The following is a 56,141-nucleotide window of genomic DNA, read 5'->3' on the forward strand; positions in this document are numbered from 1 at the left end:
GCCTGGGGGAGGGTGGCGTCGGGGCGGATGGTGATCGCAGGGGTGGTCATGAGGTCCTCGGCGCGGGTGGAGCCGGCCTTGGCGGTGGCGCCGAGGCGGCGCATCTGCTCGATCATTCCGGGGCGGTGCTCGTGGAACTCCTCTTTGGGCAGGAGGTCCGCTTCGGACACCACGCCGACGACGCGGCCTTCGCCTTCGATGACGGGGAGGGCGGTCACCTTCCACCGCTCGATCGCGGCGGCGATGTCCTTGAAGCCGGTCGACGGGGTGACGGCGATGACCCTGGTGGTCATGACGTCGGCGACGGTGTACGGGGTGGAGATCATGGCGGTCCTCAGCGTGCGTGGGCGAGTGGTGATCCGCTGCCGTGGGGTGCGAACAGGTCGAGGAGCCGGGCGCGGGCGGAGGAGACGATGACCGCCGGTCCGCTGCTCGGGCCGTAGCTCGGGGGAGCGGGCCCGTACGGCGTGGCGGTAGACGCCGAGGGCGGCCAGGGCCACGGGGCTGTCGATGTGGACGGGTACGTGGTGCGGACGGGTGCTGTCGCTGCGGAGGGCGGCGACGACGGCGTGGATGTCGGCGGCGTCGCAGGGCCGCTCGGCCCGGTTGCGGCGGCGCGGGTCCGCGACACCCTGGAAGAGCCCGCAGTCGACGAGCATCCGGGTGTGGTCCCTCTCGACGAGGAACGTGCTGCCGGTGACCGTCCGCACACCGCCGAGGAGGGCAGCAGGGCCGGACGGGCGGAACCACGGGACGGCGGCATGGCAGCAGCCCTTCTTCCGGAACGGATGCCGATCTCAACCATCGCATCCGACTCCGCCCGGCGGAGGGCCCGACCGGTCCCTCGTCGGGCCCGACCGGCCCAAGCGCGGCAGAGAGAAGGAGGGACAGCCTGGCGTTGACACTTCCGTAGAGCAGAGAGGAGGCCGGGCTGTGAAGGGACCGGTCCCCGACGGGCCGGAACGGACCGGCCGGCGGCACGTGCCGGACCACTTGGTCAAAGGCGACGTGCCCGACGTGACCCCCGGCCGGAACCCGGGCAACGAGGCGGCCCTGTTCGCGGGCATCCTCCCGATCCCGACCTCGACCTCGTAGGAGGTAGGCGTCCTCGACGGCACATACACCCCGGCGAGACGGTTCGCCGTGCCACCTCAGGAGCAGTGATCGCCATGACGAGCAGCCCGCGAACCCCACATCGGCCGTCCGGCGGTACGGGCGGACGCACCGACCTCGGCCGCCGCCTGGCGGCCCGCCGCGAGTCCCTCGGCCTGAGCCGTGAGGAGCTGGGCCGTCAGTGCGGAGCGGACGCGAACTACATCGCCTACCTGGAGGAGCACGCGGCCTCGCCGTCCATCGGCACCCTCGTCCGCGTCGCCGACGCCCTCGGCGTCACGGTCGACGACCTGACCGGCGCGAGCGCCGACCGGGTCCCCGGCCGGTCCACCGGCCGGCGCGACACCTCGCTCGCAGCGCTGGAGGAGGCCGAGTGCCGGCGGCTGCTGGGCACGCACGGCGTGGGCCGCATCGCCGTCTTCACCCCCGACGGCCCGGCCGTCCTGCCCGTCAACTACCTGGTCACGGGGACCGGCATCGCCTTCCGTACGCATGCGCACGCCGTTGCCGCCAGAGCGGCGGGAACCGAGACCGCCTTCGAGATCGACCGCATCGACGACGTGACCTCCGAAGGCTGGAGCGTCCTCGCCGTCGGCGAACTCGCGGCCGTCACCGACGCCGGCGAACTGCGGCACCTGAACGCCGAAGGCCGGTCCCACCCGTGGGCCGGCGGCGAGCGCACCCACTGGATGAAGCTCACCCCCGTCCGGCTCACCGGCCGCCGCGTGGTGCACGGCTGATGGGCGCCGTCCGCGCGGTCGTCTTCGACACGGACGGGGTGCTCCTGGCCACGGCGGCCCGCCACGCTGCCGCCTGGAAGAAGCCGGCGGCGTGATCCCGGAACCCGGACGCCATACCGGCGTCGCTTCCCCAAGAAGGTGGCCACGATGCGGCGCACAAGGATCCAGTCCCGGCCGAAGCAGCCCCGCAGACCCGCACCGCTGGACCTGCGCACGCCGTCCGGCCGCACCCTGCCGTACTGAGCCCCCGCCGCGACGCAGGCACCGGAGGAAGCCATGGAAGACACGCGACGCGTCATACCGTTCACCCGGCTCGGCCTCGGCGACGTCGGCCGCGTCGGCGGGAAGAACGCCTCACTGGGCGAGCTGACCGGCCGGCTCGCCTCGGCCGGCGTGACCGTGCCGCCCGGCTTCGCCACGACCGCAGAGGCCTACGGCGAACTGCTCGACGGACACGAGCTGCGCACCCGCATCCAGCAGCAGCTCGACCGGTTCCACGACGGCGTGGCGCTCGAGGACGTGGGAGCGGGAATCCGCTCGCTGATCATGGCCGAGCCGCTGCCCGAGGCGCTGCGGGACGCGATCGCCGCCGCGTACGAGGACCTCGGGCGCGCACTGGAAAGGCCTGATCCGGAGGTGGCCGTACGCAGTAGCGCCACCGCAGAGGACCTCCCGGAGGCCAGCTTCGCCGGCCAGCAGGAGACGTACCTGAACGTGCGCGGCACCGAGGCTCTTCTTGAGGCCGTGCACCGGTGCTACGCCTCCCTCTACACCGACCGGGCCATCGACTACCGCGAGCGGATGGGCTTCGACCATCTGCGGGTCGCGCTGTCCGTCGGTGTCCAGGTGATGGTCCGCTCGGACCTCGCCGGCGCCGGGGTGATCTTCACCCTCGACCCGGAGACCGGATTCCCGGAGGTCGTGGTGGTCAGCGCGGCCTGGGGGCTCGGCGAGACCGTCGTCAGCGGTCAGACCGACCCCGACGAGTACACCGTCTTCAAGCCCGGTCTCAAGGACCCTGCCCTGAACCCCGTCATCGACGTGCGCATCGGGGCCAAGCGCTGCAAGGCCGTCTACGCTGCACGCGGACTGACCGATACCGTCGACACCACCGCCGAGGAGCAGGGCCGACGAGTCCTGACCGACGCCGAGGTGTGCCGGCTCGCCCGGTGGGCCGTCGCCGTCGAGGAGCATTACGGCTGCCCGATGGACCTTGAGTGGGCCAAGGACGGGATCACCGGCGACCTGGCGGTCGTCCAGGCCCGCCCGGAGACCGTACAGTCCCGCCGACGTGCGACCACTCTGCGCCGCTGCCGCCTCACCGGCACGCCCGGCGACGCCCTCACGGAAGGCATCGCAGTCGGCGAGGCCATCGGTGCCGGCCCCGTGTGCAGCCTTGAGACCCCCGTGGACCTGGACCGCTTCCCCGAGGGCGCCGTGCTCGTCACCCCGGTCACCGACCCCGACTGGGAACCGATCATGAAGCGGGCCGCAGCCATCGTCACGGACCACGGGGGCCGCACCTCGCACGCCGCGATCGTCAGCCGGGAACTCGGCGTTCCTGCCGTCGTCGGTACCGGGAACGCCACCGACGTCCTGGGCGAGGGCGCCCCCGTGACCGTCTCGTGCACGGAAGGCAGCCGCGGCAAGGTGTACGCGGGCCTGGTGCCGTACGAGGAGACCGAAACGGACCTCGCCGCGCTGCCCGCCACGCGGACCCGGGTCATGCTCAACCTCGCCGACCCGTCAGCGGCCTTCCGCTGGTGGCGGCTGCCTGCCGACGGGGTGGGCCTGGCCCGACTGGAGTTCATCGTCGCCCACCAGGTCAAGGTCCACCCCATGGCCCTGCTGCACCCAGAGCGCTTGGACTCCGCCGAGCGCTGCGCCGTCGATCAGCTCACCGAGGGACACCTCGACCGCACCCGCTGTTTCACCGACCGCCTGGCGTACGGCATCGCCCGGATCGCCGCCTCCCGGTGGCCCGCCCCGGTCATCGTCCGCACCAGCGACTTCAAGACCAACGAGTACGCCAAGCTGCTCGGCGGCCGGCCCTTCGAGCCGGTGGAGCCGAACCCGATGATCGGGTGGCGGGGCGCCAGCCGCTACTACAGCGACGGCTACCGCGAGGGCTTCTCCCTCGAATGCCGGGCCCTGCGCCGCGTCCGCGACGGGATGGGCCTGACCAACGTCATCGTCATGATCCCCTTCTGCCGCACCCTCGAAGAGGCCGACAAGGTCCTCGCCGTCATGGCCGAGGAGGGACTGCGCCGCGGCGAGAACGGGCTCAAGGTCTACGTGATGGCCGAGATCCCCGCCAATATCGTTCTCGCGGAGGACTTCGCCGAGCGATTCGACGGATTCTCCATCGGCAGTAACGACCTCACCCAGCTCACTCTCGGTGTCGACCGCGACTCCGAAGCCCTCGCCCACGTCTTCGACGAGAACGACCCGGCAGTCACCCGCCTCATCGGCACCCTCGTCCCGCGGGCCCAGGCCGCGGGGCGACCCGTGGGCCTGTGCGGTCAGCGTCCCAGCGACGATCCTGCCTTCGCAGCATTCCTCGTCCACGTCGGGATCGACTCCATATCCGTGGCCCCGGACAGCTTCGCCGCCGTCAAGCAGCACGTGGCGGCGGCCGAGGAGCGCAGGTAGGGGGCCCGACATGACCACCAAGGGAGCCCTGGTCGCGTACGGGACCAAGGACGGCGCCACGGCCGGCATCGCCGAGCAGATCGGCCGGACCCTGCGCGAGGACGGGCTGGAGGCCGTCGTACTGCCCGCAGACGGCCACCGTGGCGCTCGTCTACGCGCCCCCGCTCCGGCACCGCGGCCCCTGAACCCACAACGGAGGAACGCCATGTCACACACCGGCGAGTGGAAGACCCGCGTCTACCTGTTCGAGGAAGACCGCACGACCAAGGTCCGCGTCGAGCTGGACACCGGCACCACGAAGCTCACCGGCCACGGCACCGCGCACTGCAACCCCGCGGACGCGGACGTACCGGAGATCGGTGACGAGCTCGCCGCAGCACGAGCCATGGAAGACCTCAGTGCGCAGCTGAAGCGTCTCGCCCAGGGCGACATGGAGGCCGCCGAAACCCGTCCGTGAGCGGGCAGGCCCTCGGCCACCGGGGCAGACCGGAAGCGTGGGCCGCGGTGACCGTCGTCGCCGGCGAGCCGGGCGACGACGGTCACGGGACGGCTCCTGTCCGTGCGTCCTCAGTCGTGCGCCACGACGGCTACCGGGGAGGTGGCGTGGTGCATCACCGCGTGGGTGAGGGGGCCGATGTGGGTGCCGAGGGCCGAGCGGCGGATGCGCCGACCGACGACGACGAGCGCGGCGCCGGATGCCGCTTCGAGGATCTGTACGGCGGGCTGTCCGATGACGGCGCGTGAGTCGATCACGAGCCGGGGGTACTTCCGTGCCCAAGGGCTCAGCAGTTCCCGGAGCCTGGCTTCCAGCCTGTCGGCGATCTCCTCCTCGACGCCGGGATCGAGGGTGGGAACGTAGGCGAGCATGGGCGGTGGGGACCAGCCGTGGATGACGACGAGGGGGCAGGAGCGCAGGTGGGCTTCCTCGCAGGCGAAGGCGAACAGCCGGTCGCAATTGCTCCGGAGGTCCACTCCGACCACCACCGGCCCGTCGCCGCCCGCCGGCTCTGCCGGGCCGTCCGGGCTCTCGGCTGCCGCGCGTACGAGGACGACGGGCGTCTCGGTCCTGGGGATGGTGTCCGAACCGGTGGATCCGATGAAGAACCCGGCGACCGCGCCGAGCCGGCGTGAGCCGAGGACCAGGAGGTCCGCGTCCGCGGCGGCGGACGCGAGGGCGTCGGCCGTCGCGAGGCCGTCGATCCGGCGGGTGCTGATGGCCAGCGCGGGGTGCTCGCGCGCCAGTCGCTGCCGGGCGCGGGCCAGGAGGCCCTCGGTCCAACTTCGGCGGGATTCGGGCAGGGGTACGGCGAAGGGCGCGGAGAGCGGCCAGTCCTCGACGTGGACGAGGTCCACGTCGGCGCCGCGCAGTTCGGCTTCCTCGGCCGCCCAGTCGGCACAGGCGCGGTCCGCGTCCGATCCGTCCAGGCCTGCCGTGATCCGGTGCGACATGATGGTCCTCCTCGGGTCGGATACACGGCTGCTCTCAGGCTCTGCCGTGTGCGAATGCCGGGTGGGCCCGGTCGGCCCGACCGGGGACTGTCCGCTCCTTCGCTCCTCCTCAGACACGGTCGGCGTCGGCGGCCGGGACACAGGTCAGCCGGTTGTCGACGTCCACGACTCCGTCGACGCTCTGGCAGAGCCGGACGACCACGGGCAGCACTTCGGGCCGGGGCACCGTGCCGCTGAGCGTCACCTGCCCGTCGTCCACGTCGACGGTGATCGAAGAAGGAGCAATGCGCAGGGTACGGGCCAGGACGTCCTCCACGATCTCCTCCTGGATGGCGCGGTCGCGTCGGAGGAACAGCCGGATCAGGTCGCTGCGGCTGAGCACCCCGATCACTCGACCGTCCGTGTCGACGACCGGCAGGCGTTTGACCCCGTGCCGCTGCATCACCCGGGCCGCGCGAACCACACTCCACTCGGGGCGGCCGGTGACGGCCGGGCTCGTCATGAGGTCCTCGGCTGTCGGGGCACTGCCGACAGTGCGCCGACAGAGCAGGTCGGCTTCCGACACGACGCCCACCGGGCGCCCGGTCTCGTCCACGACGGGCATGGCGGTGATGTCGAACTCCTGCAGGAGCCGGGCGATCTCCTTGAACGCCGTGGCGGGGCGGACCGTGACGGCAGTGGGCGTCATCAGGTCTGCGACGCTGCGGTGCCTCATGGCGGTCTCCCCCTCAGGCTGCTGCCGGGACCGTGAAGTCGGCCTTGACGTCCACGACGCCCGGCACGGTGCCGGCGGCGCGGACCACGACGTCTTCCAGCGTGGGATCCGGCAGGGATCCGTACAGGTAGGCGATGCCGCTGGAGACGTGCACGTGGACTTCGGCGGAGCCGTGCGGGATCAGCTGGTACGTGATCAACTCACGGATTTCGGTGCCGATGTCCGCGTCCGGACGCAGGTACACCTTCAGCAGGTCGCCGCGGCTGACGACACCGACCAAGCGGCCGTCGCCGTCGACCACGGGCAGGCGCTTGAGATGGCGCCGCGCCATCAGGCGTGCCGCGGCACGGAGGGTGGCCTCCTTCCTCACCGTCGCGGCCGGGCGGGTCATCAGCTGCCCCGCGGTGGTCGCGCGGTCCGGGTCGGTGTCCTGTTCCCCGAGCAGCAGGTCGGCTTCGGAGACGACACCGGCCACCCGTCCGTCCTCGGACAGAACGGGGAGGGCGCTGACGTTCCACATCCGCATCGTCTCCACGATGTCCTTGAACGCGGTGCTGCGGTCCACGGACATCGCGGCGTGTGTCATGACGTCATCGACCGTGCGCAGGTGTTTCATGGCCTTGCCTCCGTGAAGGAACTCCTGGTGTCCGGGGACTGTCGGGCCCGTCGGGTTCGGACTCCTCGGAACCGGACCTGCGGACCGGTTCAGTCATGGGCGATGACGGCGACGGGTGCCGACGCGTGGTGAAGCACCGCGTGGGCCACCGGGCCCACGTGGGCGCCGAGGGGTGAGCGCCGCAGGCGGCGCCCCACCACGACCAGCCCAGCACCCCGGGAAGCAGCGACGAGGTGCTCCCCTGCGGTTCCCCTGAAAACGCTGTGGGTGACGTCCACGCCCGGAAACTTGTGCCGCCAGGGCAGCAGCATGTCGTCGACCATGTGCGTGACGCTCTGACCGATCTCCCGTTCGTTGTCCGGGTCGAAGAGGGGGACGTAGGAGTAGGCGGGAGGCATCTTCCAGCCGTGTACTGCCCGTAGCGGACAGCCGCGCCGGGCCGCCTCCTCGAAGGCGAAGGCGAGTACCCGGTCACAGGCCTCGTGGATGTCGACACCGACGACGATGCCGGTGCCGGGCCCGTCCGGGTCGTCGGCCATGCGGACGAGGACGACCGGGGTGTCGGTGGCGACCACGGTGGACAGCGCCACCGAGCCGATGAGGAAACCGACCAGACCGCCCAGGCCGCGTGAGCCCAGGACCAGCAGCGCGGCGTCTGCGGCCTCGGCGGCGAGGGCAGCCGCCGGCCGTGCCGTCGGGCAGCGGGTCGTGATCTCCAGGTGCGGATGGCGCCGGTGCAGTTCCTGCGCCGTCTCGGTCAGGGCCTGGTCCGCCCACCGGTCCGCACCCTGTTTGCCCAGGCCGGGAAGTACCGGGTCCAGGGGCCAGTCGACGGCGTGGACGACCCGCAGCGGCACCTGCCGCAAGACGGCTTCCCGCGCGGCCCAGCGCGCCGCCGCCCGGCTCTCCGCGGAGCCGTCGACCCCGACTGTCACGTGGTTCTTCATACTGACGGGCTCCTCCAGACGGGCGGTGGACCGGGCGTCACCACGGCATCGCGTGGCGGCTGTGCCCGGCATGGGTGCTCACCGTGTCGTCGGAGCGGGCCGTGACACGCGAGGCGACGGCCACGACTCCGTCGAGCCGTTCGACGAGGCCGAGCAGTACGGGCAGCTGACTCTGGTGTCGCATCCTGCCGTCCAGGGTGACGATGCCGTCCACGACGTGCACCTCGACCTCGTCGGCCGATACACCCGCGACGTCTCCGAGGACCGCGTCGACGCGTCGGCGCATCTCGGCGTCCGGGCGCAGCAACGCACGCACGCCGGCCGCCGGAAGCCTCACCGGAGCACCGCCGCCCAGCGGATCGGGACGTGCTTCATGGGGCCCTCCTGCTGTGCCGGGTCACGCGAGGCCGATGCCCCGTGTGGCTGTGCCACTCACCCTCCGCCGGAGCGGAGGGGGAATCGAGGGCCGAACGGTCCCGTCCCGGGCCCGGAAGGACCCCGGACCAGGGCGGTACGGGGCCCGCGCCGGACCGATGGGGACCTTTGGGCCCGGCTGCGGTCCCGTGCGGCCCTCTTCCCAAGACACCGCGGATGTCAGCGTGGGTGGTGTCCCCGTCGGTTTCTGGGTTGGGAGTAACAGTGGAAAGCACCATCCGTACCCCGGACACCAGCTCGGTCACCGTCGGTGTGGACGGCTCGGAGCCCGCTCGGCGCGCTGCCCTGTGGGCCGCCGGGGAGGCCGTACGCCGCAGCTGCCCCCTGCACATCGTCTACGGTGCCGACACCGACGGCAGGGCCCTGTACGTGTCGGCGGAGACCATCGAGAAGGTCCGTGCCGCGGGCCGGGAGATCCTGGACGACACGGCGAAGGCCGTGGCTGCCGAGTACCCCGGTCTGCTCGTGACCGCCGAGTTCAGCCGCTCGGATGCCGTCACCACCCTGCACCGGGCCGGCGGCCTGCACGGCACGATCGTCGTGGGCAGCCGCGGCCTGGGCGGCTTCAACTCGCTCATGCTCGGTTCCGTCGGCCTCAAAGCGGCCGCCGGTGCCAGGACCCCGGTCATCGTGGTCCGCGGCATCGACGGGACCGAGGAGCGGGGAACCGTCCTCGCCGCCGTCCGTGACGCGGACGACCTCGTGTGCGCCCGGTACGCCGCTCAGGAGGCCGAGCTGCGCAAGGCGTCCCTGCGACTGCTGCACGTGTGGCCCGTCTTCCAGTCCCCCGGTAATGCGGTGACCTTGCTCGACGAGACCGCCGGGGAACGCGCCGCAGCCCTGGAGGCCGTCACGGACGCGATCCGCGACGAGTTCCCCGACCTGACCGTCGAAAGCGACGCGCAGAAGAGCACATCCGTGGCCGGAGTGCTCGTCGAGGCGTCCCGCCGTGCCGACCTGCTCGTCATGGGCGGCCGCAGGGCCCCCTCCCTGCTCGGACTCGGCCGCAACCTGGGCAGGGCCACGCACAGCGTGCTCCACCACGCAGACTGCCCCGTGCTCCTCATCCCCCGCGAGGGCACCGACTCCGGGAGCCCGTCATGACCGGCCGCCGGGCAGATGCGCGTGACGTCCTCGTGGGCATCGACCCGGTCCGGGAGTGGCACCTTCCCCTGGCCTGGGCCGCCGACGAGGCGTACCGGCGCCGCCTCCCGATGCGCCTGGTGCTCGCCGTGCCACCCCCGCACGACACCCACCACGGCGACGACACCCCGGGGCAGGTCGCCCTGCGGCGAACCGGGGCCGAGAGACTTCAGCAGGCACGTGACTGGGTCCACGCACGCCATCCCGAGCTGGCCGTGGCCGGCGACCTGCGCGGTGGCTTCCCCGCCCCCGTCATCGCCGAGGCGGCCCGGCAGGCCCGCATGGTCGTGCTCGGTTCCCGGCACCTCGGCCGGGTCGCGGAGGTGGTCGGCGCCGGATCGCTCGTGGTCCCGGTGACCGCACAGGCCCCCTGCCCGGTCGTCGTCGTGGGCGACGCCGAGCACACCACCCAGCAGCCGCCGTACATCGTCGCCGGAATCGACGGCAGCGCCGCCTCGGCCACCGTGCTCGGGTTCGCCCTCGACGAGGCCGATCTGCGCGGCGCGGCCGTGCGGGCCGTCTCGGTGTGGCAGCCGCCGGTGTTCCTGCTGCACGACGAGGAAGTCGCCCTGCGGGCTCAGCGAGCCCTGCTGGCCGAGACCACCGCGGGGCTCTCGGAGAAGTATCCCGACGTGCGCCTCACCCACGAGGTACTCGTGGGCCATCCGGTGGAGGAGCTGGCCCGGGCGGCCGAGCACGCTCTGGCCGTCGTCGTGGGCCGTCGCGGCCGAGGCGGCTACACCGGCATGCGCCTCGGATCCGTCGTGCACGGTCTGCTGCACCGTGCGCACTGCCCGGTGATCACCATCCCGACCGAATGAGACAGACATGACCAGCCGCACCACCGACACACCGGCCGCCCGCGCCCAGGAACAACGGGGGCTGACGCAGGCCGAAGCCGAACGCCGGCTGGTCCGCCACGGCCGCAACGAGGTGCCACCACCCCGGCCGACGCCCCTGTACCGCCGCGTGCTCGCACAGCTGCGCGATCCGCTGATCATGGTGCTGCTCGGTGCCGCACTGCTGACGATCGCGATCGGGGACCACCCGGACGCCGTGGTCATCGGCCTGGTGATCGTCGTCAACACCACCGTCGGGGTCGCCCAGGAGGTCAGGGCGGACCGCGCCGTCGCCGCGCTCTCCGCTCTCTCGGCCCCCCACGCCCGGGTGCTGCGCGACGGAGCCGCGCACGAGGTTGCCGCCGCACTCGTGGTGCCCGGGGACACCCTGCTGCTGGGCGAGGGCGACATCGTCGCCGCGGACGCCGACCTGACCGAGGCGTCCGCGCTCCTGATGGACGAATCGATGCTCACCGGTGAATCCGAGGCCGTCGACAAGGCTCCGGGCGGGACGGTGAGCGCCGGCACCGTCGTCGTCCGCGGCCGGGGCTCCGCCACCGCCACGGCCACCGGACCGGCGAGTGCCCTCGGCCGGATCGCCGCCCTGCTCGACGGGGGCCACGAGCCGACCCCGCTCCAGCGCCGGCTCGCTTCCCTCGGGCGCATCCTGGCTGCCGTCACCATCGCCCTGTGCGTGCTGTTCTTCGCCCTGGGCCTGCTGCGCGGTCTCGCGCCGAGCACGATGGCCGTCACCGCCATCAGCCTGGCCGTCGCCGCGGTGCCCGAGTCCCTGCCGGCCGTGGTCACCCTCGCTCTCGCCCTCGGGGCCCGCCGTATGGCGGCCCGGGGCGCGCTCGTCCGCCGCCTGCCCGCCGTCGAGACACTGGGCTCGGTGAGCGTGCTGGCCACGGACAAGACCGGCACCCTCACCGAGGGCCGCATGGTCGTCCAGCAGCTGTGGACGCCCTCCGGCGGCGCCGACGTCTCCGGCAGCGGCTACGAGCCGCAGGGGAAGCTCACTCGGGCAGGGCACTCCTTGACGCCCGAACAGCTCCGCCCGCTGCGGGAGCTGCTCACCACGGCGGCCCTGTGCAACGACGCGAGCCTCAAGCCGCCCGGGCCCGGATCGGACGCCTGGACGGCCGTGGGCGATCCCATGGAGGCAGCACTGCTGACAGCCGCTGCCAAAGCCGGCTGCCCGGACCAGGCCGAGCTGCACCAGGCCTGTCCCCGGATCGCGGAAGCCCCCTTCGACAGCCTCCGCAAGCGCATGACCACGCTGCACCACCTGCCCGACGGAAACGTGCTGGTCTGCCTCAAGGGAGCCCCCGAGGCCGTCCTCACTCCCCGGGTGCTCGCCGAGCCGCCCGAACTGCTGGACCAGGCCCGCGAGCAGGCTGCCGCGCTGGCCGCCCACGGGTTCCGCGTCCTGGCCGTGGCAGGCATCGAGCGGCTCCAGTGGCACCTGCCGGCCGCCGAGGCCGAGCAGGGCCTGCGCCTGCTCGGCCTGATCGCCGTCAGCGACCCGCCGAAGGCCGCTGCCGCCGCGACCCTGACCGCCTGCCGGGAAGCGGGCATCACCCCGGTCCTGATCACCGGCGACCACCCGGCCACAGCACGTGCCATCGCCGAGCGCACCGGCCTCGTCCAGGACGGCGCCGGCGGGGAGGTCCTCACCGGACCCGAGCTGGCAGCCGCCCCGGACACCGACCTGACCGGCGTACGGGTCTTCGCCCGTACCGACCCGCAGCAGAAGCTGGACATCGTCCGCGCCTGGCGGGCCCGCGGCGCCGTCACCGCCATGACCGGCGACGGGGTCAACGACGGCCCCGCCCTCCGCCAGGCCGACATCGGCGTCGCCATGGGCGCCCGCGGTACCGAGGTGGCCCGACAGGCCGCCGACCTCGTCCTCACCGACGATCAGCTCGGCACCGTGGTCAAGGCCGTCGAAGAAGGGCGCCGGGTGTACGACAACATCCGCCGCTTCCTCGTCTACGCCATGGCCGGCGGAGCAGCCGAGATCCTGGTGATGCTGATCGGCCCGCTGCTCGGTCTGCCCCTGCCGCTCCGCGCGGGGCAGATCCTGTGGATCAACCTCCTCACGCACGGCCTGACGGGTGTGGCCATGGGCGCGGAGCCCGTCTCACCGGAGGCCATGCGCCGCCCGCCCCGGCCGCCCGGCCAGCACATCCTCGCCGCCGGAGTGTGGCAGCGCCTCCTCGCCCTGGCCGCGGCCGTGACGGCGGTCAGCCTGATCGCCGGCGTCGCCGCCCGCGCCATCGGCCTGCCCTGGCAGAGCGTGCTCTTCCTGGCCCTGCTCGGCGCCCAGCTGGGTGTGGCCCTGGGCCTGCGGGCCCGCCTGCTGACCCGGGCGAACCTCTTCCTCCCGGCCTCCGTGGCCGGATCCGCCGTGCTGGCGATCGCCGCCCTGCACCTGCCCGTCCTGCAGTCTCTGCTGGACACCGAGCCCGTGGGCTGGACCGGTGTCTGGCTCGCTTCGGCCGCAGCCCTCGCAGCCTTCGTCGCCGCCCGGCTCCTGCGGGGCGCGTTCCGCAGAAAGGCTTGACCATGAACACGTACGCACCGGGACACGGGCCCGGGATCCACGCAGAGGTGGGCGACCAGATCGTCGTAGGCGGCCCGACCGTCGGCAAGCCGGGCCGGGACGGGGAAGTCGTCGCCCTGCACCACCAGGACGGCACCCCGCCGTACGACGTGCGCTGGTCCGACACCGGCCGCACCAGCGTGTTCTTCCCGGGCCCCGACGCCCGTGTCCGGCACCTGCACGAAGGGGCGGCACGCCCCGCCGCGGGAAGCCGATCGGATCAGTAGCTCCCGGCTGGACGGGAGGCCCCCTCCTGCCGGAGCTACGGTGGACATGTGGTCCTCTCACCGTCGTTGTCGGCCGGAGGTGGGACATGAGCGCAGGCGGTCGGCCTGCCGGGAGCGGTGTGCCGCGGCTGCGGCTGGACGAGCTGCTCGAAGAGCTCCAGGTACGCATCGACGAGATCAGGGGGACCCGGGACCGGCTGAACGGCCTCCTCGAAGCCGTCATGTCGGTCGGCCGGGCACTGGACCTGCCCCAGGTCCTGCGCGGCATCGTCGAAGCCGCCGTGGTCCTGGTGGACGCCGAGTACGGCGCGCTCGGTGTGATCGGCGACGACGAAAGACTCGCCGAGTTCCTGCCCGTCGGCATCAGCGACGACCTCCGCGCACAGATCGGCGACCTGCCCTCCGGCCACGGCATCCTCGGCGAGCTGATCCGCAACCCGCAGCCCCTGAGGCTGTCCGAGATCTCGGAGCACCCCGCCTCCTACGGCTTCCCCGCCCACCACCCGCCGATGCACTCCTTCCTCGGCGTCCCCGTCCGGGTCCGCGACGCGGTCTTCGGCAACCTCTACCTCACCGAGAAGCGAGGCGGCGCAGACTTCGACGAGGAAGACGAGGCACTCCTGTCCACCCTCGCCATCGCCGCTGGCATCGCGATCGACAACGCCCGTCTCTTCGAGGAGGTGCGTCTGCGGGAGCGCTGGCTGGCGGCCAATTCCGAGATCACCAGTGCCCTGCTGTCCGGAGCCTCCGAGGACGAGGTCCTCGAAGGCATGCTGGAGCGGGCCAAGGACATGACCAGCGCCGACACGGGTGTGCTCTACCTCCTCGGACCCGCCGGCGAACTGCGCGGCTCCCTCGCCTCGGGGGAGGGAGCCGAAGCGCACCGCGGGATCGTCTTGCCCAGCACCCAGGGCACCCTGGCCGAAGCCGCCCTCGCCCAGGACGGTCTGATCACGGTCAAGGACATGGAGACCGACGGGAACGTCACCGTGCAGCCGGAACGCTGGAAGGGTTGCGGCCCGGCCGTAGCCGTCACCGTCAGCACGAAGGAGAAGCTCAGCGGCGTCCTGATCCTGGCCAGGCGCCGCGGCCGCGCGGTGTTCGCCACCGCGGAGGTCGCCGCCCTCCCCGGCTTTGCCGGGCAGGTGGCCATGGCCCTGGAACTGGCCGACCGCCGCCGCGACGCCGAACAGGTGAGCATGCTGGAGGACCACGACCGCATCGCCCGCGACCTCCATGACCTCGCCATCCAGCGCCTGTTCGCCACCGGTATGACCCTCCAGGGCGCCCAGCGGCTGGTCGAGCACCCGGAGGCATCCGAACGGCTCGCCCGGGCGGTCGACGACCTCGACGCCACCATCAAGATCATCCGATCGACCATCTTCGGGCTGCGCGAGCACGAGACCCCCGCCACGGGCTCGAAGCTGCGCTCCCGGGCCGTCCAGACCCTGGACGAGGCCTCGGCCGGACTCGGCTTCGCCCCCGCCCTGCGCATGGAAGGGCTGATCGACACCGATGTACCGCCGGCCGTGGCCGACGAGGTCCTCGCCGTACTCGGCGAGGCCCTCACGAATGTCGCCCGGCACGCCGAAGCCACCCGCGTGGAGGTCGCCATCGTCGCGGCGGACGGCGTACTGACCGTCACGGTGACGGACGACGGCATCGGCCTGGCGGAGGGCGGTCGGCGCAGCGGACTGCGCAATCTCGCCGAGCGCGCCGTGCAACTCGGAGGCCGGATGGAGGCCGCTGCACGGGGCGAGGGCACGCGCGGTACCTGTTTGGAGTGGGAGGTCCCCCTGACCTCGTCGGGCCTGTGACCGACCGGCGCCGCTCCCCGCGAGGCCGGGTACCGGTCACGTGGGCTTCACAGGCTGCTGCCGCTGCCGTAGGGGGCGTACAGGTCGAGCAGGCGGATCCGGGTGGCTTGCAGGCGGTGGGCGAGGACCTGCCCGACCCAGTGGCCGACGGCGGAGCCGAAGACGGGATCGGCATCCATCAGCGTGCGTACACGTGCCGCGTCGAATTCGTAGGCGCGCACGGGGGTCATCGCCTCGGCACCCAGACGCCAGGCATGCGGCTTGAACAGCCACGAACACCCGACCAGCTCGCCGGCGCCGAGGCTCTCGATGACCGCGGCGCGCCGACCGGGCACGTGGACGTCGAGGGTCACGGTGCCGGACCGGACGATCCAGAACCGGTCGGCACGGCCGCCCTCGCGGAAGAGACGGGTCCCCTCGGCGAAGTTCACCTCCCGGGCCATCTCCATCAAGCGGGTGCGGCAGTCGGCGGGCAGTGCCGTGGCGATTCGGATGGGTGACGGGGCGCTCATGGACGGCCTCCTGAATCGAGTTCGTCTCCAGTCTTCGCGCGCGGGCGCATTTCCGGCTTGGGCCCTGTGGCCCCCATCCCGGTCCCGAACGGCCTATGCCCGGATCCGTGCAGAGCGAGACGCTGGGAGGCAGACGGCTCGTCCACGGCCGCCGGCCCCCTTCGACCCGGCAGGTGCGAGATGTACTGGAACGGCCATGGCATGGGCGCCTGGGGATGGTTCGCCATGTCACTCACCGCGCTGATCCTCGGGGCTCTCATCGTCGCGCTGGCAGTGCTTCTGGTCCGCGCCTTCAAGCGCGAGGGCGCGGACGGACGGGCAGCCGCCCCGGATTCCGGACGCGGCAAGGGGGCCGAGGGCCTGCTTGCCGAGCGGTTCGCCCGGGGCGAGATCGACGACGAGGAGTACGAGCGGCGGCTCGCGGTGCTGCGCAGCCATGCCCCCGGCCCCACGTTCCCGCGAGAGTGAGATGCCCACCGCGGGCCGAGTCCTGGCGGCTCGCCTGCCGACCGGAGGGGCGCCGATGATGGAGAGCCAACCGCTCGGCACGGCCCACGCCCCGTCCCGGTCCTCGGCCGAAGCGCCGGGGCGACGGGTGGAAGAGCTGGCCGCCGAGGAAGCGCTGGAGCTGCTCGGCAGCGTAGGGCTGGGGCGCGTCGTCTTCACCCGGCACGCGCTGCCCGCCGTACGCCCGGTCAATCACGTTCTCGACGCCGGAGACATCATCATCCGCCCCCACGACGGATCGACGCTCGCAGCCCTGATGGAGGCGCAGGAAGGGACGGGCGTGGTCGTCGCGTACGAGGCCGACACCATCGATCCCGAAGCCCGTGTCGGCTGGGGCGTGGTGGCCACCGGCTACGCCACCGCCGTCACCGACCCGATCGAGCTGGAGCGCTACGCGCACCTCCTCCTGCCCTGGGTCGAGGGCGCGTTCTCCGGTCCCATCCGGATCACGCCCGGCCTGGTCACCGGCTTCCGACTGCATTGAGGGGGCCCGTGGCAACCGGGCTGCGCGGGCAGAGGCTCGGGGACCGACCGACCGGCACGCACTGGGGACCGACCGACCGACCGGCCGATGCGGGGCGGCCCGGCCGGGGGTCGGCCCGGCGGTACCGGAGGAAGGAAACGAAGAGCGCCCCCGTACGGAGCGCAGCACGACGCGGCGGCCGAGCAGCCGAAGGAGCGATGACGTCATGACCACCATCAGTGGACCGGGAGACCCTCCACCCCGCGAGCCCGAGGGCCGGACGACGGGAGGCCGGACCGACCTGGGGCGCCGGCTTGCCGCCCGTCGAACCGCGGCCGGCATGAGCCGCGAGGAGCTGGGAGAGCGCTGCGGCGCCGACGCGCACTACGTCGCCTGCCTGGAGGAGCACGTCGCCCTCCCGGCGATCGGGACGCTCGCTCGTCTCGCCGATGCGCTCGGCACCACCGTCGACGCCCTGGCCGGCACGGGCTCCGAGCGCGATCCGGGGCCGCCCGCCATGGCCCCCGACGTTCGGCCGGTCACTCTGGACGAGGAGGAGTGCCGACGGCTGCTCGGAGTCCGGGGCATCGGCCGGGTGGCCGTCTTCACCCCCGAGGGTCCCGCCGTCCACCCCGTGAACTACCTGATCGCCGCCGGGGACGTCACCTTCCGTACTGCGGCCGACACGGTGCTGGCACGGGCCGCGGGCAGCGAGGCCGCCTTCGAGGTGGAGCGGATCGACGAGGTGGCGGCCAGGGCGTGGAGCGTGCTTGCCGTGGGGGTGCTCCAGGAAGCGACCGACCCGGCCCAGCTCGAGCGCCTGGCCGACGCGGTCCACTCCACACCCTGGGCGGGCGGTACCCGTAGCCACTGGATGAAGCTGACCCCGGTCCGGCTCACGGGCCGACGGGTGGCGTGCCGCTGACCTTCCGGGACGGCACGTGCCGGCCTCGATCGGTGATGCCGCCGGCACGGTGCCCCCGTAATCCGCCGCCCCCGTATTCCGAGAGCAGCTGTCTGCGCACCTTCTCCGTGAGCAGGGACAGCTGCTTCGAGGTCGTCGGAGCCGGGGGCCGGGGGTCTTGGATGTGCCTGGCCTCCTGCGGAAGGGCGTCGAGGTCGGCCTCGAAGCGGGAGCGCGCGGCGGTGAGGGAGTCGCTCGGGCCGGTCCGGCGGCCGTTCCGCATCACCGTACCGAGCAGCGGGTCCGCGCCCGGCGGACGCGCCTCGTCCCGGAGGGCGATCACGTCTGCCCGCCCGGGCCACCGGTACACCTGCTTGGGCGCCGGAGCGGTGGCCTTCGCCGAGGACAGCTTCATCACCGGCCGCCCGCCGTAGGCCACCAGCTTGTACGCGGCGTCCAGATACGGTGCGTCCGCGGCGACACCCACGCGGGTGCCCACCGCGAAGACATCGACGGGAGCCCCGGAGCGGATCAGGTCGTCGATCGCGTACTCGTCCAGACCGCCGCTGGCGATGATCTTCACGTCAGGCAGGCCTGCGGCGTCCAGCCGGGCGCGGGAGCGGTGCGCCAGCTCTCCGAGGTCACCGCTGTCGAGGCGGATCGCGCAGCCCGGACCGCGCCGTAGCCCGGCCAGGACTCGGGCGGCGGTCGTCACGCCCCGGTCGGTGTCGTAGGTGTCGACGAGCAGGGTGATGGGACCGGGATGGGCGCGCGCGAAGGCCCGGAACGCCTGCTCCTCGGAGGGGAAGGATTCGATGTACGAGTGCGCCATGGTGCCGGAGGCGGGCAGGCCCAGTCTGACTGCGGCGTCGACGTTGCTGGTCGCGGCGAACCCGACGAGCCCACCGAGCCGGGCCGCCTGAAAACCGGCCTGCGGTCCGTGGTTGCGGCGCAACGAGAAGTCGACCACCGGCCGCCCCCGGGCGGCCAGGACACAGCGTGCCGCCTTGGAGGCGACGGCCGTCTGGTGGCAGAGCTGGCTGAGCAGGTACGTCTCGACGAGCTGGGCCTGGGGGAGGGGCGCCGTCACCTCCATCAGCGGCTCACCGGCGAAGACCAGCCGCCCCTCGGCGACCGCGCGCACCTCGCCCTCGAACCGCAGGCCCACCAGCGGAGCCAGATCCGCCGGTGGCCGGTGCAGTGCCTCGGCGAACACGCGGGCGTCGTCCGCCGTCACCTCGAACCGGGCCAGGTAGTCGAGGGCGGGCTCCAGCCCGGCGGCGACGAGGAAGCCCCGTCCCGGGGGCAGGTCCCGCACGAAGAGACTGAAGGTCGCCTCGGCGTCCATGCCCTCGCCCAGGTACGACATCGCCATCGTGACCTCGTACAGGTCTGTTGTGGTCACATCCGACATGCCTCCAGCGTGCCGCGCAGGCGGAGAATGCGCTGGACAACCCGGGACCGCGCCGGGGCCGGACGAACCCCTGCCCCCATCGGCGTGTCACACCCCGGCCGGTCTTCCCACACCCTGAGCCGGGGCCGAACGGCCCCGTCGCTGCCCCGACAGGCCCAAGCGGACCGGGTGGCGGCGGAACGAGAGTGGATACGGAAGCCCGCACGAAGGCGCCGGTCACACGGCGCCGGAAATCCAGGAGCACCCCATGTCAGGCACGCATATGGAGCGGAGGCGCAGCCTCTTCCCCGACCTCACGGACTGGTTCGGAGCCGACTTCCCGCGCTTCCCGATGTGGCGGCCGGCCCTCAACGCCCACCCGATCCCCATCGAGGTGACCAGCGACGAAGGCACGTACACGCTCCGCGCCGAACTGCCGGGGATGGACCCCGAGAAGGACATCGAGATCACGGTCGACGGCGACACCCTCACCGTGAGCGCCGAGCACACCGAGAGCACAAAGGAGAAGGACCACTCCGAGTTCCGCTACGGATTCTTCCGCCGCAGCGTCCGCCTGCCCCGGATCCCCACCGAGGGAGTCGAAGCAGCGTACGAGGACGGCATCCTCACGGTCCGCGTACCGATGGAGCCCGAACCCCCCGCCGGCCGCCGCAGCATCCCCGTCAAGCGCCCCCAGGGCACGGAGACGGAGGAGGCGGGTGAGACGGGGAAGTCGGGGGAGACGGGGGAGACGTCATGACGGCCAAGAGGGTCCTGGTCGCCTACGGGAGCAAGCACGGCGCGACCGCCGGGATCGCGGCGGAAATCGGCAGGACCCTCCGCGAGGACGGCCTGGATGCCGTGGTGCTCCCCGCGGACGACGTGGACGACGTCCGCGGCTTCGACGCCGTCGTCCTCGGCGGGTCCCTGTACGCCGGCCGCTGGAGCGGCAAGGCACGGCACTGTGCGGAACGCAACGAGCACTACCTCAAGCACCGCCCGGTCTGGCTGTTCAGCAGCGGCCCGATCGACAGCTCCGCGGAGCAGCACGAGATCCCGCCGGTGCCGGCCGTGGCCCGGCAGATGGAACGGCTCGGAGCCCGCGAACACGTCACCTTCGGAGGCAGCATCACCGCGAGCACACCGGGTCTCATCGCGAAGGCGGTGATCCGGCACGGCAGGGGCGGCGACTTCCGCAACCCGGAGCGGATCCAGACCTGGGCCCACCACATCAGCAGCGAACTCGCCGCGGCCGCCTGAACGGCCGACCCGGTGAGCCGAGCCGCCGGAAGGCGGCTCGGTCGCACGGCGACCTGTGCCTCTCCAGCGGTCAGGCCGGCAGCCGTGGGCGGAGGCGGGACGTGACGTCCACGACTCCGGGCACGGCGCGCGCGATGTGCACGAGCACGTCCGCCAGCGTCGGATCGGGCACCTCGCCCTCCAGCCGTACGACGCCGTGGTCGACGTGGACGTGCACGACCGCCGATCCGGCGGGGATCAGCTGCGCCATGAGCAGCTCCCGCAGTTCCTCGGCGATGTCCCCGTCGGGGCGGAGGTAGATCTTCAGAAGGTCGCCGCGACTGACGACGCCCACGAGCCGGCCGTCGTCATCCACCACCGGCAGCCGCTTGAAGGGCCCTCTCGCCATCAGACGGGCGGCGCCGGCGATCGTGGCGTCCCCGGGCACGGTCACCGGCGGAACGGTCATCAGCTGCCCGGCGGTCACGGTGTGCGACTCGTCTGCGCCCTCCGCCTTCGACAGGAGGTCGGTCGCGGCCTTGGCCAGGAGGTCGGCCTCGGAAACGACGCCGACGACCCGGCCCTCGGCCGACAGCACGGGCAGTGCGCTGAAACCCCACCGCCGCATGGTTCCGACGATGTCGTGGACGGTGGCTTCGCGGTCGACCGATACCACGGCGTGCGTCATGACGTCGTTCACGGTGCGCAGGTGTTTCATGATTCCTCCAGCCGCTGGATACCGTGCTCTCCCAGCCTGGCTGCACACGTCCACGGGGAGTAGGGCCGACCGGGATCCGAACGGGCGCCGACGGGGCCGGAGCCTGCGCCGTCTACGACGGGTCTCCTCGTGTCCCCCCGGTGCGTGCGGCGACGTAGTCCGCGCATCCGTCAAGGGTGGTGAGCGAGGGGTAGTCCTGTTCCGGCAGGGCGAGCCCCGTCCGTCCGCTGAGCACCTCGACGAAGGTGAGGAAGTCCAGGGAGTCCATCTCCAGGCGCTCCCGGAACTTCTCGTCGGGTGACACCGCGGAGAGGTCGGCGCCGGGGACGACCTCCTCGATCACGGCTTTGATCGTTTCGAGGGCTTCGTCGCGGGTCACAGGTCCTCCGGATGCTGGAGCAGGCGGTCGAGCGCGGTGAGGAAGCGGGCGCCGGTGGCTCCGTCGCTGGCCCGGTGGTCGGCGGACAGTGTCGCGGTGACGGTCGGGTGGACGGTGAGCATGCCGTCGACCGCGACGGGTCGGTCGGTGATCCGGCCGAGGCCCACCATCGCCACCTGGGGCGGATAGATCACGCCGAAGACCGACTCGACCCCCTGGTCGCCGAGATTGGTCACGGTGAGCGTCGGGTCCGCCGTCTCCGAGGCACGCAGCCTGCCGTGCCTGGCCCGGGAAACGAGGTCCTTCAAGCTGGCCATCAACTCCGGCAGGGGCATGCGGTCGGCATCGGCCAGGGCCGGGGCCACCAGTCCGCCTCCGCGCAGCGATACGGCCGTACCGAGGCGGACACCGGTCGCGGGCACGAAGCGGCCGTCCGCCCAGTGACCGTTCAGTTCGGGTACCTCACGCGCGGCCAGTGCCACTGCCTTCAGCATCAGCGCGACCGGGACGAAACGTGCCGGGACCGGTCGAGTGCTGTTCTGCTGCCGCATCCAGCCGAGGGCCTCGGTGAGGTCGATGGTCGTGGACAGGTAGTAGTGCGGGATCTCCCGCTTGGCCCGGGACATCAGCCGGGCGATGGCCAGGCGATCGCCGGGAGACGGCGTCGCGCGGGTGGCGCGCGCGGCGGCCGGTGCGGGCGGCGGCCCGGTTGCGGCAGCCTGTTCGGTGAAGACGGTGGAACCGGGTGTGCTGCTGCCGGTTCCGGACGCGGCACGGACGTCGTCGGCCTTGATCGCGCCCCGGCTGCCGGTGCCCTTCACGGTCGTGAGGTCGACGCCCAGTGACTCGGCGAGGCGTCGCGCGAGCGGCGACGCCGCGATCCGTCCCGTCGCCGGACGTGCTGCCTGGGACACGTCCGCCCGGGTGATCCGGCCGCCCCTGCCGGTGCCGTGCACGGCCTGGAGGTCCACTCCTTCGTCGGCCGCCTGGTGCCGGACGAGGGGGGTGGCCGGTGGGGCCTCGGCGGCAGGTCCGGGCGTGACGGGAGGCGGTCCCGGCGCGGTGGGGGTGATGACGGCCAGGGGCGTTCCGACGGGGACCGTCGTGCCCGGCTCGACCAGCAGCTCGGTGACCGTTCCCGAAGCGAAGCACTCCACCTCGATCGTCGACTTGGCCGTCTCCACGACGGCGACGACGTCGCCCCGTGCGACCTCGGCTCCCTCCGCGACCAGCCACTCGACGAGGGTGCCCTCGTCCATGTCGGCCCCGAGGGACGGCATGGTGAACTCGCCCACGTCAGGCCACCGCCTGCCGGACCGCTGCCACGATGGAAGCGGGCTGGGGCAGAGCGGCCTCCTCCAGCTGCCGTGCGTAGGGGATCGGTACCTCCTGGCTGCACAGGCGCTGGACCGGGGCGTCGAGCTCGTAGAAGGACCGCTCCATGATGCGGGCGGCGATCTCCGCGGAGAGACTGCCGCTGCGCCACCCTTCGTCCACGATCACGGCCCGGTGGGTGCGGGCGACGGACTCCAGCACCGTCGCGTCGTCCAGGGGCCGCAGGGACCGCAGGTCCACCACCTCCGCGCTGATGCCGTCCTCCGCCAGGGCTTCGGCGGCTGCCATGGCCTTGGGCAGTGACCCGCCGTACGTGACCACGGAGACATCCGTGCCCGGACGGCGTACCGCCGCGGAGTCCAGGCCGACGGAATCGATCGTGGCGTCCAGATCCCCCTCCTCGTTGTAGAGGCTCCCGTGCTCGAAGAGCACGACGGGGTCGGGGTCGTCGAGGGCCGCGGCCAGCATGTGCCGGGCGTCGTCCACGGTCGCGGGGGTGAGCACCCGGATGCCCGGGATGTGGGCGTACCAGCCCTCCAGGCTGTGGGAGTGCTGGGCGGCGAGCTGGCGCCCCGCCCCGGTGGTCATCCGGATCACGATCGGCACGTTCAGCTGCCCGCCGGACATGTGCAGCAGGGTGGCCGCATTGTTCATGATCTGGTCGAGGGCCAGCAGGCTGAAGTTGACGGTCATGATCTCGACGACCGGCCGCAGGCCGCCCAGCGCGGCACCGATGCCCGCCCCGACGAATGCGGATTCCGACAGGGGGGTGTCGCGGATCCGGTCGGGTCCGAATTCCTCCAGCAGGCCGAGGCTCACCCCGAAGCAGCCGCCGTACCGGCCCACGTCCTCACCCATGAGGAAGACCCGGGGATCCCCGCGCAGGGCCTCGCGCAACCCTTCCCGCAGGGCCTCCCGGTACGTCGTACGGGCGGTCGCCGTGCTTCCGGCGGTCGCCGTGCTCCCGGCGGACTGACGCGCGTTCATCTCGTGCTCCCGGTCGTGCTCGTCACGAACCGCAACAGGTCCGCGACCGGTTCGTACGGGGCGGCCTCCGCGGAGCGCACGGACGCGTCGATCTCGGCGGACACGTCCTCCTCCAGCCGCTTGCCCGCCGGGTCGTCCAGGGTTCCCTCGGCACGCATCCGCTCCTCCAGGCAGGCCAGGGGGTCACGTGCCTTCCACTGCGCTATCTCCTCCTTGCTCCGGTAGCGGTCCGGGTCGTACATCGAGTGAGCCCGGAAGCGGTACGTCCGCGCTTCGAGGAAGTGCGGGCCGCCGCCCGCCCGGACGGATTCGGCCGCCCGTCGCGCAGCCGCCTCGACGGCCAGTACGTCCATGCCGTCGACCGTCCAGGCGGGCATACCGTACGACGCGGCGCGCATCGCGAGGTTCGTTTGCGCGTGTTCCCGCGCCAGACTGGTCCCCATGGCGTACAGGTTGTTCTCGCAGACCAGCAGCAGGGGCAGCTGCCACAGCGCGGCGAGGTTGGCCGTTTCGTGGAACTCGCCCTCCGCGTAGGCACCGTCGCCGAAGAAACAGCACGTCACCCGTTCGGCGCCGCGCATCCGGTCGGCGAGTGCCAGGCCGGCGGCCAGTGGCAGTCCGCCGGCCACGATGGCGTTGCCGCCGTAGAACCGCCGTCCCGCGTCGAACAGGTGCATGGACCCGCCGCGCCCGCGGCTGCACCCGGTGGCCCTGCCGAACATCTCGGCCATCACGGCCTCGGCCGGCACGCCCCGGGCCAGGGCGTGGCCGTGCTCGCGGTACGTGGAGACCACGGCGTCCTCCTCGCGCAGGGCCTGTCCGACGCCCACGGCGACTGCCTCCTCGCCGATGTACAGGTGGACGAAGCCGCGGATCTTCGCCGCGCTGTACAGCTCGACGCAGCGTTCCTCGAACCGCCGGATCAGCAGCATCTGCCGCAGAAGCTCCCGCTGGTGGTCACGGCTGCCGGTACGCGGCTCGCCCGCCTGCGGCTCCGGCGGCCGGCGGCGACCGCCCGCACGCTTCGGGCCGGGGGCTCGCTTGGTGGTCGTGCTCATGGTCGTGCCTTCCTCAGAGGCTGCTCAGACGGGACCCTCCAGGGTCGACAGGTCGCCTTCGGGCAGTCCGAGTTCCCGGGCCCGCAGCAGGCGGCGCATCACCTTGCCGCTGCGGGTCCTCGGGAGGTTCTGGTCGAACTCGATCTCCCGCGGGGCCACCGCGGGCCCGAGCCGCTTCCGGGCGAAGGCCAGCAGTGCGCGCTTCAGCCCGGCTTCCGGTTCGTACCCGGGACGCAGCGAGACGAACGCCTTGACCACGGCTCCCGCGACCGGGTCGGGGCGGCCGATCACGCCCGCCTCCGCCACGGCCGGATGCTCCATCAGAGCGCTCTCGACCTCGAAGGGCCCGATGAGGTGCCCGGCGGATTTGATCACGTCGTCCGCACGCCCGACGAACCAGAACCATCCGTCCTCGTCCCGTTTCGCCAGATCGCCGGTGAGGTACCAGCCGTCGGCGAAGCAGGCGTCGTACCGCGCCCGGTCGTTCAGATAGCCGCGGAACATCGACGGCCACCCCGGCCGGAGCGCCAGCTCACCCTCCACACCCGGCTGGGTGACCGGTCGTACGTGCCCGTCGGTGACCGCCGCACGTCCGTCGTGACCGCGTTCGAGGATCGCCGCGTGCACGCCGGGCAGCGGCCGCCCCATGGATCCGGGACGGATGTCGCTGGACGCGTAGTTGGCGATCATGATGGCGCCCGTCTCCGTCTGCCACCAGTTGTCGTGCACCGGCAGGCCCAGGACCTCCTGCCCCCACACCACGGCCTCCGGGTTGAGCGGCTCGCCGACGCTGGCGACGAAACGGAGAGCAGACAGGTCGTACGGTCCGGGAAGCCCGCTGCCGCTGCCCCGCGGCGTGGCGCGCATGAGCATGCGGATCGCCGTGGGCGCCGTGTACCAGACCGCGACGTGCTGGGCGTCGAGGATCCGGTACCAGCGGTGCACATCGAACTCGCCCTCGTCCACCACCAGCGTGGCCCCGTGGGTGAGAGGGGCGATGATCCCGTACGAGGTGCCCGTCACCCAGCCGGGGTCGGCCGTGCACCAGTACACGTCCCGAGGGCCGAGGTCAAGGGCGAAGGCCGCCGTGGCGTGGTGCGCAACGACCGCTTCGTGCACGTGCACCGCGCCCTTGGGGGTGCCGGTCGTCCCGCTGGTGAAGTGGAGCAGGGCCATGTCCTGCGGGCCGGTCGGCGGCACCGCGAACACCGGCGGGGCCTGAGCCATGAGGTGGTCGAGTACGAGGGTGCCCGGCGGCAGGTCGGTGACGGGTCCGGCCAGCAGCACATGGGCCAGGCCGGGCAGCAGGTGCCGGATCTCCTCGACCTTGCGCCGGTACAGGGCCTCGGTGGTGACCAGGACCCGGGCGTCGCCCAGGGCCAGCCGCTGGCGCACCGGCTCCGGGCCGAACGCCGAGAACAACGGGCACAGCACCCGTCGGGCACGCAGGGTGCCCAGCACCGCGGTGTACAGCTCCCGGCGCCGGCCCAGCAGGGTGAAGACCCGCTCCTGCGGGCCTGCTCCCAAACCGACGAGGACGTTCGCGAACCGTGAGGCGTCGGCAGCGAGCTCTGCGTAGCTGATGTGGGTCACGGAGTCGTCGGCGGCCACGCACCGCAGGGCCTCCCAATCGCCGTGACCGGCTTCGATGTGCCGGTCGACGGCTTCGAAGCCGATGTTCATGCCGCCGCCCGGCAGGCCGCTCAGCCATGACCGGGCCTTGTCCCAGGTGAACGTCGCACGGGTCTGCTCGTAGTCCGGGAGCCGCCATGCGTCATCAGGGTGGCGCTGCTTTGTGATGATCGAGTAGGTCATGGCGGGCTCCTCGTCCATCACGGGCACATCCGGATGGTGGTCCAGAACCACCATCCGCCGGACCCGGTACGTCGGGGGAGGGCCGAACGGTCCTGGGCGGGGACCGCTCGGTCCCACCGCGTGCCGGCACGGGCCGGGAAGTGCCCGGCCGGGCGGCCGACGCCCGCGAGATCCTGGAGCTGGGCGCCGGGCACGGGCGTGACGCACTGTACTTCGCCCGCGAGGGGCTTCTCCGTGTCGGCCACCGACTTCAGCCCGATGGGCTGGAGCAGCTGCGCGAAGCGGCGGCCGCGCAAGGCGTTGCCGACCGGGTCGCTGCTGTGGTCCATGATGTCCGCGAGGCGCTTCCACTCGCGAGCTCCCTGCCGACAGAGCCAGCGGGTTCAGTCCGGCTCCATGTAGGGGCGGCGGAAGACCGGAGCCTGGCTGACTCCCCACGGGTGTACGGCTGCCAGTGCCTGGACGACCGCGGATTCGAGGGAACCGCCGGTGTCGATCGTGACGGCCTCGGCCCACGGGGCTTCTCTGGCGGCGATGGCCCTGGCGATGGCGCGGTCGGCGTCGGACGCGCCCAGGGTGCGGGTGTCGATCCGGGCCTGCGACACGTTGTCGGGAACCTGGCAGTGGAGTGCCACGAGGTCGGCGTCGGCGCGTTCGGCCATGCGGAGGGCGGCCTCGCGCTGTCCCGCATCGGACCAGGTGGCGTCCAGCACGACCGATTCGCCGGAGGACAGCAGGGCCGACGCCCGGTCGAGGAGGGCGGCGTACGTGTCGGCCGTCCACTCGGGCGTGTACAGGCCCTCGCCGTAGCCGGCAGCCGCCGACTGCTCCGCGGGGATGCCCGCCAGTTCCTTGCGGATGCGGTCGCTGCTGAGCAGCGTCACACCGAGGCGGTCGGCCAGGGCTCCGGAAAGAGTGGACTTCCCGCTGCCCGGGAGCCCGCCGACGAGTGTCAGGCACACCGCGGAGGTACGCAGGTGGCGCAGTGCGATCGAGACCAGCCGCCGCGCCGCCGACTCCAGCCCCGGGGCCCCCTGGTGTGCCTGGATCAGGGAGACCTTGGCGCGCACGAACGCGCGGTAGGCGACGTAGTGGTGCCACAGGGAAGGGGGTGCCGGGTCGCCGGAGTACTCGCCGTACCGGGCGAGGAAGTACGACGCGGCCTCGGGAGCCCCGAGGTGCTCCAGGTCCATGGCGAGGAACGCGGCGTCGTCGAGGCCGTCGACGTAGCGGAGGGTGTCGTCGAATTCGAGGCAGTCGAGGATGCGGGGGCCGTCGTCCAGGCAGAAGATGTCGTCGCCGAGCAGGTCGCCGTGACCGTCGACGATCCGCCCTTGCTCGATACGGGTGTCGAACAGGTGCTTCCTGCCGGCGAGATAGCGGCGTACCAATCGCTCGACCTCCGCCAGCCCGTCGGGCAGGCGCTCGGCGCCGACCAGCTCGCGGACCTGCGCGAAGCTGGCTTCCCAGCGCGCCGACAGCGCGTCCCTCGTGCCCTGTTCGTCCACTTCCGGGCCGCGGACCGCACCTGCGTGGTGTGCGGCGAGCCGACGGGCGACGTCCTGGAGGAAGCCGTCGACCGCAACGCCCTCCCGTACCAGTGTCGAGAGGCGGCGGTCCGTCGGCATCCGGCGCATGACCACGAGCGGTTCCGGCACTTCCGCACCGGGGCCGCGGATCTCCCCCACCCCCAGGTAGACATCCGGCGCGAACTGCCGGTTGAGGGCCACTTCCTGTGCGCAGGCGGTCCGGCGAGCCGCCACGGCCGTGTAGTCCAGGAACTCCAGGTCGACCGGCTTCTTGAGCTTGTAGGCGCGGTCGCCGACGAAGAAGACGACCGCGGTGTGGGTCTCGCACACCTCCGCCCGCTGCGGCGGGGCGGCGTGGGGGCCGGTGCCGTGCCGGAGCGCCGAAGCGCCGGAGTGGTACGCGGGCCCGGGCGGCTCCATGGGGTTGCCGTCCGGCTCAGTCATGCGGGACGACGGCAACGGGGCAGCGCGCGTGATGGATGGCGGCCTGGGCGACGGAGCCCAGGCGCGGTGCCAGGGCGGGACGGTGCTTGCGCCGGCCGACGACCAGCAATCCTGCTCCCTCGGCAGCCCGTGCAAGGGCCCTGGCCGGGCTTTCGAGGGCGATGCTGTCGGCGACGTCGAGATGCGGGAACTTGTCGCGCCACGGGTGCAGGGCGAGGTCCAGCCGCTTCCGGGCCTCCTGCTTGATCTCTTCGGTGACTTCGTGGTCCACGCCCCACGGTGTGTAGGCGTGTACAGGCAGGCTCTCGCCGTGGACGGCCCGCAGGGGTACGCCGCGCGCCGCCGCGGTTTCGAAGGCGAACGCGAGCAGGTCATCGCACGGGCCGCGGAGTTTCAACGCCACCACCACGCCGCCCGGCGGCCTCGGTGTGGGCGGCCCGTCGCTTCGTGCGCCGGCCCGGACCAGAACCACCGGCCGCTCTGCCCGGGCCACGACGGGCGTGCTGATGTCACCCAGGAAATAGCTCTCCACGAGCTCCAGCCCCCGCGAACCGAGCACCGTCATCTCGGACTCGGATGCTGCGCGCAGGAGAGCTTCCTGGGCGTCGTCGGCAACCAGCTCGCCGACGATCGGCAGTCCTGGATGAGCGGCCTGGAGCTCTGACCGCGCCTTGTGCACGAGCTTCTTCGCCCAGTAGTTCTGGTCGATCTCCGAGGGAATGCGCGTCGGTTCCGGGGCCAGCATGGGCCAGGCGTGGAGCAGACGCAGCGTGAGCCTGCGCCGGTCGGCCTCGTCGGCGGCCCAGCGGGCAGCGGCCAGGCTCTCCGGTGAGCCGTCGAGGCCCACGGTCACGACCGGGTCCATGGCCTCAGCCTCCTCTCACGAGAACTTTGGGATCACAGTGCACGAGTCTCCCGGCCATGCGGAGCAGGCGCACCGAAGCGGCCTTCCGCGGCGGCCGCCGGCCGGGTGAGCGTCACCGCCTGCCGGGCGCGCCCCCGGCAAAGCCCCGTCGGCAGCCCTCATGACCTCATGCCAGCGCATCCGATGTGCGGCGGCACGTTCTCCGGCACGTCCTTGACGACCTTCTGATGGCGCGAAAGCCGCGCCGGGAGACAGCAGTTCGGAACACCCGTCAGGAATCCGTCAAGGATGGGTGCCGCCGCGGAAGGAACACGTCAAGACGGTCACCTACCTGCACTGATGGGGGTGAGACTGCTGTGCCGACGGTGACGGAATGACGTTCCGTGGCGCGTATCCGGCGGCGTGTGACCTGAACACCGCCGACGGCACGCACGATCCGGCCTGGGGGGTCCGGATTCGGAGCGAGTAGGCGCCGGATGCCCGTCGCACACCACATGAGCCGTCCGGCGACCGGTGTGGGGATACCGGGCCGGACGGCTCACGTGCGTTGTCGTCCGTCCTGTTCGCCGACTCTTCAGGTCACCGCTGCGGTCGGGAGCTCCGCCGCCACCGGAGGACCGTCTCCGGCTGTGGGCAGGGTGAGGACCATGGTGAGGCCGCCGCCGGGGGTGTCCTCGGCGGTGAGGGTGCCGCCGACGGCTTCGGTGAAGCCGCGGGCGACGGCGAGGCCGAGTCCGACGCCGGCGCCGCGCGGGGCGTCGCCGTGGCGCTGGAAGGGTTCGAAGATCCGCTCCTTGGCCTCGTCCGGGACACCCGGGCCGCCGTCCACCACGCGCAGTTCCACCCGGTTGGCCAGGGCACTGGCGGAGACGAGGACCGGCCGGCCGGCGGGGCTGTACTTGACGGCGTTCTCGACGATGTTGGCGACGGCGCGTTCGAGCAGGCCCCGGTCGACGGCGACCATGGGGAGCGTTTCGGGGATGTCGAGTTCCACGCTGTCCTCGGGTACGCCGCCCAGCGCCATCGGGACCACTTCGTCGAGGTCGGTCTCGCGGATCAGCGGGACGACCGTGCCGGTGTTGAGCCGGGACATGTCGAGCAGGTTGCCGATGAGGGCGGAGAGGCGGTCCGCACCGTCCTCGATGCCTTCCAGGAGATCCGCCTTGTCCTCCTCGGACCATTCGACGTCGTCGGAGCGCAGCGAGGTGACGGAGGCCTTGATACCGGCCAGCGGCGTGCGCAGGTCGTGGCTGACGGCGGCCAGCAGGGCGGTGCGGATGCGGTTGCCCTCGGCCAGTCGGCGGGCTTCCTCGGCCTCGTCGACCAGTCGCTGCCGGTCCAGTACGACGGCGGCCTGGGCGGCGAAGGCCCCGAGGACGCGGCGGTCCTCGGCGGGCAGCACCCGGCCGGACAGGGCCAGGGCCATGTTCTCGCCGATCGGCATGTCGACGTCGGCGGCCTCCGGGCGGCCGACGGGCTGGTGGCCCACAGCGGCCGCGGTGGTCCAGGAGTCGACCTCACTCGCGCGTTCCAGGAGGGCGACGGAGTCCATCGCGAAGGTCTCGCGGAGCCGTTCCAGCAGAGCCTCCAGGGAGTCTTCGCCCCGCAGCACGCTCCCGGCGAGGACGGAGAGGATCTCGGACTCGGCGCGCAGCCGTGCGGCCTGGTGGGTGCGGCGGGCGGCCAGGTCCACCACGGAGGCCACCGACACCGCCACCCCGACGAAGATCGAGATGGCGACGATGTTGCGGGGGTCGGAGATGGACAGCCGGTGGAGGGGCGGGGTGAAGAACCAGTTCAGGACGAGCGAGCCGACGGCCACGGAGGCGAGCGCCGGGAGCAGCCCGCCCAGCAGCGCGGCCGCCACGGTGAGGGTGAGGAACAGCAGCATGTCGTTGGCGAGCCCGAGATCGGGAACGACCTGGCTGAGCAGCAGGGTGAGCAGGGCCGGGCCGGCGACGGCCGTCAGCCAGCCCCAGATGATCCGGGAGCGTCCCAGTCGGGCGCCGCGGGGGATGGGCAGGCCGCGGCCCTTGGCGGCCTCGTCGTGGGTGACGATGTGCACGTCCAGGTCGGGGCCGGACTCGCGGGCGACGGTGGCGCTCACGCCCGGCCCGAACACGTACTGCCAGGAGCGGCGCCGGCTCACGCCGAGCACGATCTGCGTGGCGTTGACCCCGCGGGCGAACTCCAGGAGGGAGTCGGAGACCTTGTCCCCGATGACGTGGTGGAAGGTGCCGCCGAGATCCTCGACCAGGGTGCGCTGGACGGCCAGCTCCTTGGGCGAGGCCGAGCTGAGGCCGTCACTGGCGGCGATGTAGACGGCCAGGACCTCACCGCCGGCACCCTTCTCGGCCAGGCGCGCGGCCCTCCGGATGAGCGTACGGCCCTCTGGGCCGCCGGTCAGGCCGACGACGATGCGTTCGCGGGCCTGCCAGGTGGTGCGGATGTTGTGCTCGCCGCGGTACTCGCGCAGGTACTCGTCGACCCGGTCGGCGGTCCACAGCAGGGCGAGTTCGCGCAGGGCGGTCAGGTTTCCCGGGCGGAAGTAGTTGGACAGGGCCGCGTCGACCTTGTCCGGCTTGTAGACGTTTCCGTGGGCCATGCGGCGGCGCAGTGCCTGCGGGGACATGTCGACCAGCTCGATCTGGTCGGCCCGGCGGACGACCTCGTCCGGGACGGTCTCCCGCTGCCGGACCCCGGTTATCGTCTCCACCACGTCGCCCAGCGACTCCAGGTGCTGGATGTTGACCGTCGAGACGACGTCGATGCCGGCCTGGAGCAGCTCCTCGACGTCCTGCCACCGCTTGGCGTTGCGCGACCCGGGCACGTTCGTGTGCGCGAGCTCGTCGACGAGTGCCACGGCCGGACGCCGCGCGAGGATCGCGTCGACGTCCATCTCGGTGAAGGTGCTGCCCCGGTACTCGATCTCGCGCCGCTCGATCACCTCCAGGCCGTGCAGCATCACCTCGGTACGCGGCCGGTTGTGGTGCTCGACGAAGCCGACGACGCAGTCGGTGCCCCGCTCGATCCGACGGTGTGCCTCGGAGAGCATCGAGTACGTCTTGCCGACGCCCGGTGCCGCGCCGAGGTAAATACGGAGCTTTCCGCGTCCCATGGTGCCGGCTTCTCGTGTGTGCTGACAGGTCTGTGCGCGTGGTCCCGGAACCGTTCCGGCCGGGGGCCGGTCACGGTTCGAAGCGGTAGCCCATCCCCGGTTCCGTGATCAGGTACCGGGGGTGGGACGGGTCCGCTTCCAGTTTGCGTCGGAGCTGGGCCATGTAGACGCGCAGGTAGTTGGTGTTCTCGCTGTAGGTGGGCCCCCAGACCTCCAGCAGCAGCTGCTGCTGGGAGACCAGGTGCCCGGGGTGGGTGACGAGGATCTCCAAGAGGTGCCATTCGGTCGGGGTCAGCCGTACGGTGCGGTCGCCGCGCCGCACCTTCTTCGCCGGCAGGTCGATGCTGAACCCGTCGGTCGTGATCACGGTGACGTCGTCGGCCCGCCCGTCCGGCTCCGCCTGTCGGCGGGTGGCCGCCCGCAGCCGGGCCAGGAGCTCGTCCATGCTGAAGGGCTTGGTGACGTAGTCGTCCGCGCCCGCGTCCAGCGCCCTGATCTTGTCCTCCGACGTGTGGCGGGCGGACAGGACCAGGATCGGGACCTTGCTGGAGCTGCGCACTCCCTTGATGACCTCGATGCCGTCCATGTCGGGCAGCCCGAGGTCGAGGACGATGACATCGGGTTTGCGGGCGGCGGCGAGCCGCAGGGCCGAGCCGCCGTCGGGCGCCGCCTCGACGTCGAACTTCCGCGCCTGAAGATTGATCTTGAGTGCGCGGACGAGCTGGGGATCGTCCTCCACCACGAGCACCCGGGTCATCGGTGTGCAGCCTTCCTTCGATACGAGCACGGGAGAGACCGGCGGGGCGCTCGGGCCCCCCAGCGGCGGCTGGGGGAAACCGGCGCCCTGCCGGCTCTCGGTCCGTGCGAGGTGAACCATCAGTTCTCGGACAGTGCCTTGAGGGCGGTGTTGAGTTCCAGCACGTTGACGCGGGGCTCGCCCATGAAGCCGAGGGTGCGGCCCTCGGTGTTGTCCTTGACGAGCTTCTCCACCTGGGCGACGGTCAGGCCGTTCCTCTCCGCGACCCGGTGGATCTGGAGTTCGGCGTACTCAGGAGAGATGTGCGGGTCCAGGCCGGAGCCGGAGGAGGTGACCGCGTCGGCCGGTACGTCCTGCGGCTTGACCTCGTAGGCGGCGGTGGAGTTGTCGGCGACCACGGCGGCCTTGGCGTCGGTGACCCACTTGATCAGGTCCTGGTTGTCGCCGGCCCGGTTGGTGGCGCCGGAGAGGATGAGGGAGTACCGGGTGTTCACGCTGTTGGAGCCCAGTCCGTTGGAGGGGCGGGGCTGAAACCACTTCAGGTCCGGCCTGGCCGCCTCCTCCGCGTCGTTGGGGTCCTGCTTGGGCAGGTTGTAGGTCTGCCCGATGAGGGAGGAGCCGACGACCCGCCCGCTCTTGTCCTTGATCTCGGAGCCGTTGGCCTTGTCGTTGAACAGGGCCTGGGCGATCCCGGTGACGGCGAGCGGGTAGAGCACGCCGCAGAGCACGGTCAGGACCAGCAGGGCGCGCAGGCCGGCGCCGATCAGGCGTGCGGTGTTGCCTACGGAAGTGTTCATGGCGGTCACGCGATCCCGGGGATGAGGGAGATGAGCAGGTCGATGAGCTTGATGCCGATGAACGGGGCGATCAGGCCGCCGAGCCCGTAGAGGCCGAGGTTGCGGCGGAGCATCTTGTCGGCGCTGGTCGGCCTGTACTGCACGCCCTTGAGGGCGAGCGGGACGAGCGCGATGATGATCAGCGCGTTGAAGACGACGGCGGACAGGATCGCGGACTCCGGCGAGGCCAGGCCCATGATGTTGAGCTTGTCCAGACCGGGGTAGACCACGGCGAACATCGCGGGGATGATCGCGAAGTACTTCGCGACGTCGTTGGCGATGGAGAAGGTGGTCAGCGCGCCGCGGGTGATGAGGAGCTGCTTGCCGATCTCGACGATCTCGATCAGCTTGGTCGGGTTGGAGTCGAGGTCGACCATGTTGCCGGCCTCCTTGGCGGCCGACGTACCGGTGTTCATCGCCACGCCGACGTCGGCCTGGGCGAGCGCGGGCGCGTCGTTGGTGCCGTCGCCGGTCATCGCGACCAGCTTGCCGCCGGCCTGCTCGCGCTTGATGAGGGCCATCTTGTCCTCGGGGGTGGCCTCGGCGAGGAAGTCGTCGACGCCTGCCTCCTCCGCGATGGCCTTGGCGGTCAGCGGGTTGTCACCCGTGATCATGACCGTCTTGATGCCCATGCGGCGCAGCTCGTCGAACCGCTCCCGCATGCCGTCCTTGACGACGTCCTTGAGGTGGATGACGCCCAGGACCCGGGCGCCCTTGTCGTCCTCGACGGCCACGAGCAGCGGGGTGCCGCCGGCCTGCGAGATCGTGTCGGTGAGTGTCTGGGCGTCGTCCGCGACCTCGCCGCCGCGCTCGTTCACCCAGGCCACGACGGACCCGGTCGCACCCTTGCGGACCTTGCGGCCGTCCACGTCCACACCCGACATGCGGGTCTGGGCGGTGAAGGCGACCCATTCCGCCTGGGCGAGCTCGCCCTGGTGGCGCTCGCGCAGCCCGTACTTCTCCTTGGCCAGGACCACGATGGACCGGCCCTCGGGGGTCTCGTCCGCGAGGGAGGAGAGCTGGGCGGCGTCCGCGAGCTCGGCCGCCGTGGTGCCCTTGACGGGCACGAACTCGGCGGCCTGCCGGTTGCCGAGGGTGATGGTGCCGGTCTTGTCCAGCAGCAGCGTCGAGACGTCGCCGGCGGCCTCGACCGCCCGGCCCGACATCGCCAGGACGTTGCGCTGGACCAGGCGGTCCATGCCGGCGATGCCGATCGCGGAGAGCAGGGCGCCGATGGTGGTGGGGATCAGGCAGACCAGCAGGGCGGTCAGCACGATCATCGACTGCTCGGCCCCGGCGTGGATCGCGAAGGGCTGGAGGGTGACGACGGCCAGCAGGAAGACGATCGTCAGGGACGCCAGCAGGATGTTCAGCGCGATCTCGTTCGGCGTCTTCTGCCGGGCGGCCCCCTCGACCAGGTTGATCATCCGGTCGATGAAGGTCTCACCGGGCTTCGTCGTGATCTTGATGACGATGCGGTCGGAGAGGACCTTCGTACCGCCGGTGACCGCGCTGCGGTCACCTCCGGACTCCCTGATGACCGGGGCCGACTCGCCGGTGATGGCGGACTCGTCCACGGACGCGACGCCCTCGACGACGTCGCCGTCGCCGGGGATGACGTCACCGGCCTCGCAGACCACCAGGTCGCCGATCTTCAGGTCGGTACCGGGTACGGACTCCTCCCGGCCGTCCTTGGCCAGCCGGCGGGCGACGGTGTCGGTCTTGGCCTTGCGCAGGGTGTCGGCCTGTGCCTTGCCGCGGCCCTCGGCCACGGCCTCCGCCAGGTTGGCGAAGATCGTCGTCAGCCAGAGCCAGGCGGTGATGGCCCAGCCGAACCAGTCCGTCGGGTCCTTCAGCGCCAGGACGGTGGTGACCACCGAGCCGATCAGCACCACGAACATGACCGGCGACTTGACCATGACGCGGGGGTCGAGCTTGCGGACCGCGTCCGGGAAGGACTTGAGCAGCTGCTTGGGGTCGAACAGGCCGCCGCCGACACGGCCGCCGTCCGGCTTGTGGCCGGTGGGCACGTCCTGGTGCGGAGCGCGGGTGGGAGTGGAGGTGGACATGGCGTCCTGCTTCTTTACGTCCGTGGTCATGACGCCAGCCCTTCGGCGAGCGGACCCAGCGCGAGCGCGGGGAAGTAGGTCAGACCCGTGATGATCATGATCGTGCCGACGAGGAGGCCGGCGTAGAGCGGCTTGTCGGTGCGCAGGGTGCCCGCCGTCTCGGGTACGGGCTTCTGCTCGGCGAGCGAGCCGGCCAGGGCCAGGACGAACACCATGGGCAGGAAGCGGCCCAGCAGCATCGCGATGCCGATGGTCGAGTTGAACCACTGCGTGTCGGCGTTCAGGCCCGCGAAGGCGGAGCCGTTGTTGTTGGCGCCGGAGGTGTAGGCGTAGAGGATCTCGGAGAAGCCGTGCGCGCCGGAGTTCGTCATCGAGTCGGCAGGGGTGGGCAGCGCCATCGCGGCGGCGGTGAAGCACAGCACGAGGGCCGGGGTGATGAGGATGTAGCAGGCGGCGAGCTTGATCTCGCGGGTGCCGATCTTCTTGCCCAGGTACTCGGGGGTGCGGCCGACCATCAGGCCGGCGATGAACACCGCGATGATCGCCATGATCAGCATGCCGTAGAGGCCCGAGCCGACACCACCGGGGGCGATCTCGCCGAGCTGCATGCCCAGCAGCTGGATGCCGCCACCGAAGCCGGTGAAGGAGGAGTGGAAGGAGTTGACCGCGCCGGTCGAGGTCAGGGTGGTGGACACGGAGAAGATGGCCGAGGCGCCGATGCCGAACCGGGTCTCCTTGCCCTCCATCGCGCCGCCCGCGGTCTCGAAGGCGGGGCCGTTGCCGGCGAACTCGGTCCACATCATCAGGGCGACGAAGCCGACCCAGATGACCGCCATCGTCGCGAGGATCGCGTAGCCCTGGCGCAGGCTTCCGACCATGCGGCCGAAGGTGCGGGTCAGCGCGAACGGGATGACGAGGATGAGGAAGATCTCGAAGAGGTTGGAGAACGGGTTGGGGTTCTCGAAGGGGTGGGCGGAGTTGGCGTTGAAGTAGCCGCCGCCGTTCGTTCCGAGTTCCTTGATGACTTCCTGGGAGGCGACGGCGCCGCCGTTCCACTGCTGGGTGCCACCCGTGAACTGACCGACCTCGTGGATGCCGGCGAAGTTCTGGATCGCGCCGCAGGCCACGAGGATGATCGCGCCGATCAGGGAGACGGGCAGCAGGATGCGGAAGACACCCCGCACCAGATCGGCCCAGAAGTTGCCGAGCTCGCCGGTCCGCGAGCGGGCGAAGCCCCGTACGAGGGCGACGGCGACGGCCATGCCGACGGCGGCGGAGACGAAGTTCTGCACCGCCAGGCCGCCGGTCTGCACGACGTGGCCCATGGCCTGCTCGCCGGAGTACGACTGCCAGTTCGTGTTCGCCACGAAGGACGCGGCGGTGTTGAAGGCCTGGTCCGGGTCGATCGAGGCGAAGCCGAGCGAGCCGGGCAGGCTGCCCTGCAGGCGCTGCAGGGCGTAGAGGAACAGGACGCTCACGGCCGAGAAGGCCAGGACGCCGCGCAGGTAGGCGGGCCAGCGCATCCCGGCGGACGGGTTGGCGCCGATGGCCTTGTAGATCCACTTCTCCGGTGCGTAGTGCTTCTCGGAGGAGTAGACCCGGGCCATGTGGTCGCCGAGCGGACGGTAGGCCAGCGCGAGCGCGGCGATCAGCGCGAGCAGCTGGAGCACACCAGCGGTCTGGGGACTCATATCCGAACTCAGAACCTCTCCGGCTTGACGAGGGCGAGGACGAGGTAACCGAGCAGGGCGACGGCCACGACGAGGCCGACAACGTTTTCGACGGTCACAGCTTGGTCACCCCCTTGGCGATGAGACCCACCAGCGCGAAGATCGCGACCGTGGTGAGGACGAAGGCCAGATCGGCCATCGTGAGCTCCTGATGAAGTGATGAGATGGAATCGGCCGGAGTGGCCGGTACAGAGCAAACCCCGAGTCGCCCTCCGCGTTAAGAGACCTTGATGAGCTCCATACGGGGGCACGGGAACCTTTAACGCACTCCATACGGCGATCGCTGTGACCAGCGGCGAAGCGCGGCTTTCATCCCTTCCGGGCCAGTCCCGCAGCCCTGGCGATCGCCGCGCTGCCGGCCGTCCTGGTGGCCCCGTACCGGCAGGTGATCGCTGCGTTCCCGGACAGCGGCGGCTCCTAGGCCCTCGCCAAGCGCCATCTCGGCCGCCGCACCAGCCTGGTCGCCGCCGCGTCGTTGATCCTGGACTACGTACTGAACGTCGCGGTGTCCGTCACCGCCGGCGTCGCGGCCCTGACGTACGCGTTCCCTGAGCTGTACGCGGAGCGGGTGTGGATCTGTCTCGGGGTGCTCGTCGTGGTCACCGCCGTGAACCTGCGGGGGTGGTCGACTCGGCCAGGGCGTTCCTCCTGCCCACCGCCGTGTTCGTCGGCTCGATCCTGGCGATGATCACCGTCGGCCTGTTCCGGGACGGACCGGTGAGCACCGAGTCCGCCGCCGGACACGCCTCCGCCCCCGGCGAGGGCGCCACAGTCACCGCCCCGCTGCTTCAGCGCCGGTGCGCACCTGCACGCCTGTCCTCCCTCTGGGCGCCGGGCGAGTTCCGGCGATACGGGTGAGGACCGGACCGGTCACGGCGAGCAGCAGGACGTAGGCGGCCACCAGGGCGCCGAGCCGGTCCTGCCGGACGCCGGCGAGTCCGATCATGACGAGGGAGAACTCGCCACGGGCGATGAGCGCGGTGCCGGCCCGCAGGCGCCCCCGGGACCCCGCGCCCTCCCGTCGCGCGGCGTACCAGCCGGCCGCCATTTTCGTCAGCGCCGTGACCACCCCCAGCAGCAGTGCGGCGGGAAACACCGGCAGCAGCGTCTCCGGCCTGACCGACAGACCGATGGAGAGGAAGAAGACCGCGGCGAACAGGTCCCGCAGCGGGCTCAGCACCTTCCGTGCCCGGTCGGCCACCTCGCCGGTGAGTGACAGCCCCACGATGAAGGCGCCGACCGCGGCGGAGATGTGAACCGCCTCTGCGAGCGCCGCGACGCTCAGCGTCACGCCGAGAACCCGCAGCAGCAGTTGCTCGTCGTCCGGACGCAGGTGTAGCAACAGTCGCCCGAGATGGTGTCCCCACCAGTACGAAACGGCTAGCGCGGCCAGGACCGCACCGAGGGCCAGCAGGATGCCCAGGAGCGCCTGCCGCCAGGTGCCGCCAGCGGCGACGACCGCGAGCAGCGGCAGGAACGCGGCCATCGCGAAGTCCTCCAGTACCAACACGGACAGCACGGCCGGGGTCTCCCGGTTGCCCAGGCGTCCCAGGTCACTCAGAAGCCGGGCGATGATGCCCGAGGAGGAGATGTAGGTCACGCCCGCCAAGGTCAGGATCCCGGTGGCGTTCAAGCCCAGCAGCCATCCCGCCACGGCTCCGGGTGTCGCGTTCAGCACGAGATCGACTGCCCCGGACGGCAGATGGCGGCGGAGGCTGGCGGTGAACTCCGGCACGGTGAACTCCAGGCCGAGCACCAGGAGCAGGAGGACCACCCCGATGCCCGCTCCGGTCTCCACGAACGGGCCGGCGGCCGGAACCGGGGCGATGCCCCCCTCGCCCAGAGCCAGACCCGCCAGGAGATAGAGCGGGATGGGCGAGAGTGCGAAGCGCCGGGCCAGCGTCCCGAGCAGACTCAGCGCTGCCAGGATGATCCCCAACTCCAGCAGCAGGGCGACCGATACGTTCACCGGTCAGCCTGGATGATCTGTTCCACCCGGGCGATCCCGTCATGGGTTCCGATCACCACCAGCACATCCCCCGCGCGCAGCACCTGCTCCGGCCCCGGGGAGGGGAGCACCTCTTCGCCGCGCACGATCGCCACGATCGACGCACCGGTCCGCGTCCGGGCTCTGGTCTCCCCCAGCGGATGGTCCACGAAAGGCCCGCCCGCACGTACCTCGACCTGCCCGGCACTCAGCCCCGGCACCTCCCTGGTCAGGTCCGCGAACCGCTCTGCGATGCGCGGGGCTCCAAGAATCTCGGCGAGAGTGTCGGCCTCCTCGCGGGTCAGCCGGAATGCGACCCGCGCCTCGTCCGGATCCGTGCCCTCATACGTCATCAGCTCGAAATCGCCGGACCGGAGCGCGATGACGCACATCTGATCCCCCTCGTGGGTGGCGAACTCATAGCGCATCCCCACCCCGGGCAGCAGCACTTCGTTGACGTCCATGCCGCCAATCATCACGTCGCACGCAAAGGGCACAGCTATACACGAAGAGGGCATATGGGCGTTTCAGCGCCAGCTCATCATCATCGCGCTGATCCCGCTCGCCCTGCGCGGCGTCCGCTACGAGCCCGCCTCCGCCCACGACCTGCTGCGCCGCAACCTCGCCGTCTACGGCCTCGGCGGGCTGGTCCTCCCCTTCGTCGGGATCAAGCTCATCGACCTCGTCGTCTCCGCCCTTCCCGGACTCGGTTGAATCCCGTCGGCGGTCCGTCATGCACCGTACGCGTCCTCGGGATTGCCCACCGGGACACCTCGGCAGCCGGGCTGAAACCCGTCACGTCAGGAAGGGGCGCCAGCGGTCGGCCGACTCCTGAAGGTCCAGGACGACCCGCTCCAGGAACGTACCCGCCTTGGCCAGTCGCTGTCCCACGGGTCTGTCGAGCCCGAGCGTCTCGGCCGCCGCCATGGCGGCCTGAGCCGACTCCAGCGTCTGCCGCGCGCTGATCACGATCGACTGGTACCAGGCTTCGTCGTCGACCACGTAGACGTCGCGGCGCCGCTGCGGATCGCGCTCGCGTCTGACGTAGCCGTGCTGGACGAGGGAGTTCACGGCCACGGAGACGGAGGCCGGGCTGACCTTCAGCCGGCGGGTCAACTCAGCCGCGGTGCGCCTGCCGTCCTCGGACAGCAACAGGTCGACGTGTACGCGCGCTGTCATTCTTGCCATCCCCGACCGGACTGCCAGCTCGATGATCTCCTTTTCCACCGCGCCGCCCGGGGCTCCGGCAGCGCGCGAGGGCGTCGGTGTGTCACGCCGCGCCCGCTGGATCGTCGCCTGGTGCGCCTGCTGCGGCCGGTAGCCGCTGGGGCCGCCGTTGCGTGCGACCTCTCGGCTGATCGTCGAGGTCGGCCGGTCGAGCCGCCTGGCGATCTCGGCGTACGAGAGCCCGCCGGCCAGTCCGGCCGCGATGCGCTGGCGCTCCTGCTGGGTCAACCGTCCTCCTGGCATGCCGCCAGTATTGCCTTCGCCCCCATCCATTGCAACGCTGAATTGCATTCACCCTCAGCGTCATTGCATCAATTTGCCGCCATCTACCTGGGGATACGCCCTGTGTGCAATTGACGGAGTTCTGAACGCAACGTAGCTTTCGGCATGTGTCAAACACGTAATGTCGCGAGATGAGGAACGGTCATGAGCGAGCCCCTCCACACCGTCACGACGCTGCCGACGGAGCGTCAGACCGGCTGTCCCTTCGACCCGCCGGCCGAGCTGATCGACGCCCGCGGGCACGGCCCCATCAGTCGCCACACCCACCTCGGAGGGAAACCCGGCTGGCTGATCACCGGATACGACCTGGTCAGGTCGGTGCTGGCCGACTCGCGGTTCAGCTCGCGCAAGGAGCTCATGAACGTGGTCGACTTCGAGCTCCCCCCGGCACCGCCCGGTGAGTTCCTCCTCATGGACGAACCCCAGCACAGCCGCTACCGCAAGCCGCTGGTGGGCAAGTTCACCGCGCGGCGGATGCGCCTGCTCACCGATCGCATCGAGCAGATCACCACCGCATGCCTGGACGCCATGGAAGGGGCCGGGCCGTCGGCAGACCTGGTGACGGCGTTCGCCAAGCCCATCCCCACCATCATCATCTGTGAGCTGCTGGGGGTGCCGTACGAGGACCGCGACTCCTTCCAGGAGCAGATCGACACGTTCATGAGCGGAGGGACGAGCGACGAGGAGCTGATAGCGGCCTACACCGCGACTCAGGAGTACCTTGCGCAGCTGGTGGCCGCCAAGCGCGCGAACCCCACTGACGACGTGCTCAGCGAACTCGCCGACAGCGACCTGACCGATGAGGAGCTGAAGGGGATCAGCCTGATCCTGCTGGCGGCCGGATTCGACACCACCGCGAACATGCTGTCCCTCGGCACCTTCGCGCTGCTGCGGAACCCGGCACAGATGGCAGCCCTGCGCGCCGATCCCGCGCTCATCGACCAGGCCGTGGAGGAACTGCTGCGGTATCTGAGCGTCGCCAAGACGTTCCACCGGACGGCGCTGGAGGACGTCGAGGTGGGCGGCCGGACCATCACGGCCGGCACGACGGTCGTCCTGTCGTACAACACCGCCAACCGAGACCCCGAGCGCTTCCCCGATCCCCACCGGCTCGACGTCCACCGGCAGGACGGCGGGCACCTGGCCTTCGGGCACGGCATCCACCTGTGCCTGGGTGCGCAGCTGGCCCGCATCGAGATGCGGGTCGCGTTCTCCGCGCTGCTGGCGCGCTTCCCCACGCTGCGCCTGGCCGTCCCGGCAGAAGACGTCGCCCTGCGCCCGGAGACCGCGGACATCTACGGCGTGAAGAGCCTCCCGGTCACCTGGGACGTCTGACCGACGGGGACCGCTGTGGACGCCGAACGCCGCCTCGGCGGCGCAGCCTTCCCTTCACACCGCCGGAAGGGGCGTCGAGAGCGCGTCCGGACGGATGATGCGGGTCTCGGCTGAGACGGCTTGGCGGTGGTGTATCCGGCGGGGCCGGAGCCTATGACGATGGCGTCGCGGATTCGTCGGTCGGGGGCGTCTCGGTCACGTCAGGTGCCTCAGGCCTTCGACTTGGCGTCGATCTCGGCGATCAGGCCCTCGATGAGGCCCTTGATCTCGTCGCGGATGGGGCGGACGGCCTCGACGCCCTGACCGGCCGGGTCCTCCAGCTGCCAGTCCAGGTACGTCTTGCCGGGGAAGTACGGGCAGGCGTCTCCGCAGCCCATGGTGATGATGTAGTCCGACGCCTGGGCGGCCTCGGGGGTGAGGACCTTGGGCTTCTGGTCGGAGATGTCGATGCCCAGCTCGGCCATGGCTGCGACGGCGGAGGGGTTGATCTGCTCGCCGGGCATGGAGCCGGCGGAGCGGACCTCGACGCGGTCGCCGGCGAGGTGGCGCAGGAACCCGGCCGCCATCTGGGAGCGGCCCGCGTTGTGGATGCAGACGAACAGGACGGAGGCGGCAGGAGCGGAGGACATCTGTTCTTCCTTGGGGTGAGGCGACTGCGGTGGGGGACCGTGGGGCTGCTGTGGGTTTCAGGGGGCGAGCTGGGTGAGCAGCTCGGTGATGTGGGGGTCGATGGCGTCGCGGATGTCGCGGACGACGGCGATCGGCGCTCCGTCGGGATCGGGCGCGGGCCGGTCGAGGTAGCGGCGGCCCGGCACCACGGGGCACGCGTCACCGCAGCCCCTCGTGATCACGATGTCGGCGGCGTCGAGGCGTTCGGCGGTCGGCCTCTCCGCCGACACGGCCGGGTGCGTACGGATCCGTGCCTGCTCGGCGAGACGCGTGTGCGGGTCGGTGAGCAGGCCCGGCACGGTTTCCGGCGCGAAGTGGCCGGCGTACCGGGTGGGCAGGCGGGCGGCCCCGGCGGCCGGGCGTTCGTCCGGCAGGAGGGGCGAGGGAGGCGGGGGCATGGCGATCCCGTTCAAAGGAGCCAATAAGGTCAGCCCGGACTGGTGTCAGCCCCAGCTGATGTGACAGTATCAGTCCATGATGACGTCAGTCGACACTGATCTGATCCGGGTTCTGGCCGACCCGCTCAGGCTCAAGATCGTGACCCTCCTCGCCGGGGAGACGCTGTGCACCACCCACCTCGTGGAGGAGACGGGTGCCAAGCAGACGAACCTCTCCAACCACATGAAGGTGCTGCGCGAGGCAGGGATCGTGGAGACGGAGCCCTGCGGGAGGTTCATCTACTACCGCCTGCGCCCGGAGGTCATCGAAGCCCTCGCCGGTCAGTTCGCCGACCTCGCCCGGACCGCGCGGGCCACCGCAGAAGCGAACCTCAAGCGGTCCTGCCCATAGGCCCTCGCGGCCTCGTCCGCCCTGCCTCACCTGCCCGAGGAGAACCCGCCTTGACCGCCACCGAGCCCGCCGCGAGCGACGCCATGGCCGCCGACACGGCGCCGCAGCCCGCGCCCGGCGCGACCCCGCCCCGTACCCCGCTGATCGCCCGCGCGGCCGCCGAGCTGGTCGGCACCGCAGCCCTGGTCGCGATCGTGGTCGGCTCCGGCATCCAGGCCACCGAGCTCACCGACGACGTCGCGCTGCAGCTGCTGGCCAACTCCACCGCCACCGTCTTCGGCCTCGGCGTCCTGATCGCCCTCCTCGGCCCGGTCTCCGGCGCCCACTTCAACCCGGCCGTCACGCTGGCCGAGTGGTGGACCGCCCGTCGCGGTGGGGCGGGTGTGAACGCCCGCGAGCTCGCCGTCTACGTGCCCTCGCAGATCACCGGTGCGATCGCGGGCGCGATCCTCGCCGACGCGATGTTCGGCGAGCCGCTGGTGAAGTGGTCGCAGCACGACCGCTCCGCCGGCAACCTCCTCCTCGGCGAGGTCGTCGCCACCGCGGGCCTGATCCTGCTGATCTTCGGCCTCGCACGTACGGACCGACTCCGCTTCGCCCCCGTCGCGGTCGCCTCGTACATCGGCGCCGCCTACTGGTTCACCTCCTCCACCTCCTTCGCCAACCCGGCCGTCACGATCGGCCGCGCCTTCACCGACACCTTCGCGGGCATCGCCCCGGCCTCGGTGCCCGGCTTCGTCGCCGTGCAGCTGCTCGGTGCCGCGGTCGGCCTGGCGTTGGTCGCGGTCGTCTTCATGCGGGGCGAGACCGGCTCCGGGACGCCCGCAGCGTGACGCGGCGCACCGACGTGGTGGTGATCGGCGGCGGCCAGTCCGGGCTCGCCGCCGGCTACCACCTGCGCCGCCTGGGCGTCGAGCACGTCATCCTCGACGCCCGGACGGCGCCCGGCGGAGCCTGGCAGCACACATGGGACTCCCTGCGGCTGTTCTCCCCGGCGGAGTACTCGTCCCTTCCAGGCCGGCTCATGCCGGTCCAGCCGGGCCGGACCTACCCCGACGCGCAGCATGTCGTCGACTACCTCGCCGACTACGAGAAGAGGTACGACCTGCCCGTGCAGCGCGGGGTGCCGGTGGAAGCGGTCCACCGCGACGGCGCGTGCCTGCGCGTCGTGACGGACGGCGGCGACTGGCAGGCCCGCGCGGTCGTCAGCGCCACCGGCACCTGGACCCGCCCCTTCCTCCCGGCGGTTCCCGGCCGCCGCGAGTACACCGGCCGCCAGCTCCACACCGTCCAGTACCGGAGCCCCGCCGAGTTCGCCGGACAGCGGGTGGTCGTGGTGGGAGGCGGCAACTCCGGCGCCCAGATCGCCGCCGACCTCGCCCACGCCGGAATCGACCCGACCTGGGTGACCCGGCGCCCGCCCCGCTACCTCGCCGACGACATCGACGGCCGAGCCCTCTTCGACCACGCCACCGCCCGCCGCCGCGCCCTCGACGCAGGCCGCACCGACACCGGAGGCGTCGCCTCCCTCGGCGACATCGTCGCCGTCCCGCCCGTCCGCGCCGCTCGGGATGCCGGAATCCTGACCGCGAAGCCGATGTTCAGCCGTCTCACCGTCTCCGGCGTGGAGTGGACCGATGGCACTGCCGCGGCAGTCGACACGATCATCTGGTGCACCGGCTTCCGCCCCGCCCTCGCCCCCTTCGCGGCCCTGCGCCTGCGCGGCACCCGCGGGCACATCGCCACCACCGGCACCCGGGCCGTGGACGAACCGCGCCTGCACTTCCTCGGCTACGGCGACTGGACCGGCCCCGCCTCCGCCACCCTCATCGGCGTCGGCCGCCCCGCCCGCGACGCAGCCCGCGAGATCGCCGAACTGCTCCGGCCCTGAGCCGGCTCGCGCCGGGTCGGAAGCCGAACCGGCGGGCTGAAGGCGCTCAGCTGATCCGCGGGCTGCGACGCTCGAGCAGAACCACATCGCGCCACACCCCGTGGTGGCGACCGATGCGCTCGCGGGTGCCGATCACCCGGAAGCCGGCCCGCGCGTGGACGGCGAGGCTCGCGGCGTTCTCGGGGAAGACCCCGGACTGGATCGTCCAGATCCCCGCGGCCTCGGTCGACGCGACCAAGGCCGCCAGGAGCCGGCCCGCGACGCCGCGGCCGCGGGCGTCGGGGTGGACGTACACGGAGTGCTCGACCACACCTGCGTACGCGCACCGGTCCGAGACCGCGCTCGCGGCGACCCAGCCCAGCACCCGGCCGTCGTCGTCGAGGGCGACGAAGCGGTGGCCGGGCAGCTTCGCCCTGTCGAAGGCGGCCCAGTCGGGGGCCCGGGTCTCGAAGGTCGCGTTGCCCTCGTCGATCCCCGCCTGATAGATGCCCAGCACCTGCTCGACATGCCCGGGCAGCAGCGCCTCGATGCGCACCCCGCTCACGCCGCCTTCGAGGCGCCGGCCAGCAGCGCGCCCATGGCGGCCAGTACGGACGGCTCGACCCGGTAGTACACCCAGGTCCCGCGCCGCTCGGAGGACAGCAGCCCGGCTTCCTTGAGCTTCTTGAGGTGGTGGGAGACGGTGGGCTGGGAGACGCCGACGTCGGAGATGTCGCACACGCACGCCTCGCCGCCCTCGTGGGAGGCGACGGCGGAGAACAGGCGCAGGCGCACGGGGTCGCCCAAGGCCTTGAACATCCTCGCCGCGACCTCGGCCTCGTCCGCGGACATGGGGCGCTCGGTCAGCGGGGGGCAGCAGGGCGCGACGGCCTCGGGCTCCACGAGCGGCAGTGCCTTCGCATTCGACATGCGTCTATGTTGACACACGTCGAACCAGAGTGGGGTCCGCGCGCCTGCGCGGGGGACCGGTCCCGATTGCCCGCCTCCGATGGGGACGGCTTTCACCTGCTCCAGGCAACTCCCGTGAATTAGATAAATGTCTATGTTGACGTCTGTCGATACAGCTGCCAAGCTGATCGGGCAAGCCATAGACGAACTTCGAAATACCAGGGAGTCCTCATGAACGAGTCGGTCACCCCCAGCCCGAACCGCGCCGAGGCGGCGGCTTCCTGTTGCGGCCCCGCCCCGGCCGTGGCCCCCGCGGAGGTGGCTCCCGCCGAGTCCTCGCCGTGCTGTGGCACCGGCGAGGGCGCGGAAGCCGCCGGAGCCTGCTGCGAGCCGCAGGCCAAGCGCGAGGCCGTCGCCCGCGGCGCCGGCTGCTGCTGACCACACGATCCCCGCCCTGTCCGCCTGCCGTACGAAGACCCGGAGAACCGTCATGAGCGAGACCACCACAGAGCTGCCCGTCGTCGTCATCGGGGCCGGCCCCGCCGGACTCGCGGCCGCCGCCCACCTCGTCGACCGCGGCCTGGAACCCCTCGTCCTGGAAGCCGGGAACACAGCCGGATCCGCCGTCCGCGCATGGGCCCACGTGCGACTGTTCTCCCGGTGGGGCGAGGTCGTCGACCCGGCCGCCGAGAAGCTCCTCGCCCCGACCGGATGGGTCAAGCCCGCCGAGGACACCTACCCCTCCGGCGGGGACTGGGCCGAGCAGTACCTCCAGCCGCTGGCCGACGTGCTCGGCGAGAAGGTCCGCTACGACGTCCGCGTCACCGGCGTCTCCCGCACCGGCCGCGACCGCATCGTCGACGCCGACCGCGAGGCCCAGCCCTTCGTCGTCCACTACGAGAGCGCCGACGGCCGCGAGCAGCGGGTGCGGGCGCGCGCGGTCATCGACGCCTCCGGCACCTGGTCCACGCCCAGCCCGGCGGGCGGCAGCGGACTGGCCGCGCTCGGCGAGGGGGCCGCCACCGACCGCATCTCCTACCGGGTTCCGGACCTGAAGGACCCTGCAGTCCGGGCCCGCCATGCGGGCAAGCGCACCGCGGTCATCGGCTCCGGCGCCTCCGCCTTCACCGCCCTCGCCTACCTCGCCGATCTCGCCGAGTCCGAGGACGGCAAGGGTACGCACGCGGTGTGGATCCTGCGCCGCGGGATCTCCGGCTCCACCTTCGGCGGCGGCGAGGCCGACCAGCTCCCCGCCCGAGGCGCCCTCGGCCTCGCCGCCAAGGCCGCCGTCGACGGCGGATACGCCGATGCGGTCACCGGCTTCCGCACCGCCGCCTTCGAGCGCGACGGGGACGGCCGCCTGGTCCTCCTCGCCGAGGACGGCCGCCGCCTCGACCCGGTCGACGAGGTCATCGTCCTCACCGGCTTCCGCCCCGACCTCGGCTTCCTGGACGAGCTCCGCCTCGGCCTGGACGAGCGCCTCCAGGCGCCGGTCGAGCTGGCGCCGCTGATCGACCCGAACCGGCACTCCTGCGGCACCGTCTACCCGCACGGCGTGAACGAGCTCTCCCACCCGGAGAAGGACGTCTACCTCGTCGGCATGAAGTCCTACGGCCGTGCCCCCACCTTCCTCGCCATGACCGGCTACGAGCAGGTCCGCTCCATCGCCGCCCACCTCGCCGGCGACCACGAGGCCGCCGAGCGCGTCGAACTCACCCTCCCCGAGACCGGCGTGTGCGGCGGCGCGGGCCTCTTCGACGAGCCCGCAGCCGCGGAGGAGGCCGGTGGCGGCTGCTGCGCTGCCCCGGCCACCCTCACCGTCGGCGCCGCTCCCGCGTCCTCCGGCGGCTGCTGACGTGAGCGACCTTCGCAGCGGCGTGGCCGCGACCGGGACTTCCTGCTCGGTGGCTCGTCGGTGTGCTACGGGTATCGGGGTGGAGCAACGGGCCGTGTCGGCAAGCAGCTGATCGGCGCCTGTGCGGGATCGCGACTTCCCCCGTCGTCGCGGACTCCCCTCCGCGAGGGGCGACCCAGCTGCAACGACCCCTGGAATCCGCCCTGTTCCGGTGGGGCTTGTGCACTGTGATCGTGTGTCCGACGGATCCTTGCGCCCGCCGGGTACTGATCCGGCGGGCCTGACCGTCATGGTCCTGGCTTCGAGGTGAACGCGGACGCTCCCCTGCCGCCTTCCGGTGTACTTCTGCGGTGTCGCAGCGCCCACAACGCGACGGGAACTCCCGCCCCGACCAGCGCTGACGCCAAACACAGACCGGCCTGGTAGCCGGAGAGAAAGGCATCCGAGTCCTCGGCCCCGGCTGCGGCTGCGGCATGTTTCACGAACGACATGACGGCGCCCACCAGACCGATCCCGACGACTCCGGACGCCTCGCGGACGGCGCTGAACAGTCCGGCCGCGATTCCGGAAAGGTGATCGGGCGAGGACTCCAGAGCACGGGTGGTCAGCGGAACGGCCAGCGCAGAGCCGAAGCCGATGGCCGAAAGGCCGGGCAGAATATGGGCGAGACTGCCTCCGGAGCTGCCCAGTGCGACCATGAGCAACCCCAGGCCGACCAGGAGCAGACCCGCAGCGGAGATCCGGCCGTCTCCCCAGCGGCGCGCCATGCGCGCGATGAAGGGGGTGGTGATGATCAGGAAAAAGGCCACGGGAATGAATGCCAGCCCGGCTGGGGTCGGGGCGAGGCCCAGGCCGTTCTGCAGAAACTGGGACGTCAAGAAGAAGACTCCGCTCACGCTCAGGCCCCACAGCAGTTGAATGATGATTCCGCCGGTGAAAGGGCGTTGACGGAAGAGGGGCCGCAGCACGGTGTTCCGGCGCGATGTCAGTTCGTAGGAAAGGCCGACGGCCGATGCGGCGATGATGCCCGCTGACGTGGCGAGGGGGATGCCGCCGAAACCCTTTTCAGGCCCTTCGATCAGGCAGTAGGCGAGGGCCGCCAGCAAGCAGCAGGCCAATGCCACGACGCGGAGCGACAGCGTGGCCGAGGTCGAGGCCGAGGGCGTGGACGCGGCGCGGGAGGAGGGCCCGGGCCGGGGGACGAGGAAGCCGACGAGGATACTCGTGCAGCCGAGTGGAGTGTTCATGGCGAACACGGACTGCCAGCCCAGGTGCTGTGTCATGACACCGGACACCACGGGGCCGCAGGCCAGCGCGGAGGCCAACACGGCGGTGATGGCGTTGAATCCCGCATTGCGCGCACGAGGCGGCAGGTCGTGGGAAAGGACCGCCAGTGAGGCCGGCAGGATCAGCGCCGCGCCCGCTCCCTGCAGCCCCCGGCAGGCGATCAGCGCCGTCCCCGAGGGTGCCGCACTGCACCCGACCGATGCGACGGTGAAGAGGGCGACGCCGAGCCACAGCGTCGCACGCCGCCCGACGGTGTCGGCCAGATGCCCGCCCAGCAGCAGAAGACTGGCGAGGGCGAGGGGATAAATGGCCGCAACCCATTTGAGGTCTGCCTCGCGCAATGCGAGTTGGGCCTGGATCTGAGGCAGGGCCACATTGACGACGGTGTTGTCCAGGGCCGTCATGAAGGACGGCAGCAGTACGGCCACGAGGATTGCGAGGACACGCAGTCGGCTCACGATACCTGCCTTGAGCGGCGTGGGCGGTGGTAAGGCGCCGCCACGTTCTGCGCGCCCTTTCTGCGTACTCTGCCCCGCGGGCATGCAGGCGCGACTCCCGTTTTGAGGTTCCCCCGCCGGGGGAGATGCCGAATGGCTGGTCGGGTGGGTCGGCGTGATGTCAGGTTCGCCTGTTCGGTGGCTGCCTGGTTGGCGTATTGCTTCTGCTCGAACCCGATCGGGCCGGGGGAGGGGGCCGCTTTCTGGATACGGCGTGGGTCGTGGAAGCCGTCGGCGTACTCGAAGAGCGCCGGAACGGGCTCTCCGCCAGGGCATTGTCATACGAGTCTACGACCGGGCCCGTGGATGCCTGGGCTCCGGCTCTGACCAGGCGTGTTGTGATCCGGCGGGGAAAACGCCGCTCGCGTTCCGTACGCCGACCGGGCGGGGCTCTCGGCGTGGCGCTGCCTCTCGGTACGCCGCCGTGTTTGGCTGATCGCTCACCACTGCAACTATCCGTTGGGAAGCGGTGATGGGCAGCGACGGCTGCCATCGATTCGCCTGACAGGCTGATGGCCGAGGCGTCCCGTTGCCTGTCGAGAACGAAGGTTCGGTGAGTTAGTGCTGAAAGCCATGAAAGACACGATCAGTCATCATCTCGCCCGGGCCGCGGCGCAAAACCCCGATGAAAAAGCGTTTACTCTGGTGGACTTCAGCACCGATCGTGACGGAGCCTACAGCTGTCTGACGTGGCGCCAGCTGGAGCAGCGGGTACGTACCCTCGCGGCGGTCCTGCGTCACGGCGGCGCGGCCGGCGAGCGGGTGGCGGTCATGGGTCCGCAGAACCTCGACTACGTCGTCGGCTTCCTCGCGGCCACGTGCGCCGGTGCGATCGCCGTTCCCCTTTTCCCCCCGGCCCTGCCGGGCCATGCGGAGAAACTGGCCGCCGCGCTCGCCGACGCCGACCCGGTGCTCGCCCTCACCAGCCCCGACTCGCTGCAGACCGCGGAGAAGTTCTGCGCCAACCAGGACGGCCTCCGCGTGCGTGTCGCCACCGAGGAGGACCTGCTTTCGGGTTGGGCGGCACAGGCCGAGCCGACGGACGGTGAGCCCTCTCATCCGCGCCCCGAGGACTGCGCCTACCTGCAGTACACCTCGGGTTCCACCCGCATGCCGTCCGGCGTGGAGATCTCCCACGCCAACGTCTGCGCCAACGCACGCCAGGCGCTGAAGGCTTACGACATCCGAGCCGGGCGCAACTGCACCGTCGGCTGGCTTCCGCTGTACCACGACATGGGACTCGTGCTGGCGATCGTGCTTCCTGTCGTCGGCCGCGTCCACTCCGTGCTCATGGATCCGCTGTCCTTCGTACAACAGCCCGTCCGGTGGCTGCGGCTGCTCAGCGAATACCCGGGTGCGCTCACCGCCGCCCCCAACTTCGCGTACGACTACTGTGCGCGCCGCGTCACCGACGAGGAGCGCGCGACGCTGTCGCTGGGATCGGTCGCCGCCATGGTCAACGGCAGTGAACCCATCGCCGAGAAGACGCTCCAGCGGTTCCAGCAGGCCTTCGCCCCGGTCGGCGCGCTCCCCACGGCGATGCGCCCGTCCTACGGGCTGGCCGAGGCGACGGTGTTCGTCTCCGCCTCACCTGCCGGTGTGGAACCGACCGTCACCTCCTTCGACCGTGACGCGCTGGCGGCCGGCACCGCCCGGCCCGCCGAGGGCACCGACGGACGGGCCGTGACCCGCCTGGTCGGCTGCGGGCGGCCCACCGACCAGGAGGCCGCCATCGTCGACCCGGTCGGCCTCGTCCGGCTGGAGGACGGGAGCGTGGGCGAGATCTGGCTGCGCGGCCCCAACGTCGGACGCGGCTACTGGGGACGCCCGGAACAGAGCGAGGCCACCTTCCGCGCCACCCTCCGCGGCGACAACCCGGACGAGGGGACGCATCACTGGTTGCGCACGGGAGACCTCGGCCTGTGGCACGACGAACACCTCTACATCACCGGTCGCATGAAGGACCTCGTGATCATCGACGGGACCAACCACTATCCGCAGGACATCGAGCACACCGTCGAGAACGCCCACCCGGCGATCCGCCGCCATCACACCGCGGCGTTCTCCGTCCCCGGTGATGACGGAGAACGCCTGGTCGTCGTCGCCGAGCACGCCCGTGACCTCGCGGAGCCCCACAGGGTCCAGGACGAGGCGACACGCGCCGTACGCGTGGCGGTGTCCGCCGGTCACGCCATCGCGATGCACGACTTCGTCCTCGCCCAGCCCGGCACCGTACCCCACACCACCAGCGGGAAGGTCGCCCGCAGCGCCTGCCGCGAGCACTACCTCAGGGGTGCGTGGACCTCCGACCCCCACGTACAGAGGGAGACCGACGACGTATGAACCAGCCAGGCGGACACCAGGAGTCGGTCGAGGACAACGCCCAGGCCACCACCTCCACCACGGATGGCCGCTCCGGATCGGGCGTTGCAGAACTGCGAAACGTACTGGTGCAGTTGGTCTCGGACATCAGCGGTATCGCGCCGGAACAACTCGACCACGGCCGGCCTCTGGCGGAGTACGGCCTCACCTCCCGAGACGCCGTCGGACTGACCGGCGAACTGGAGAAGCTGCTCGACCGATCACTGTCCGCCACGCTGCTGTGGGAGCACCCCACCATCGAACAACTCGTCGCCACCCTGACGGAGGCCGACCGGGCCGCTGCCGCGCAGCCGGACCGGCAGCCCCGTGCCACCGACGAGGCAGCCTCCACCGCCAGCGCCGACGACGGTGCGATCGCCATCGTCGGCATCGGCTGCCGTCTGCCCGGCAACGTACACGGGCCGGACGCGTTCTGGCAGCAGCTCACGACGGGAACGGACGCGGTCGGCCAGGTGCCCGAAGGCCGCTGGCCGAACTTCGCCGGCACAGCGCCCGACGTCACGGCCCTGATGGAAGCCACCACCCGGTGGGGCGCCTTTCTCGACGACATCGAGGGATTCGACGCCAAGTTCTTCGGCATCACACCCCACGAGGCCGAAGTCATGGATCCCCAGCAACGGCTGGTGCTCGAAGTCATCTGCGAGGCCCTGGACGACGCGGGGGTACCCGCCCACGCCCTGCAGGCCACCCCCACCGGCGTCTTCGTCGGCCTGAGCGCCCTCGAGTACGGGCATCTGACCACCTCGGACCCCGCGCGACTGACCCCGTGGACCAGCACCGGATCCGCCGGCAGCATCGTCGCCAACCGCGTGTCCTACCTGCTCGACCTCCGCGGCCCCAGCATCACCACCGACACGGCCTGTTCGTCGTCGCTCGTGGCCGTGCACCTGGCCTGCCGCAGCCTGCGCAGCCGGGAGTGCGACACGGCACTGGCCGCAGGAGTCAACCTGCTCCTGTCCCCAGCGGTCACGGCCTCGCTCGAACAGGCCGGCCTGCTGGCCGCGGACGGCAGGTGCAAACCCTTCGACGCCGCGGCGGACGGAATCACCCGCGGTGAGGGATGCGGCGTCGTCGTGCTCAAGCGGCTCGCCGACGCCCGGCGCGACGGCGACCGGGTCCTCGCCGTCATCAGGGGCACCGCCGTGAACCAGGACGGCCGGTCGGCGGGCCTCATGGCACCCAACCCGGCAGCGCAGGAAGCGCTGCTGCGCGACGCCCTGCGCGACGCACGCATCGACGCGGCCGACGTCGACTACGTCGAGGCGCACGGCACGGGCACCCTGCTGGGGGACCCCATCGAGGCGACCGCCCTCGGAGCGGTCGTCGGACATGGCAGGCATCCCGACCGGCCCCTGCTGATCGGATCCGTCAAGAGCAATATGGGCCACCTCGAAGGCGCGGCCGGCATCATCGGCCTGATCAAGACCGTGCTGGCCCTGCACCACGGCCATATCCCGGTCAGCCTGCACTTCCACAGCCCCAACCCCCACATCGACTTCGCCGAGCTGGGCCTGCGCGTGGTCACCGAACCGACAGCATGGCCCACGCCGGGGGACCGCCCGGGGCGCGCCGGTGTGTCCGCCTTCGGCTTCGGCGGCACGAACGCCCACGCCGTACTCGAGCAGGCGCCGCCGACCGCTGCGCATCCCGCGCAGACTGCGCGGGCCGACGACGAAGAGGCCGACCACCCGCACATCCTGGTGGTGTCGGCGCGTTCCTCGGACAGGCTCGCCGACGTGGCCGCGAGCCTGTCGCGATGGGTGGCCTCCGCCGACGCACCCGCCCTCACCGACATCGCCCACACGCTCGCCTCGCACCGCCGTGGCCCGTCCTGCGCCGCCGTCATCGCGCGGACCCGCTCCGAGATGGCTGCCGGGCTGGCCGCGCTGGCCCGGGGCGAGACGGTTCCGGGCGTGGTCGCCGCGTGCACCGACGCGCGGGGGGCGCAGTCGTTCACAGCGCGCCGACCGGTCTTCGTCTTCTCCGGTTACGGCTCACAGTGGGAGGGCATGGGGCGGCGCCTGCTGGCCGACGACGCTCTCTTCGCCGCCCAGGTGTCCGCGCTCGACACGAACTTCCTCGCGGAGACCGGCTCCTCACTGACCGACATGCTCATGTCCGATGCCGCCCGGACCGTGGACCGGATCCAGCCGCTGATCTTCGGACTCCAGCTGGCCCTGGCACGTACCATGCAGGGCTACGGCGTGGAACCCGCCGCCGTCATCGGCCACTCGATGGGCGAGGTCACAGCCGCCGTGGTCGCCGGCGCTCTCGACGAACGCGACGGACTGCGCGTCATCGCCCGCCGATCGGCCTACCTCGCCGTCCTCGAAGCCGAGAACGCCGGCGCGATGGCCGCGGTGGAGCTTCCGGTGCAGTCCCGTACGGCCATCCTCGGCCGCTTTCCCGGTGTCGAGGTCGCCGTCCACTCCTCGCCCCAACGCTGCACGGTGACCGGCCCGGCCCAAGCGGTGCGCGACCTGGTGGACCAGCTGACCGAGCAGGGTTGGCTCGCCCGACTGCTCGAGACCGGCGCTGCCGCACACTCGGTCCTGGTCGACCCCGTCCTGACGCCCCTGCGCGAAGACCTCGTCGACGTGCACCCGCACACGCCCACCACACCCTGGTACAGCACGGTCCTCGATGATCCCCGCGCAGGCACGGCAGCCGATACGGGCTACTGGTGCGCCAACGTCCGCCGCCCGGTGCGCCTGCAGCAGGCGGTGACGGCGGCAGCGGAGGACGGCCACACCCTGTTCCTGGAGATCTCGCCCCACCCCATCGTCCTCGTCCCGCTCGCGGAGAGCCTCGACGCCACCCCGGCGGGGGACCAGGCGCTGGTCGTCCCGACCCTGCACAAGAACACCGACGACACCGTTCAGCTACGGGCCGCACTGGCCAGACTGCACTTCGCCGGCGTCACGCTGGACCCCGGGCTGTGGCCCGCCGGTGCGCGCACCGCACTGCCCACACCCCCGTGGCGGCACGAACGTTTCTGGTTCCCCTGCCCCGCCCGATCGACCGAGGCCGGCGCCCATCCTCTGCTGGGGGGCCGCACCGACGACCCGAGGACCGGCGCCGTGCTGTGGCGGGGAG

General features: G+C 71.5%; 54 protein-coding genes and 1 pseudogene (1 of these 55 running past the window's edge). 24 read left to right on the top strand and 31 right to left on the bottom strand.

Annotation, left to right across the window (positions count from 1 at the left end):
* Window positions 1-710, bottom strand: a 710-nt coding sequence (locus tag HYE82_RS38810) for a CBS domain-containing protein (RefSeq protein WP_309144156.1), incomplete at its 3' end; no start/stop codon positions are given.
* Between the two features lie 223 nt (window positions 711-933).
* Here HYE82_RS38810 and HYE82_RS00930 point away from each other — a divergent pair.
* From HYE82_RS00930 to HYE82_RS00950, 4 genes are all read left to right on the top strand, one after another.
* Window positions 934-1,095, top strand: a complete 162-nt coding sequence (locus HYE82_RS00930; RefSeq protein ID WP_179171948.1) for a hypothetical protein — start codon at window positions 934-936, stop codon at window positions 1,093-1,095.
* A 74-nt stretch (window positions 1,096-1,169) separates the two neighbouring features.
* Complete coding sequence (locus HYE82_RS00935) at window positions 1,170-1,853, top strand: pyridoxamine 5'-phosphate oxidase family protein (protein ID WP_179171949.1); 684 nt, start codon at window positions 1,170-1,172, stop codon at window positions 1,851-1,853.
* A 276-nt stretch (window positions 1,854-2,129) separates the two neighbouring features.
* Entirely contained in the window at window positions 2,130-4,505 is a 2,376-nt protein-coding gene (gene ppsA / locus HYE82_RS00940) for a phosphoenolpyruvate synthase (RefSeq protein ID WP_179171950.1), read from the top strand.
* A 205-nt stretch (window positions 4,506-4,710) separates the two neighbouring features.
* On the top strand, window positions 4,711-4,962 hold the full coding sequence (locus tag HYE82_RS00950) for a DUF1876 domain-containing protein (RefSeq protein WP_179172005.1): 252 nt from the start codon (window positions 4,711-4,713) through the stop codon (window positions 4,960-4,962).
* A 110-nt stretch (window positions 4,963-5,072) separates the two neighbouring features.
* Here HYE82_RS00950 and HYE82_RS00955 read toward each other — a convergent pair whose 3' ends face one another.
* The 5 genes from HYE82_RS00955 to HYE82_RS00975 all read right to left on the bottom strand — a co-directional run bounded on the left by HYE82_RS00955 (window position 5,073) and on the right by HYE82_RS00975 (window position 8,548).
* On the bottom strand, window positions 5,073-5,954 hold the full coding sequence (locus HYE82_RS00955; RefSeq protein WP_179171951.1) for a universal stress protein: 882 nt from the start codon (window positions 5,952-5,954) through the stop codon (window positions 5,073-5,075).
* A 109-nt stretch (window positions 5,955-6,063) separates the two neighbouring features.
* Window positions 6,064-6,669: a CBS domain-containing protein gene (locus HYE82_RS00960; RefSeq protein WP_179171952.1), complete on the bottom strand. Its 606-nt coding sequence runs from the start codon at window positions 6,667-6,669 to the stop codon at window positions 6,064-6,066.
* A gap of 13 nt (window positions 6,670-6,682) precedes the next feature.
* Entirely contained in the window at window positions 6,683-7,285 is a 603-nt protein-coding gene (locus HYE82_RS00965; protein WP_179171953.1) for a CBS domain-containing protein, read from the bottom strand.
* A gap of 89 nt (window positions 7,286-7,374) precedes the next feature.
* A complete protein-coding gene (locus HYE82_RS00970; RefSeq protein WP_179171954.1) occupies window positions 7,375-8,232 on the bottom strand; it encodes a universal stress protein in 858 nt (285 codons plus the stop codon).
* 37 nt (window positions 8,233-8,269) lie between these two features.
* Window positions 8,270-8,548, bottom strand: a complete 279-nt coding sequence (locus tag HYE82_RS00975; protein ID WP_309144157.1) for a BON domain-containing protein — start codon at window positions 8,546-8,548, stop codon at window positions 8,270-8,272.
* Between the two features lie 323 nt (window positions 8,549-8,871).
* Between HYE82_RS00975 and HYE82_RS00980 the strand changes: the two genes are divergently transcribed.
* The 5 genes from HYE82_RS00980 (at window position 8,872) to HYE82_RS01000 (ending at window position 15,298) form a co-directional block, all read left to right on the top strand.
* Window positions 8,872-9,771 carry a universal stress protein gene (locus HYE82_RS00980; protein WP_179171955.1) on the top strand — a complete coding sequence of 300 codons (900 nt, stop codon included), beginning with the start codon at window positions 8,872-8,874 and terminating at the stop codon, window positions 9,769-9,771.
* The gene (locus HYE82_RS00985; RefSeq protein WP_179171956.1) at window positions 9,768-10,631 is read left to right on the top strand and encodes a universal stress protein; all 864 of its coding nucleotides are present in this window, start codon (window positions 9,768-9,770) and stop codon (window positions 10,629-10,631) included. Before HYE82_RS00980 ends, HYE82_RS00985 begins: the two co-directional genes overlap by 4 nt.
* A gap of 7 nt (window positions 10,632-10,638) precedes the next feature.
* On the top strand, window positions 10,639-13,215 hold the full coding sequence (locus tag HYE82_RS00990; protein ID WP_179171957.1) for a cation-transporting P-type ATPase: 2,577 nt from the start codon (window positions 10,639-10,641) through the stop codon (window positions 13,213-13,215).
* A gap of 2 nt (window positions 13,216-13,217) precedes the next feature.
* Window positions 13,218-13,481 (top strand): DUF1918 domain-containing protein, encoded by a 264-nt coding sequence (locus HYE82_RS00995; protein WP_218782132.1) that lies wholly within the window; start codon window positions 13,218-13,220, stop codon window positions 13,479-13,481.
* An 86-nt stretch (window positions 13,482-13,567) separates the two neighbouring features.
* Entirely contained in the window at window positions 13,568-15,298 is a 1,731-nt protein-coding gene (locus tag HYE82_RS01000; RefSeq protein ID WP_179171958.1) for a GAF domain-containing protein, read from the top strand.
* 47 nt (window positions 15,299-15,345) lie between these two features.
* Here the strand turns inward: HYE82_RS01000 and HYE82_RS01005 are convergent, their stop codons facing one another.
* Window positions 15,346-15,810: a Crp/Fnr family transcriptional regulator gene (locus HYE82_RS01005; protein ID WP_179171959.1), complete on the bottom strand. Its 465-nt coding sequence runs from the start codon at window positions 15,808-15,810 to the stop codon at window positions 15,346-15,348.
* A 225-nt stretch (window positions 15,811-16,035) separates the two neighbouring features.
* Here HYE82_RS01005 and HYE82_RS01010 point away from each other — a divergent pair, with 225 nt between their 5' ends.
* The 3 genes from HYE82_RS01010 (at window position 16,036) to HYE82_RS01020 (ending at window position 17,705) form a co-directional block, all read left to right on the top strand.
* The gene (locus tag HYE82_RS01010) at window positions 16,036-16,278 is read left to right on the top strand and encodes an SHOCT domain-containing protein (protein ID WP_256986808.1); all 243 of its coding nucleotides are present in this window, start codon (window positions 16,036-16,038) and stop codon (window positions 16,276-16,278) included.
* A gap of 55 nt (window positions 16,279-16,333) precedes the next feature.
* A complete protein-coding gene (locus tag HYE82_RS01015; RefSeq protein WP_256986809.1) occupies window positions 16,334-16,801 on the top strand; it encodes a pyridoxamine 5'-phosphate oxidase family protein in 468 nt (155 codons plus the stop codon).
* A gap of 205 nt (window positions 16,802-17,006) precedes the next feature.
* Window positions 17,007-17,705, top strand: coding sequence for a pyridoxamine 5'-phosphate oxidase family protein (locus tag HYE82_RS01020; protein WP_179171961.1), 699 nt, complete (start codon window positions 17,007-17,009; stop codon window positions 17,703-17,705).
* Here HYE82_RS01020 and HYE82_RS01025 read toward each other — a convergent pair.
* Window positions 17,677-19,098: a nicotinate phosphoribosyltransferase gene (locus tag HYE82_RS01025; protein ID WP_179171962.1), complete on the bottom strand. Its 1,422-nt coding sequence runs from the start codon at window positions 19,096-19,098 to the stop codon at window positions 17,677-17,679. The two genes, HYE82_RS01020 and HYE82_RS01025, sit on opposite strands and share 29 nt — an antisense overlap.
* A 247-nt stretch (window positions 19,099-19,345) precedes the next feature.
* On the opposite strand from HYE82_RS01025, the gene HYE82_RS01030 reads away from it, so the two are divergent.
* Window positions 19,346-19,837: an Hsp20/alpha crystallin family protein gene (locus HYE82_RS01030; RefSeq protein ID WP_179171963.1), complete on the top strand. Its 492-nt coding sequence runs from the start codon at window positions 19,346-19,348 to the stop codon at window positions 19,835-19,837.
* Window positions 19,834-20,337, top strand: a complete 504-nt coding sequence (locus HYE82_RS01035) for a flavodoxin domain-containing protein (protein WP_179171964.1) — start codon at window positions 19,834-19,836, stop codon at window positions 20,335-20,337. Before HYE82_RS01030 ends, HYE82_RS01035 begins: the two co-directional genes overlap by 4 nt.
* A 70-nt stretch (window positions 20,338-20,407) precedes the next feature.
* On the opposite strand, the gene HYE82_RS01040 is transcribed toward HYE82_RS01035, so the two are convergent.
* From HYE82_RS01040 to kdpF, 15 genes are all read right to left on the bottom strand, one after another.
* Window positions 20,408-21,034: an HPP family protein gene (locus HYE82_RS01040; RefSeq protein WP_218782133.1), complete on the bottom strand. Its 627-nt coding sequence runs from the start codon at window positions 21,032-21,034 to the stop codon at window positions 20,408-20,410.
* A gap of 112 nt (window positions 21,035-21,146) precedes the next feature.
* The gene (locus HYE82_RS01045) at window positions 21,147-21,413 is read right to left on the bottom strand and encodes an acyl carrier protein (RefSeq protein WP_179171965.1); all 267 of its coding nucleotides are present in this window, start codon (window positions 21,411-21,413) and stop codon (window positions 21,147-21,149) included.
* Window positions 21,410-22,708, bottom strand: a complete 1,299-nt coding sequence (locus HYE82_RS01050) for a dihydrolipoamide acetyltransferase family protein (RefSeq protein ID WP_179171966.1) — start codon at window positions 22,706-22,708, stop codon at window positions 21,410-21,412. The genes HYE82_RS01045 and HYE82_RS01050 overlap by 4 nt, the downstream gene beginning before the upstream one ends.
* A gap of 1 nt (window position 22,709) precedes the next feature.
* Window positions 22,710-23,735: an alpha-ketoacid dehydrogenase subunit beta gene (locus HYE82_RS01055; protein WP_179171967.1), complete on the bottom strand. Its 1,026-nt coding sequence runs from the start codon at window positions 23,733-23,735 to the stop codon at window positions 22,710-22,712.
* The gene (gene pdhA, locus HYE82_RS01060; RefSeq protein ID WP_256986815.1) at window positions 23,732-24,667 is read right to left on the bottom strand and encodes a pyruvate dehydrogenase (acetyl-transferring) E1 component subunit alpha; all 936 of its coding nucleotides are present in this window, start codon (window positions 24,665-24,667) and stop codon (window positions 23,732-23,734) included. Before pdhA ends, HYE82_RS01055 begins: the two co-directional genes overlap by 4 nt.
* 150 nt (window positions 24,668-24,817) lie before the next feature.
* Complete coding sequence (gene acsA, locus HYE82_RS01065) at window positions 24,818-26,608, bottom strand: acetate--CoA ligase (RefSeq protein WP_179171969.1); 1,791 nt, start codon at window positions 26,606-26,608, stop codon at window positions 24,818-24,820.
* 17 nt (window positions 26,609-26,625) lie between these two features.
* Entirely contained in the window at window positions 26,626-26,937 is a 312-nt protein-coding gene (locus HYE82_RS01070; RefSeq protein WP_179171970.1) for a hypothetical protein, read from the bottom strand.
* Window positions 26,938-26,991: 54 nt separating this feature from the next.
* Window positions 26,992-28,467: a bifunctional aminoglycoside phosphotransferase/ATP-binding protein gene (locus tag HYE82_RS01075; RefSeq protein WP_179172010.1), complete on the bottom strand. Its 1,476-nt coding sequence runs from the start codon at window positions 28,465-28,467 to the stop codon at window positions 26,992-26,994.
* Between the two features lie 106 nt (window positions 28,468-28,573).
* Window positions 28,574-29,446 carry a universal stress protein gene (locus HYE82_RS01080; RefSeq protein ID WP_179171971.1) on the bottom strand — a complete coding sequence of 291 codons (873 nt, stop codon included), beginning with the start codon at window positions 29,444-29,446 and terminating at the stop codon, window positions 28,574-28,576.
* A 574-nt stretch (window positions 29,447-30,020) separates the two neighbouring features.
* Window positions 30,021-32,564 carry a sensor histidine kinase KdpD gene (locus tag HYE82_RS01085; protein WP_179171972.1) on the bottom strand — a complete coding sequence of 848 codons (2,544 nt, stop codon included), beginning with the start codon at window positions 32,562-32,564 and terminating at the stop codon, window positions 30,021-30,023.
* 70 nt (window positions 32,565-32,634) lie between these two features.
* Window positions 32,635-33,321 (bottom strand): response regulator, encoded by a 687-nt coding sequence (locus tag HYE82_RS01090; protein WP_179171973.1) that lies wholly within the window; start codon window positions 33,319-33,321, stop codon window positions 32,635-32,637.
* Window positions 33,322-33,440: 119 nt separating this feature from the next.
* Window positions 33,441-34,118: a potassium-transporting ATPase subunit C gene (locus HYE82_RS01095; protein WP_179171974.1), complete on the bottom strand. Its 678-nt coding sequence runs from the start codon at window positions 34,116-34,118 to the stop codon at window positions 33,441-33,443.
* 5 nt (window positions 34,119-34,123) lie between these two features.
* Complete coding sequence (gene kdpB, locus HYE82_RS01100; RefSeq protein WP_179171975.1) at window positions 34,124-36,256, bottom strand: potassium-transporting ATPase subunit KdpB; 2,133 nt, start codon at window positions 36,254-36,256, stop codon at window positions 34,124-34,126.
* Complete coding sequence (gene kdpA, locus HYE82_RS01105) at window positions 36,253-37,917, bottom strand: potassium-transporting ATPase subunit KdpA (protein ID WP_179171976.1); 1,665 nt, start codon at window positions 37,915-37,917, stop codon at window positions 36,253-36,255. The genes kdpB and kdpA overlap by 4 nt, the downstream gene beginning before the upstream one ends.
* Before the next feature lie 8 nt (window positions 37,918-37,925).
* Complete coding sequence (kdpF, locus tag HYE82_RS01110; protein WP_179171977.1) at window positions 37,926-38,015, bottom strand: K(+)-transporting ATPase subunit F; 90 nt, start codon at window positions 38,013-38,015, stop codon at window positions 37,926-37,928.
* 278 nt (window positions 38,016-38,293) lie between these two features.
* Between kdpF and HYE82_RS37460 the strand changes: the two are divergent.
* Window positions 38,294-38,706 (top strand): annotated as a pseudogene (locus HYE82_RS37460) (amino acid permease); the annotation flags it as partial.
* A gap of 22 nt (window positions 38,707-38,728) precedes the next feature.
* On the opposite strand, the gene HYE82_RS01115 reads toward HYE82_RS37460, so the two are convergent.
* Window positions 38,729-39,925: a cation:proton antiporter gene (locus tag HYE82_RS01115; RefSeq protein ID WP_179171978.1), complete on the bottom strand. Its 1,197-nt coding sequence runs from the start codon at window positions 39,923-39,925 to the stop codon at window positions 38,729-38,731.
* Complete coding sequence (locus tag HYE82_RS01120) at window positions 39,922-40,407, bottom strand: cation:proton antiporter regulatory subunit (RefSeq protein ID WP_179171979.1); 486 nt, start codon at window positions 40,405-40,407, stop codon at window positions 39,922-39,924. Before HYE82_RS01120 ends, HYE82_RS01115 begins: the two co-directional genes overlap by 4 nt.
* Between HYE82_RS01120 and HYE82_RS01125 the strand changes: the two genes are divergently transcribed.
* Window positions 40,406-40,657, top strand: a complete 252-nt coding sequence (locus HYE82_RS01125) for a hypothetical protein (protein ID WP_179171947.1) — start codon at window positions 40,406-40,408, stop codon at window positions 40,655-40,657. The two genes, HYE82_RS01120 and HYE82_RS01125, sit on opposite strands and share 2 nt — an antisense overlap.
* Before the next feature lie 81 nt (window positions 40,658-40,738).
* Here the strand turns inward: HYE82_RS01125 and HYE82_RS01130 are convergent, their stop codons facing one another.
* Window positions 40,739-41,413: a helix-turn-helix domain-containing protein gene (locus tag HYE82_RS01130; RefSeq protein ID WP_179171980.1), complete on the bottom strand. Its 675-nt coding sequence runs from the start codon at window positions 41,411-41,413 to the stop codon at window positions 40,739-40,741.
* A 183-nt stretch (window positions 41,414-41,596) separates the two neighbouring features.
* On the opposite strand from HYE82_RS01130, the gene HYE82_RS01135 reads away from it, so the two are divergent.
* Window positions 41,597-42,787 (top strand): cytochrome P450, encoded by a 1,191-nt coding sequence (locus tag HYE82_RS01135; RefSeq protein WP_179171981.1) that lies wholly within the window; start codon window positions 41,597-41,599, stop codon window positions 42,785-42,787.
* A gap of 209 nt (window positions 42,788-42,996) precedes the next feature.
* On the opposite strand, the gene HYE82_RS01140 is transcribed toward HYE82_RS01135, so the two are convergent.
* Together HYE82_RS01140 and HYE82_RS01145 are read right to left on the bottom strand one after the other, a co-directional pair.
* Window positions 42,997-43,416: an arsenate reductase ArsC gene (locus HYE82_RS01140; RefSeq protein ID WP_053631525.1), complete on the bottom strand. Its 420-nt coding sequence runs from the start codon at window positions 43,414-43,416 to the stop codon at window positions 42,997-42,999.
* 57 nt (window positions 43,417-43,473) lie between these two features.
* Window positions 43,474-43,854, bottom strand: coding sequence for a hypothetical protein (locus HYE82_RS01145; protein WP_179171982.1), 381 nt, complete (start codon window positions 43,852-43,854; stop codon window positions 43,474-43,476).
* Between the two features lie 76 nt (window positions 43,855-43,930).
* On the opposite strand from HYE82_RS01145, the gene HYE82_RS01150 reads away from it, so the two are divergent.
* The 3 genes from HYE82_RS01150 to HYE82_RS01160 are packed head-to-tail and all read left to right on the top strand — an operon-like array spanning window position 43,931 to window position 46,136.
* Window positions 43,931-44,245 carry a helix-turn-helix transcriptional regulator gene (locus HYE82_RS01150; RefSeq protein WP_179171983.1) on the top strand — a complete coding sequence of 105 codons (315 nt, stop codon included), beginning with the start codon at window positions 43,931-43,933 and terminating at the stop codon, window positions 44,243-44,245.
* A gap of 50 nt (window positions 44,246-44,295) precedes the next feature.
* Window positions 44,296-45,078, top strand: coding sequence for an MIP/aquaporin family protein (locus HYE82_RS01155; protein WP_179171984.1), 783 nt, complete (start codon window positions 44,296-44,298; stop codon window positions 45,076-45,078).
* Window positions 45,075-46,136: an ArsO family NAD(P)H-dependent flavin-containing monooxygenase gene (locus HYE82_RS01160; RefSeq protein WP_179171985.1), complete on the top strand. Its 1,062-nt coding sequence runs from the start codon at window positions 45,075-45,077 to the stop codon at window positions 46,134-46,136. The genes HYE82_RS01155 and HYE82_RS01160 overlap by 4 nt, the downstream gene beginning before the upstream one ends.
* Window positions 46,137-46,182: 46 nt before the next feature.
* Here HYE82_RS01160 and HYE82_RS01165 read toward each other — a convergent pair whose 3' ends face one another.
* Together HYE82_RS01165 and HYE82_RS01170 are read right to left on the bottom strand one after the other, a co-directional pair.
* Window positions 46,183-46,680 (bottom strand): GNAT family N-acetyltransferase, encoded by a 498-nt coding sequence (locus tag HYE82_RS01165; protein WP_179171986.1) that lies wholly within the window; start codon window positions 46,678-46,680, stop codon window positions 46,183-46,185.
* Window positions 46,677-47,045 carry a metalloregulator ArsR/SmtB family transcription factor gene (locus tag HYE82_RS01170; RefSeq protein ID WP_179171987.1) on the bottom strand — a complete coding sequence of 123 codons (369 nt, stop codon included), beginning with the start codon at window positions 47,043-47,045 and terminating at the stop codon, window positions 46,677-46,679. Before HYE82_RS01170 ends, HYE82_RS01165 begins: the two co-directional genes overlap by 4 nt.
* 210 nt (window positions 47,046-47,255) lie before the next feature.
* Here HYE82_RS01170 and HYE82_RS01175 point away from each other — a divergent pair, with 210 nt between their 5' ends.
* Window positions 47,256-47,462: a hypothetical protein gene (locus HYE82_RS01175; RefSeq protein ID WP_179171988.1), complete on the top strand. Its 207-nt coding sequence runs from the start codon at window positions 47,256-47,258 to the stop codon at window positions 47,460-47,462.
* A gap of 52 nt (window positions 47,463-47,514) precedes the next feature.
* Window positions 47,515-48,879 carry an NAD(P)-binding domain-containing protein gene (locus HYE82_RS01180; RefSeq protein ID WP_179171989.1) on the top strand — a complete coding sequence of 455 codons (1,365 nt, stop codon included), beginning with the start codon at window positions 47,515-47,517 and terminating at the stop codon, window positions 48,877-48,879.
* A 287-nt stretch (window positions 48,880-49,166) separates the two neighbouring features.
* Here the strand turns inward: HYE82_RS01180 and HYE82_RS01185 are convergent, their stop codons facing one another.
* Complete coding sequence (locus tag HYE82_RS01185) at window positions 49,167-50,624, bottom strand: MFS transporter (RefSeq protein ID WP_179171990.1); 1,458 nt, start codon at window positions 50,622-50,624, stop codon at window positions 49,167-49,169.
* A 684-nt stretch (window positions 50,625-51,308) separates the two neighbouring features.
* On the opposite strand from HYE82_RS01185, the gene HYE82_RS01190 reads away from it, so the two are divergent.
* Together HYE82_RS01190 and HYE82_RS01195 are read left to right on the top strand one after the other, a co-directional pair.
* Window positions 51,309-53,006 (top strand): fatty acyl-AMP ligase, encoded by a 1,698-nt coding sequence (locus tag HYE82_RS01190; RefSeq protein WP_369009797.1) that lies wholly within the window; start codon window positions 51,309-51,311, stop codon window positions 53,004-53,006.
* Window positions 53,003-56,141: the 5' end (the start) of a type I polyketide synthase gene (locus HYE82_RS01195; RefSeq protein ID WP_179171992.1), read on the top strand. It continues 3,530 nt past the right edge of the window; 3,139 of the gene's 6,669 nt are visible here — the first part of the coding sequence; its start codon is at window positions 53,003-53,005; its stop codon lies beyond the right edge, outside the window. The genes HYE82_RS01190 and HYE82_RS01195 overlap by 4 nt, the downstream gene beginning before the upstream one ends.

Source organism: Streptomyces sp. BR123, assembly GCF_013401435.1.
Classification (GTDB): domain Bacteria; phylum Actinomycetota; class Actinomycetes; order Streptomycetales; family Streptomycetaceae; genus Streptomyces.

Coding starts and splice junctions, on each gene's coding strand:
- HYE82_RS00935 (WP_179171949.1), top strand. CDS start 1,170: ATGACGAGCAGCCCGCGAACCCCACATCGGCCGTCCGGCGGTACGGGC.
- ppsA (WP_179171950.1), top strand. CDS start 2,130: ATGGAAGACACGCGACGCGTCATACCGTTCACCCGGCTCGGCCTCGGC.
- HYE82_RS00950 (WP_179172005.1), top strand. CDS start 4,711: ATGTCACACACCGGCGAGTGGAAGACCCGCGTCTACCTGTTCGAGGAA.
- HYE82_RS00955 (WP_179171951.1), bottom strand. CDS start 5,954: ATGTCGCACCGGATCACGGCAGGCCTGGACGGATCGGACGCGGACCGC.
- HYE82_RS00960 (WP_179171952.1), bottom strand. CDS start 6,669: ATGAGGCACCGCAGCGTCGCAGACCTGATGACGCCCACTGCCGTCACG.
- HYE82_RS00965 (WP_179171953.1), bottom strand. CDS start 7,285: ATGAAACACCTGCGCACGGTCGATGACGTCATGACACACGCCGCGATG.
- HYE82_RS00970 (WP_179171954.1), bottom strand. CDS start 8,232: ATGAAGAACCACGTGACAGTCGGGGTCGACGGCTCCGCGGAGAGCCGG.
- HYE82_RS00985 (WP_179171956.1), top strand. CDS start 9,768: ATGACCGGCCGCCGGGCAGATGCGCGTGACGTCCTCGTGGGCATCGAC.
- HYE82_RS00990 (WP_179171957.1), top strand. CDS start 10,639: ATGACCAGCCGCACCACCGACACACCGGCCGCCCGCGCCCAGGAACAA.
- HYE82_RS00995 (WP_218782132.1), top strand. CDS start 13,218: ATGAACACGTACGCACCGGGACACGGGCCCGGGATCCACGCAGAGGTG.
- HYE82_RS01000 (WP_179171958.1), top strand. CDS start 13,568: ATGAGCGCAGGCGGTCGGCCTGCCGGGAGCGGTGTGCCGCGGCTGCGG.
- HYE82_RS01005 (WP_179171959.1), bottom strand. CDS start 15,810: ATGAGCGCCCCGTCACCCATCCGAATCGCCACGGCACTGCCCGCCGAC.
- HYE82_RS01010 (WP_256986808.1), top strand. CDS start 16,036: ATGTCACTCACCGCGCTGATCCTCGGGGCTCTCATCGTCGCGCTGGCA.
- HYE82_RS01015 (WP_256986809.1), top strand. CDS start 16,334: ATGATGGAGAGCCAACCGCTCGGCACGGCCCACGCCCCGTCCCGGTCC.
- HYE82_RS01020 (WP_179171961.1), top strand. CDS start 17,007: ATGACCACCATCAGTGGACCGGGAGACCCTCCACCCCGCGAGCCCGAG.
- HYE82_RS01025 (WP_179171962.1), bottom strand. CDS start 19,098: ATGTCGGATGTGACCACAACAGACCTGTACGAGGTCACGATGGCGATG.
- HYE82_RS01030 (WP_179171963.1), top strand. CDS start 19,346: ATGTCAGGCACGCATATGGAGCGGAGGCGCAGCCTCTTCCCCGACCTC.
- HYE82_RS01035 (WP_179171964.1), top strand. CDS start 19,834: ATGACGGCCAAGAGGGTCCTGGTCGCCTACGGGAGCAAGCACGGCGCG.
- HYE82_RS01040 (WP_218782133.1), bottom strand. CDS start 21,034: ATGAAACACCTGCGCACCGTGAACGACGTCATGACGCACGCCGTGGTA.
- HYE82_RS01055 (WP_179171967.1), bottom strand. CDS start 23,735: ATGAACGCGCGTCAGTCCGCCGGGAGCACGGCGACCGCCGGAAGCACG.
- pdhA (WP_256986815.1), bottom strand. CDS start 24,667: ATGCTGCTGATCCGGCGGTTCGAGGAACGCTGCGTCGAGCTGTACAGC.
- acsA (WP_179171969.1), bottom strand. CDS start 26,608: ATGACCTACTCGATCATCACAAAGCAGCGCCACCCTGATGACGCATGG.
- HYE82_RS01070 (WP_179171970.1), bottom strand. CDS start 26,937: ATGGACCACAGCAGCGACCCGGTCGGCAACGCCTTGCGCGGCCGCCGC.
- HYE82_RS01080 (WP_179171971.1), bottom strand. CDS start 29,446: ATGGACCCGGTCGTGACCGTGGGCCTCGACGGCTCACCGGAGAGCCTG.
- HYE82_RS01085 (WP_179171972.1), bottom strand. CDS start 32,564: ATGGGACGCGGAAAGCTCCGTATTTACCTCGGCGCGGCACCGGGCGTC.
- HYE82_RS01090 (WP_179171973.1), bottom strand. CDS start 33,321: ATGACCCGGGTGCTCGTGGTGGAGGACGATCCCCAGCTCGTCCGCGCA.
- HYE82_RS01095 (WP_179171974.1), bottom strand. CDS start 34,118: ATGAACACTTCCGTAGGCAACACCGCACGCCTGATCGGCGCCGGCCTG.
- kdpB (WP_179171975.1), bottom strand. CDS start 36,256: ATGACCACGGACGTAAAGAAGCAGGACGCCATGTCCACCTCCACTCCC.
- kdpA (WP_179171976.1), bottom strand. CDS start 37,917: ATGAGTCCCCAGACCGCTGGTGTGCTCCAGCTGCTCGCGCTGATCGCC.
- HYE82_RS01125 (WP_179171947.1), top strand. CDS start 40,406: ATGCCGCCAATCATCACGTCGCACGCAAAGGGCACAGCTATACACGAA.
- HYE82_RS01120 (WP_179171979.1), bottom strand. CDS start 40,407: ATGGACGTCAACGAAGTGCTGCTGCCCGGGGTGGGGATGCGCTATGAG.
- HYE82_RS01130 (WP_179171980.1), bottom strand. CDS start 41,413: ATGCCAGGAGGACGGTTGACCCAGCAGGAGCGCCAGCGCATCGCGGCC.
- HYE82_RS01135 (WP_179171981.1), top strand. CDS start 41,597: ATGAGCGAGCCCCTCCACACCGTCACGACGCTGCCGACGGAGCGTCAG.
- HYE82_RS01140 (WP_053631525.1), bottom strand. CDS start 43,416: ATGTCCTCCGCTCCTGCCGCCTCCGTCCTGTTCGTCTGCATCCACAAC.
- HYE82_RS01145 (WP_179171982.1), bottom strand. CDS start 43,854: ATGCCCCCGCCTCCCTCGCCCCTCCTGCCGGACGAACGCCCGGCCGCC.
- HYE82_RS01150 (WP_179171983.1), top strand. CDS start 43,931: ATGATGACGTCAGTCGACACTGATCTGATCCGGGTTCTGGCCGACCCG.
- HYE82_RS01170 (WP_179171987.1), bottom strand. CDS start 47,045: ATGTCGAATGCGAAGGCACTGCCGCTCGTGGAGCCCGAGGCCGTCGCG.
- HYE82_RS01175 (WP_179171988.1), top strand. CDS start 47,256: ATGAACGAGTCGGTCACCCCCAGCCCGAACCGCGCCGAGGCGGCGGCT.
- HYE82_RS01180 (WP_179171989.1), top strand. CDS start 47,515: ATGAGCGAGACCACCACAGAGCTGCCCGTCGTCGTCATCGGGGCCGGC.